The 57,671-nt window shown below is 45.2% G+C and carries 53 protein-coding genes and 4 pseudogenes (1 of these 57 running past the window's edge); 19 read left to right on the top strand and 38 right to left on the bottom strand.

Going from position 1 to position 57,671, the window contains the following annotated elements:
* The 4 genes from BLS58_RS13100 to BLS58_RS13085 form a co-directional block, all read right to left on the bottom strand.
* A protein-coding gene (locus BLS58_RS13100) for an ABC transporter ATP-binding protein (RefSeq protein ID WP_090399246.1) crosses the window boundary here: on the bottom strand, positions 1–440 show its start. The gene continues 607 nt to the left of window position 1, outside the view; only the first 440 of its 1,047 coding nucleotides appear in the window; it begins with the start codon at positions 438–440; the stop codon falls past the left edge of the window.
* Between the two features lie 20 nt (positions 441–460).
* Complete coding sequence (locus tag BLS58_RS13095) at positions 461–2,110, bottom strand: ABC transporter permease (protein ID WP_245723174.1); 1,650 nt, start codon at positions 2,108–2,110, stop codon at positions 461–463.
* Between the two features lie 11 nt (positions 2,111–2,121).
* Positions 2,122–3,099, bottom strand: a complete 978-nt coding sequence (locus BLS58_RS13090) for an extracellular solute-binding protein (protein WP_245723173.1) — start codon at positions 3,097–3,099, stop codon at positions 2,122–2,124.
* Positions 3,100–3,173: 74 nt separating this feature from the next.
* Positions 3,174–3,917 (bottom strand): HAD family hydrolase, encoded by a 744-nt coding sequence (locus BLS58_RS13085; RefSeq protein WP_176764750.1) that lies wholly within the window; start codon positions 3,915–3,917, stop codon positions 3,174–3,176.
* A gap of 928 nt (positions 3,918–4,845) precedes the next feature.
* Between BLS58_RS13085 and BLS58_RS18195 the strand changes: the two are divergent.
* Positions 4,846–5,046 (top strand): annotated as a pseudogene (locus BLS58_RS18195) (DUF4277 domain-containing protein); the annotation flags it as partial.
* Here the strand turns inward: BLS58_RS18195 and BLS58_RS18425 are convergent.
* A pseudogene (locus BLS58_RS18425) lies at positions 5,040–5,144 on the bottom strand (DUF4277 domain-containing protein); the annotation flags it as partial. The pseudogenes BLS58_RS18195 and BLS58_RS18425 sit on opposite strands and share 7 nt — an antisense overlap.
* Positions 5,145–5,492: 348 nt before the next feature.
* Here BLS58_RS18425 and BLS58_RS13075 point away from each other — a divergent pair.
* Positions 5,493–6,926 (top strand): metallophosphoesterase, encoded by a 1,434-nt coding sequence (locus BLS58_RS13075; protein ID WP_245723172.1) that lies wholly within the window; start codon positions 5,493–5,495, stop codon positions 6,924–6,926.
* Between the two features lie 331 nt (positions 6,927–7,257).
* Here the strand turns inward: BLS58_RS13075 and BLS58_RS13065 are convergent, their stop codons facing one another.
* Positions 7,258–7,740 carry a hypothetical protein gene (locus BLS58_RS13065; protein ID WP_090399242.1) on the bottom strand — a complete coding sequence of 161 codons (483 nt, stop codon included), beginning with the start codon at positions 7,738–7,740 and terminating at the stop codon, positions 7,258–7,260.
* Positions 7,741–8,289: 549 nt separating this feature from the next.
* Positions 8,290–8,856: a GbsR/MarR family transcriptional regulator gene (locus tag BLS58_RS13060; protein WP_090399241.1), complete on the bottom strand. Its 567-nt coding sequence runs from the start codon at positions 8,854–8,856 to the stop codon at positions 8,290–8,292.
* Positions 8,857–9,064: 208 nt separating this feature from the next.
* Between BLS58_RS13060 and BLS58_RS13055 the strand changes: the two genes are divergently transcribed.
* The 4 genes and pseudogenes from BLS58_RS13055 (at position 9,065) to BLS58_RS18275 (ending at position 11,060) form a co-directional block, all read left to right on the top strand.
* On the top strand, positions 9,065–9,982 hold the full coding sequence (locus BLS58_RS13055; protein WP_342705730.1) for a glycine betaine ABC transporter substrate-binding protein: 918 nt from the start codon (positions 9,065–9,067) through the stop codon (positions 9,980–9,982).
* 101 nt (positions 9,983–10,083) lie between these two features.
* A complete protein-coding gene (locus BLS58_RS13050; RefSeq protein ID WP_090399239.1) occupies positions 10,084–10,683 on the top strand; it encodes a short chain dehydrogenase in 600 nt (199 codons plus the stop codon).
* A 48-nt stretch (positions 10,684–10,731) separates the two neighbouring features.
* Positions 10,732–10,935, top strand: a pseudogene (locus tag BLS58_RS18280) (DUF488 domain-containing protein); the annotation flags it as partial.
* 29 nt (positions 10,936–10,964) lie between these two features.
* Positions 10,965–11,060 carry a DUF488 family protein gene (locus BLS58_RS18275; protein WP_342705734.1) on the top strand — a complete coding sequence of 32 codons (96 nt, stop codon included), beginning with the start codon at positions 10,965–10,967 and terminating at the stop codon, positions 11,058–11,060.
* A gap of 172 nt (positions 11,061–11,232) precedes the next feature.
* On the opposite strand, the gene BLS58_RS13040 is transcribed toward BLS58_RS18275, so the two are convergent.
* From BLS58_RS13040 to BLS58_RS13025, 5 genes are all read right to left on the bottom strand, one after another.
* Positions 11,233–12,054, bottom strand: coding sequence for an ABC transporter permease (locus BLS58_RS13040; protein WP_090399238.1), 822 nt, complete (start codon positions 12,052–12,054; stop codon positions 11,233–11,235).
* Between the two features lie 17 nt (positions 12,055–12,071).
* Positions 12,072–12,986 carry an ATP-binding cassette domain-containing protein gene (locus BLS58_RS13035; RefSeq protein WP_090399237.1) on the bottom strand — a complete coding sequence of 305 codons (915 nt, stop codon included), beginning with the start codon at positions 12,984–12,986 and terminating at the stop codon, positions 12,072–12,074.
* Between the two features lie 54 nt (positions 12,987–13,040).
* Positions 13,041–14,111 (bottom strand): C45 family autoproteolytic acyltransferase/hydrolase, encoded by a 1,071-nt coding sequence (locus tag BLS58_RS13030; protein ID WP_090399236.1) that lies wholly within the window; start codon positions 14,109–14,111, stop codon positions 13,041–13,043.
* A 90-nt stretch (positions 14,112–14,201) separates the two neighbouring features.
* Positions 14,202–14,417, bottom strand: a complete 216-nt coding sequence (locus tag BLS58_RS17270) for a hypothetical protein (protein WP_143018916.1) — start codon at positions 14,415–14,417, stop codon at positions 14,202–14,204.
* Positions 14,418–14,441: 24 nt separating this feature from the next.
* On the bottom strand, positions 14,442–14,933 hold the full coding sequence (locus BLS58_RS13025; RefSeq protein WP_245723171.1) for a cupin domain-containing protein: 492 nt from the start codon (positions 14,931–14,933) through the stop codon (positions 14,442–14,444).
* Positions 14,934–15,004: 71 nt separating this feature from the next.
* Between BLS58_RS13025 and BLS58_RS13020 the strand changes: the two genes are divergently transcribed.
* The gene (locus BLS58_RS13020; RefSeq protein ID WP_090399235.1) at positions 15,005–16,345 is read left to right on the top strand and encodes an MATE family efflux transporter; all 1,341 of its coding nucleotides are present in this window, start codon (positions 15,005–15,007) and stop codon (positions 16,343–16,345) included.
* 100 nt (positions 16,346–16,445) lie between these two features.
* Here BLS58_RS13020 and BLS58_RS13015 read toward each other — a convergent pair whose 3' ends face one another.
* The 7 genes from BLS58_RS13015 to BLS58_RS12985 form a co-directional block, all read right to left on the bottom strand.
* Entirely contained in the window at positions 16,446–19,643 is a 3,198-nt protein-coding gene (locus BLS58_RS13015; RefSeq protein ID WP_090399234.1) for a DEAD/DEAH box helicase, read from the bottom strand.
* Between the two features lie 117 nt (positions 19,644–19,760).
* Complete coding sequence (locus tag BLS58_RS13010; protein WP_176764748.1) at positions 19,761–20,657, bottom strand: ROK family protein; 897 nt, start codon at positions 20,655–20,657, stop codon at positions 19,761–19,763.
* A gap of 28 nt (positions 20,658–20,685) precedes the next feature.
* Positions 20,686–21,963: a TRAP transporter large permease gene (locus BLS58_RS13005; protein ID WP_090399232.1), complete on the bottom strand. Its 1,278-nt coding sequence runs from the start codon at positions 21,961–21,963 to the stop codon at positions 20,686–20,688.
* The gene (locus BLS58_RS13000; protein WP_090399231.1) at positions 21,963–22,439 is read right to left on the bottom strand and encodes a TRAP transporter small permease; all 477 of its coding nucleotides are present in this window, start codon (positions 22,437–22,439) and stop codon (positions 21,963–21,965) included. Before BLS58_RS13000 ends, BLS58_RS13005 begins: the two co-directional genes overlap by 1 nt.
* 49 nt (positions 22,440–22,488) lie before the next feature.
* Positions 22,489–23,541 carry a sialic acid TRAP transporter substrate-binding protein SiaP gene (locus tag BLS58_RS12995; RefSeq protein ID WP_090399230.1) on the bottom strand — a complete coding sequence of 351 codons (1,053 nt, stop codon included), beginning with the start codon at positions 23,539–23,541 and terminating at the stop codon, positions 22,489–22,491.
* A 7-nt stretch (positions 23,542–23,548) separates the two neighbouring features.
* Positions 23,549–24,217 (bottom strand): N-acetylmannosamine-6-phosphate 2-epimerase, encoded by a 669-nt coding sequence (locus BLS58_RS12990; RefSeq protein WP_090399229.1) that lies wholly within the window; start codon positions 24,215–24,217, stop codon positions 23,549–23,551.
* Positions 24,218–24,240: 23 nt separating this feature from the next.
* Positions 24,241–25,110, bottom strand: a complete 870-nt coding sequence (locus tag BLS58_RS12985) for an N-acetylneuraminate lyase (RefSeq protein WP_090399228.1) — start codon at positions 25,108–25,110, stop codon at positions 24,241–24,243.
* 179 nt (positions 25,111–25,289) lie between these two features.
* On the opposite strand from BLS58_RS12985, the gene BLS58_RS12980 reads away from it, so the two are divergent.
* Positions 25,290–26,129 carry a MurR/RpiR family transcriptional regulator gene (locus tag BLS58_RS12980; RefSeq protein ID WP_090399227.1) on the top strand — a complete coding sequence of 280 codons (840 nt, stop codon included), beginning with the start codon at positions 25,290–25,292 and terminating at the stop codon, positions 26,127–26,129.
* A gap of 84 nt (positions 26,130–26,213) precedes the next feature.
* Positions 26,214–28,097, top strand: a complete 1,884-nt coding sequence (htpG, locus tag BLS58_RS12975) for a molecular chaperone HtpG (RefSeq protein WP_090399226.1) — start codon at positions 26,214–26,216, stop codon at positions 28,095–28,097.
* A gap of 44 nt (positions 28,098–28,141) precedes the next feature.
* On the opposite strand, the gene BLS58_RS12970 is transcribed toward htpG, so the two are convergent.
* The 3 genes from BLS58_RS12970 to BLS58_RS12960 all read right to left on the bottom strand — a co-directional run bounded on the left by BLS58_RS12970 (position 28,142) and on the right by BLS58_RS12960 (position 29,197).
* Positions 28,142–28,312 (bottom strand): DUF2281 domain-containing protein, encoded by a 171-nt coding sequence (locus BLS58_RS12970; protein ID WP_090399225.1) that lies wholly within the window; start codon positions 28,310–28,312, stop codon positions 28,142–28,144.
* A gap of 114 nt (positions 28,313–28,426) precedes the next feature.
* A complete protein-coding gene (locus BLS58_RS12965) occupies positions 28,427–28,651 on the bottom strand; it encodes a nucleoside triphosphate pyrophosphohydrolase family protein (protein WP_090399224.1) in 225 nt (74 codons plus the stop codon).
* A gap of 111 nt (positions 28,652–28,762) precedes the next feature.
* Positions 28,763–29,197, bottom strand: coding sequence for a universal stress protein (locus BLS58_RS12960; RefSeq protein WP_090399223.1), 435 nt, complete (start codon positions 29,195–29,197; stop codon positions 28,763–28,765).
* Positions 29,198–29,262: 65 nt separating this feature from the next.
* Here BLS58_RS12960 and BLS58_RS12955 point away from each other — a divergent pair, with 65 nt between their 5' ends.
* Positions 29,263–29,955, top strand: a complete 693-nt coding sequence (locus BLS58_RS12955) for a GOLPH3/VPS74 family protein (protein WP_090399222.1) — start codon at positions 29,263–29,265, stop codon at positions 29,953–29,955.
* Positions 29,956–30,004: 49 nt separating this feature from the next.
* A complete protein-coding gene (locus BLS58_RS12950) occupies positions 30,005–32,719 on the top strand; it encodes an MBL fold metallo-hydrolase (RefSeq protein WP_090399221.1) in 2,715 nt (904 codons plus the stop codon).
* Positions 32,720–32,758: 39 nt separating this feature from the next.
* Here BLS58_RS12950 and BLS58_RS12945 read toward each other — a convergent pair whose 3' ends face one another.
* Complete coding sequence (locus tag BLS58_RS12945; RefSeq protein WP_090399220.1) at positions 32,759–34,351, bottom strand: long-chain-fatty-acid--CoA ligase; 1,593 nt, start codon at positions 34,349–34,351, stop codon at positions 32,759–32,761.
* 111 nt (positions 34,352–34,462) lie between these two features.
* Positions 34,463–34,663, bottom strand: a complete 201-nt coding sequence (locus BLS58_RS12940) for a hypothetical protein (RefSeq protein ID WP_090399219.1) — start codon at positions 34,661–34,663, stop codon at positions 34,463–34,465.
* 293 nt (positions 34,664–34,956) lie between these two features.
* Here BLS58_RS12940 and BLS58_RS12935 point away from each other — a divergent pair, with 293 nt between their 5' ends.
* Complete coding sequence (locus BLS58_RS12935) at positions 34,957–35,919, top strand: siderophore ABC transporter substrate-binding protein (protein WP_090399218.1); 963 nt, start codon at positions 34,957–34,959, stop codon at positions 35,917–35,919.
* Between the two features lie 138 nt (positions 35,920–36,057).
* Entirely contained in the window at positions 36,058–37,293 is a 1,236-nt protein-coding gene (locus BLS58_RS12930; protein ID WP_090399217.1) for an MFS transporter, read from the top strand.
* A 188-nt stretch (positions 37,294–37,481) separates the two neighbouring features.
* Here BLS58_RS12930 and BLS58_RS12925 read toward each other — a convergent pair whose 3' ends face one another.
* Together BLS58_RS12925 and BLS58_RS12920 are read right to left on the bottom strand one after the other, a co-directional pair.
* Positions 37,482–38,090, bottom strand: a complete 609-nt coding sequence (locus BLS58_RS12925) for a class I SAM-dependent methyltransferase (protein WP_090399216.1) — start codon at positions 38,088–38,090, stop codon at positions 37,482–37,484.
* A gap of 112 nt (positions 38,091–38,202) precedes the next feature.
* Complete coding sequence (locus BLS58_RS12920; RefSeq protein WP_090399215.1) at positions 38,203–38,781, bottom strand: DUF421 domain-containing protein; 579 nt, start codon at positions 38,779–38,781, stop codon at positions 38,203–38,205.
* Positions 38,782–38,937: 156 nt separating this feature from the next.
* Here BLS58_RS12920 and BLS58_RS12915 point away from each other — a divergent pair, with 156 nt between their 5' ends.
* Positions 38,938–39,849 carry a DUF4349 domain-containing protein gene (locus BLS58_RS12915; RefSeq protein ID WP_176764747.1) on the top strand — a complete coding sequence of 304 codons (912 nt, stop codon included), beginning with the start codon at positions 38,938–38,940 and terminating at the stop codon, positions 39,847–39,849.
* 66 nt (positions 39,850–39,915) lie between these two features.
* Here BLS58_RS12915 and BLS58_RS12910 read toward each other — a convergent pair whose 3' ends face one another.
* Positions 39,916–45,372 carry a S8 family serine peptidase gene (locus tag BLS58_RS12910; RefSeq protein ID WP_090399213.1) on the bottom strand — a complete coding sequence of 1,819 codons (5,457 nt, stop codon included), beginning with the start codon at positions 45,370–45,372 and terminating at the stop codon, positions 39,916–39,918.
* Positions 45,373–45,723: 351 nt separating this feature from the next.
* Between BLS58_RS12910 and BLS58_RS12905 the strand changes: the two genes are divergently transcribed.
* Complete coding sequence (locus tag BLS58_RS12905; RefSeq protein WP_090399212.1) at positions 45,724–46,002, top strand: hypothetical protein; 279 nt, start codon at positions 45,724–45,726, stop codon at positions 46,000–46,002.
* Between the two features lie 32 nt (positions 46,003–46,034).
* On the opposite strand, the gene BLS58_RS18190 is transcribed toward BLS58_RS12905, so the two are convergent.
* Positions 46,035–46,163 carry a hypothetical protein gene (locus BLS58_RS18190; protein WP_281241011.1) on the bottom strand — a complete coding sequence of 43 codons (129 nt, stop codon included), beginning with the start codon at positions 46,161–46,163 and terminating at the stop codon, positions 46,035–46,037.
* A 143-nt stretch (positions 46,164–46,306) separates the two neighbouring features.
* Complete coding sequence (locus BLS58_RS12900; RefSeq protein ID WP_281241013.1) at positions 46,307–46,873, bottom strand: DeoR family transcriptional regulator; 567 nt, start codon at positions 46,871–46,873, stop codon at positions 46,307–46,309.
* A 226-nt stretch (positions 46,874–47,099) separates the two neighbouring features.
* Between BLS58_RS12900 and BLS58_RS12895 the strand changes: the two genes are divergently transcribed.
* Together BLS58_RS12895 and BLS58_RS12890 are read left to right on the top strand one after the other, a co-directional pair.
* Entirely contained in the window at positions 47,100–47,684 is a 585-nt protein-coding gene (locus BLS58_RS12895; protein ID WP_090399210.1) for a copper resistance CopC family protein, read from the top strand.
* Positions 47,685–47,690: 6 nt separating this feature from the next.
* The gene (locus BLS58_RS12890) at positions 47,691–49,121 is read left to right on the top strand and encodes a CopD family protein (protein ID WP_090399209.1); all 1,431 of its coding nucleotides are present in this window, start codon (positions 47,691–47,693) and stop codon (positions 49,119–49,121) included.
* A 90-nt stretch (positions 49,122–49,211) separates the two neighbouring features.
* On the opposite strand, the gene BLS58_RS12885 is transcribed toward BLS58_RS12890, so the two are convergent.
* From BLS58_RS12885 to BLS58_RS12845, 9 genes are all read right to left on the bottom strand, one after another.
* Positions 49,212–49,874 (bottom strand): adenine nucleotide alpha hydrolase family protein, encoded by a 663-nt coding sequence (locus tag BLS58_RS12885; protein WP_090399208.1) that lies wholly within the window; start codon positions 49,872–49,874, stop codon positions 49,212–49,214.
* 225 nt (positions 49,875–50,099) lie between these two features.
* Positions 50,100–51,386 (bottom strand): flavin monoamine oxidase family protein, encoded by a 1,287-nt coding sequence (locus BLS58_RS12880; protein WP_176764744.1) that lies wholly within the window; start codon positions 51,384–51,386, stop codon positions 50,100–50,102.
* 148 nt (positions 51,387–51,534) lie between these two features.
* Entirely contained in the window at positions 51,535–52,635 is a 1,101-nt protein-coding gene (gene aguA / locus BLS58_RS12875; protein WP_245723175.1) for an agmatine deiminase, read from the bottom strand.
* Between the two features lie 165 nt (positions 52,636–52,800).
* Positions 52,801–53,115, bottom strand: a complete 315-nt coding sequence (locus BLS58_RS12870; protein WP_090399205.1) for a DMT family transporter — start codon at positions 53,113–53,115, stop codon at positions 52,801–52,803.
* A 3-nt stretch (positions 53,116–53,118) separates the two neighbouring features.
* Positions 53,119–53,466 (bottom strand): DMT family transporter, encoded by a 348-nt coding sequence (locus BLS58_RS12865; protein ID WP_090399204.1) that lies wholly within the window; start codon positions 53,464–53,466, stop codon positions 53,119–53,121.
* A 59-nt stretch (positions 53,467–53,525) separates the two neighbouring features.
* Positions 53,526–54,104 (bottom strand): TetR/AcrR family transcriptional regulator, encoded by a 579-nt coding sequence (locus BLS58_RS12860; RefSeq protein ID WP_090399203.1) that lies wholly within the window; start codon positions 54,102–54,104, stop codon positions 53,526–53,528.
* A 171-nt stretch (positions 54,105–54,275) separates the two neighbouring features.
* Positions 54,276–54,632, bottom strand: coding sequence for a DUF1516 family protein (locus BLS58_RS12855; protein WP_090399202.1), 357 nt, complete (start codon positions 54,630–54,632; stop codon positions 54,276–54,278).
* A gap of 58 nt (positions 54,633–54,690) precedes the next feature.
* Positions 54,691–55,401, bottom strand: a complete 711-nt coding sequence (locus tag BLS58_RS12850; protein WP_090399201.1) for an ABC transporter ATP-binding protein — start codon at positions 55,399–55,401, stop codon at positions 54,691–54,693.
* The gene (locus BLS58_RS12845; RefSeq protein ID WP_090399200.1) at positions 55,398–56,486 is read right to left on the bottom strand and encodes an ABC transporter permease; all 1,089 of its coding nucleotides are present in this window, start codon (positions 56,484–56,486) and stop codon (positions 55,398–55,400) included. Before BLS58_RS12845 ends, BLS58_RS12850 begins: the two co-directional genes overlap by 4 nt.
* Positions 56,487–56,628: 142 nt before the next feature.
* Between BLS58_RS12845 and BLS58_RS12840 the strand changes: the two genes are divergently transcribed.
* Together BLS58_RS12840 and BLS58_RS12835 are read left to right on the top strand one after the other, a co-directional pair.
* Positions 56,629–57,303, top strand: coding sequence for a response regulator transcription factor (locus BLS58_RS12840; RefSeq protein ID WP_090399199.1), 675 nt, complete (start codon positions 56,629–56,631; stop codon positions 57,301–57,303).
* Positions 57,300–57,671, top strand: a pseudogene (locus BLS58_RS12835) (sensor histidine kinase); the annotation flags it as partial. The gene BLS58_RS12840 and the pseudogene BLS58_RS12835, both read left to right, overlap by 4 nt.

Here is a 57,671-nt window from a genome sequence, read left to right as displayed (position 1 = left end):
GCTACACGTTGTTGCTGCCCCCCGCTTAGCTCACTCGGTTTTCGGTTTTCATACCCTTCTAACTGTACTTGTGCCAAAGCATCATTTACTCTTTCTTTCTTCGTTTCCTTTGTTTCTTTACGTACATCCAAGCCGTAAGCCACATTTTCAAAAATCGTCATATGAGGAAACAATGCATAATTTTGAAACACCATACCAGTTGCCCTCTTTTCTGGAGGAAAATCGTTAATGCGTGTCCCTTCCAAGTATATTTCTCCAGCAGTTGGACTGTAAAACCCAGCGATAGTTCGTAATAAAGTCGTTTTCCCGCACCCGCTTGGTCCGATAAACGTAACCAATTCTCCTTTTTTCACATCAATCGAAATATCCTGAACAGCTCGAACGTCACCGAAAGCTTTACTGACGTGTGTCAAGCTAATTATTGAGTCTTGCTGTGTCACGATCAATTACCTCCCATTCATTAAATCCCTGAATTGCTTCGTCGTTCCAACCATTTCAAAATAGCCATACATACAAGCACGATGGCTATCATAATGACGGACATGGCCGAAGCCCTTCCAAGGGCTGCTTGATTCGCTAAGTTTAGAATGTAAACAGAAGCCAAGTTAGTTCCAGGTGAAATGAGGAAAATTACAGAGCTAACGGAAACCATCGCGGTCATAAACGTATACACAAAACCAGACATAAAAGCCGGGCTCAATAATGGCATAACAATTTTACGAATCGTCCTTGTCGGTTTTGCACCCAAATCCGCTGATGCTTCCTCCATTGAAGTATCGATTTGCTGCAGTTTACTGATTCCAGATTCCAATCCAACCCCAATTTTTCGAAACGCCATATTTAAAACAAGCAAAAGCACTGTGCCTGTTAAGAAAAATGGTGGTCCATTAAAGATCAACACATAACCAATACCCATTACAGTCCCAGGAACGGCCAAACCGAATAAAGCAACAAATTCCAGGAATTTTTTGGCGGGAATATTTTTTCGAACGGTTAAGTAACCTTGCAATAGGCCTAATCCAGCAGCTAACAATGCCGCAAAAAATGAAACGATCACACTCGTATAGATAAAACTCCATCCACTTTGATCCGAAAAATGATCTAACGTAAAGGTATTATCTACTCCGATTATTTGCACAAAAGCTCCCAAGACAACCATGATGAACATGACGACAATAAAAAATGTCATCAAAGTACTAATACCAAACGTAATGCCTTGCAAACCTTTATTAAGCGTAGCATTTTGAGTGCCCGCTGAACCGCTGATTGAAGTTGTATCGGTGTCTTTTATAAAATAGGTTTGAAATAAGAAAACGATTAAACTAGGCACGATTAGGAATACACCAAGAACCGCAGCCATCTCCATATTTTGCTGTCCGGTTACCAATAAATATGCATCTGATGCCAGAAAAGAGGTTTCTCCTCCTATAATAAGCGGATTGGAAAAATCGGCTAAAGCCATAACAAATACGATCAATGATGCTTTCAAAATGCTTGTACTTGCTAGTGGAAGAGATACTTTGAAAAGCGTACGTGTCTGACTCGCACCTAAATCCCTTGATGCATTCTCCAAACTTGGATTCATGGAACGTAAAGTGCTTTCAATCATCATATAAGCAACTGGAAAGAAGCCTAGCACTTGCGCGACCACTACTCCCCAGAACCCATAAATGCTGAATTCCACACCGAGCATATCATTAAGATAATTGGTTACAAGACCACGTCTCCCAAATAAAATAATGAGTGATAGTGAAAAGATAAAAGGAGGGGCTACAAGCGGTAATAAAGATAACCCTCTATATACTTTTGATAGTGTGTTTGTTGTTCGGGTTACATATAATGCAAAAGGTACACTGATGAATATAACAATAGTGGTAGTGACAACGCCCACCCCAACACTATTTAGTAAAGCTTGAAAGTACGAGGAATGTTGAAAAAATTGTTCATAATACTCTAATGTAAATCCATCTCCACCGACACCAAAACTTCGCAGCAATACCGCCGAAAGTGGAAGTAAAATGAAGAAAATCAGCAGGGCAGCCACAATTATGGCTGCCACAGCAAATCCTGGTTCTGACCAAAAACGTCTCCATGTAGATTTAAATCGCACAATAAATCCTCCTAGCTATTAAAGCGCCTCTCCCATTCATCTTGAATTTCTTGCCGATTTTCTGCTGCCCAAAGAGCATCATAATCAATCAAATTCGGCTCGGTATCTCCCGCTGTTCCTTCGACATCAGGCTTCGTTACCATGGAGCGGTGTTCTGCGGCAGTTTCCATCCCTTCTTCCGAACCCACAAAATCTATAATTTCTTGAACTTCTTCATTATCTTCATAGCCTTCATAAATAAAAATAACGTCTAAGTCATAACCGACACCTTCATCCGGAACAACCCCTTCAATTGGATATCCTTCTTCCATAAAGTCGTTAACGGCCTGATCCCAAGTAACGCCAATGGCATATTCTCCTTGGGCAGCCATTTGGCCTGGAACATCAGCAGATTCCACGTATTGGCCCACATTTTGATCCAGCTGTTCAAAATACTCCCATGCCTCTTCTTCTCCCAACATTTGCATCATAGTGGATACGAACAAGTAGGCAGTCCCAGAAACACTTGGATCCGGCATAACAATTTCTCCTTCATATTGAGGATCAATTAGATCCTCCCAAGAGGTGGGGGTGTCCAACCCTAATTCATCCACTAGTTCTGTATTAACGGCCAACTCATTGTACCAATAAGACCAGCCATACCATTCACCTTCCGGGTCTTTAAATTCGTCAGGAACATCTTCCCATTCAGGAGATTCATATGAACCTAACATATCTTCTTCTTGAGCGAGAAGAGCTAAACTATGCAACTGACCCCAGTGTACTTCTGCACCAACCTCCGGGAATTCTGCCTCCGCACGACTAAATCCTTCTTCACTAGATAAGTTCAAGAAATCAGCATTGACACCGGTTTCCTCTTCCATAGCAGACACCATCGGGTTCATCTCGTCTTCAACGTTATGTGTATAGATCGAGACACTGTCGTCATCACTGCATGCAGCTAATGCAAAAGCTGATCCTGTTAATATACTCATTAATTTAATTTTCATGGTAAAATAATACCCTCCTAATTAATAATAATTTGACCTTTAATATTTTAGTTGCTCATACAGATTCTGGAATTTTACGTTATGGATAATTCTCTGTAGTCACGAATAATATGATTTGCATCCTTTAAGTACGACACGTCCATTCCTGTGTGAGGGATGACTCCAATCTTGGTCTGTGCACAGATACTTTTTCCCATTTCCATATCACCGTTAGTATCGCCTATAACAACAACATGTTGAGGGTTTATCATCATTTTTTGACATGCTTTATACCCTATGTCAGGAAATGGCTTAGGGCGATCAATTTGATCCGACCCTATAACACTGTGAAAGTAATGGAAAATGTTCAATAAATGTAAATGTTGATTGGCTATCTTGGTATCGTCAGAGGTAACAACACCCATTTTCACTCCATTAATATATGCTTTCTCCAAAAATGTTTCTAATCCTTGAAGCGGTTGTAAATACCATTTCCAATCAATGGTTGAATTCACGTCCTCCATACTGTCTCTTACAATCTGAACCGCTTCATTCCACGGCAAATTTTGATGATAAAGATGTAAAGCAACAATAATGGCCATATCATCCATTGTGCCTATAGCTAAAGGGCCCCTGGAAAAAACAATATTACGTTCAGTATCCAGTCCTATAGATTCAGCCAATTGCGATTTACTTAAAGTATTTCCTGTTATTCGATTTTTAATTTTTTCCCAAAGTTGATCAAACCAAGAACTCCATAGCGAATGTAGATATAGTAGCGTGCCATCTTTATCAAATAAAATGCCCTGAATATTATAAGAGTGACTATTTACTTGCAATTCAGCCAGAACTTCATCACCTCACTTTTATGTAGTTTACTAAGTTTAATATGTTTAATCAATATTAAACAATTCTAGTGGAACATTATATCAGCTTGTCGAAAGAAGTCAAGTTTGCGCAGTAACTCATATTCGAAATTAATGAGGAAATTTTCACAACTGAGTTTATCCAACTGATTGTAGTAGATAGATAATTGAGATATACGAGGGGGATGACAAGGTATACATGAAAAATCAGAGGGGGGTCCCCCTCTCTGGGAATAAACAGGACCTTTTGAAATTTATAATAACTAAATCGTGTACTGTTAACTCGAGCTTCTCACCCCAAATGTTCATGCGGGTTTTTACGTTTATTCACCATTTTCAAAATTCATAAAGAACCTTAAGGCTATACCGGGCACATGTCTTTGCCTAAAATATTGTTTTGGTATGACAAAACCGATACAGATGTACCTCTATGATTAGGGTAATTGATGTAACTCAGTAAAAATGCCGCTATGGGACAGGAGATAATTTCATTTAATCCAGATGTACTGAAGCGTTACGCCGTTGTAGTCATAGGACACGAATTAACTTCCGTTACCCGGACAGCGATTGATCACAGAGAAATTGTTGAAAAATGATATCGTCTCTCAATCCGACCAGAGATTGAGGTATTAAATGTGCTCCATGCCTAAGAGACATGGAGCGTCTTTTTTGAGAACTACTTTTACTCGCCCTTAAATACCTATTAATTGATGCTCGGCGTTTGTGAGCAGTAATTGAAAGGCAAAAACAGAAATCATCAGAATGATGCGTACCTATAAGGGAAAAGTCTTTATCTAACCCGCATTTCGCGCGCCCATTTGAGCACGCGCTTTAATTTTTGGCAGGAATTTGCCCTGCGCATATCAAAGTTTAAGGGAACACCAACCATGAGGTGATTCCTTTGACCCTATCACCAGAAGATCTAGCCGATATTCAACCCGTTCGTATCGGATCAACACCTGTGATCCGCCAACTGATTGATAAAATGGGACTGATTGAGGCCATCGATAAGCTTTCACCCGTCAAAGAGAAAGACTGCAACGTTTCCGTAAGAACAAGATTGGCTGCTATGATCATCAATCAGTTATCCGATCGTAAAGCCCGGCCGAGGGCATCGTCATTGAAATCGCTCGCTTTCGTTCCGGCCCCAAAGAGCAACTCGACATCCTGCTCTTGATAAAATTCTTGGACGCTATAAAGGGTATTTATAATATTTTATGCTGGAAAAACGGGTGGTTGTCCAACTCCAATATAAAGGACCAACAGTATGGACAAGCATATCCTATTTTTTACATTTAGTAAATAAATTTCATCCATTACTTTCAAAAACTTACAAGAACAAGTGACGTGACAAGGCTTCGTGTCAAGATTCCTATACGAATCTAGTGAAATTTGACTTTCAATTATAATTTGTTACTATGGTATTCATATATATTGTTTAATATATATTTAATGTTCTAAACAAAGGAGGGGAGTTGAGAAAGGAGATTTATTTTTATTCTCACATCAACAGGTTATTAGTATTAAGGAGGGAGTGTAATTTATTTTATGAGTAAAATAGTAAAAAATCCTTTGAAATTACCAGTTAGTTTAATGGCAATTCTATTTGGCTTAACATTGCTGACATTTCCCCATAATGCTGCGGCAATTAGTCCGGGAAATGGTCCGCCAGTAAACAGTCCGGGAAACGGCCCGCCGAGCAATCCTGGGAATGGCCCTCCAAGTAATCCAGGGAATGGGCCACCAGAAAACGTTCCAGGGATTCCTGGGGAAGACCCAGAACTTGTTTTCCCCGTTATAAGTGACACTCAAATTGGAAGAGAGACAATAAGCAAATACAATGACTTGGAAAAGTTTGAGGAATCGCTAAACCAATTAGATAAGTTAGTCCCAAATCAGGATGCCCTTGTTTTTTTAGGTGATTTGACGGAACATGGTTCCGCTGATCAATACAATTATGCGATGGACATTTATGATGAAAATAAACAGGATGGAATAGAATCGCTCTTTGCTATTGGAAACCATGAGTATGATAATGATCTAAGTCCAGAGGAGTCACAGGAGCGATTTCTTGCCAAAACAGGAATGGATTCACTTTATTACCATGAAGTGATTAATGATTATGATTTTGTGGTATTGGGAGAAGAGGATTACGGTTATTACTCAAAGGAGCAAATAAAATGGCTGGATGAGCGGTTGAGTAAAGCGGAAGAAAGAGATTCAGAGAAACCAATTTTTGTGTTTAGTCATTGGCCGCTTGAAAACACAACTTATGGCAGTGAATGGAACCTTAGTCCAAACGGAGACTTATTGTACGAAACATTGGAAAAATACCCGCAAGTGATTTTTTTCGCAGGACATACCCACTATCCTATTAGTGACCCTAGGTCAATCCATCAGAAAGATTTTACATCCGTAAATACAGGCAGTGTCAATTATATGTGGACGGAAGATGGCTACTTGCAAGGAGAGCTCCCTCCCGGACATGAAGAGATCAGTAATGGTTTAGTTGTGGAAGCGTACGATGATGAGGTGGTTATAAAACGACGCGGTTTCCATGGCGATGACTGGGTTGGAGACCCATGGGTAATCGAAACACCAGTTGAATCAACAGATGACTTCAACTATACATCAGATCGTGACAATGAAAACCCTTATTTCGAAAAGGGGTCGGCGGCAACGATTAATGAAGATAAAACAACATCAAGCGAATTGTTTGTAGAATTCGACCAGGCTTCAGATAATTTACTTGTCCATTCCTATCAAGTGACAGCAACAGACAAGAGGTCTGATGAAACTGTAACAGAATATAAGGCTTTCTCAGAGTATTATAAGAAGACAGTTCCAGAAAAACTTGAGTTCCCAATTGAAGAGCTGGAGCCGGATACTGAATATGAAATAAATATCACAGCGATTGATGCATTTGGAAATACCAGCGACGAATCGCTAACTACTGTCGCTAAAACAAGTGAGGGGGATTAACCCCAAGTAGTTCTCATACGTGGAGAAATGTATTTAAATCTTTATTACCGGGTTAATTAACAATCCGATTGATACATTTTATACTATTACTTTGTGCAGGTGCGTTGATTTACTATAAATTTCCACAAATACGTAAGTGTCATATATTTTCGATCACGTAGAAATTGGGTTAAGTGATCGGCGACTTCCAAAGGTAATATCCCTTGGATCAATTCTCGCGCAAATTGAACGAATGAGCGTCCATCGAAATCACGGATGGTGGCATAAACTCGATCTCGGACCGTCGTGTCAGTTGGTGGGGCAAAGGAATCGGCAACGGCCACATCATGCGTCAACCCTTTGGAGGCCTCCACTTGAATCGGAAGCAGCGTGTCCACGCGGAAAAATGTATGCATTTTAACACCGGAACGTTTCCCGTGATAGGGGGGAGCTGGTTTTCTCCTACGGTCATCGTCGTTGAATCAAGCGCTGCTACCGAAACCGGTAAATCCAGGGAACGGCGGGTCTCCTGATTGAAACGGGAACCTAAAAGCTCCAATATCTCTTTAACGGCTTTAAAGGGAATGACGCGAGCTTTTTTCGCTAACGTCGTGTGATCAACGGTTTTGAGGTTTGGGGCACATTTGAGTTTGTTCACACTTTCACGGTAGTTTTGCCATTCTTCGCTTGAGGCCAGTAGCCAAAAGAAAATATGATCTGTACCTTTCCATTTTCGCGCGACCTCTTGGTAATCGTGAGAACAAAGAATATCTTTGATTTCCTCAATGGATACGAAGGATTTAAATACGTCTAAAAGTGTGTTAGATTGTCCCATGAAGGCATCGCTCCTTTGGTAGGGTTTACCTTTATGGTATTAGCGGTGCCTTCAATTTTTTAAGAATTTTGATTGGATAATATTGGATAATCAATTGCCTGCTTTGTGAAATCCCTTGCAATCAAACTGGGTAGCGTAGTCATTATTGACTACGCCACCTATTGATCCACACGCGGAGCTGCGCAGGTGACTCCTCCCCTTCCTCCCCCCCATTTATTCTTTTAAGAGATAATTTCCGTTAGACAGATGTTAGGCTAACAAGATTTATTTGATGGAATCATTATCGAGTGCGATGTAGATCATTGTACTTTTGGAATTTTCACAAGGGTGAGCATTCGTGCCCCTTCCAGTTCGACTTATTTCCATCTTTTGTTTTTCAACCTAAATTAGGGAATTTTCACAATGGTTTATCCAACTGATAGTAGTAGATAGATAATTGAGATATACGAGGGGGGGATGACAAGGTATACATGAAAAATCAGAGAGGGGATCCCCCCTTTGGGAATGAACAGGACCTTTTGAAATTTATAATAACTAAATCGTGTACTGTTAAGATTTATATCCTCTCTCCTCTTCACCTAACAACATCCTGAATAATTCCCCGGATTCAGTCTTAGCAACGAGCCGTTCCAGAAAATCATAATAGGGTAAAGATCCTGTAATTTTTTCAAGTTTTCGTTTGGCATCTTCTCTGACATCTTCGGGTGTATCCGGATCAGCAATCAATGCTTCATATCGCGGTTGCGCTTGATGGATACCCTCTATGTTCACACTTACTTCCCTTTGCCAACGACGCGAAAAAACGCTGGTAAAAAATTTAAAGTAATCCTGTTCTGCCTGGTACAAATCTTTACGTTCTCCTTTTCTAAAAACACGATGAATGAGCTTATCATCCATCAACCTACGTACGCCCAGACTCATACTCCCTTTGCTCATTCCCAATTCATGCCGCAAATCATCAAGCGTCATCGGCTCGCCATGCAAATACAATACAGCATAAATTCGCCCAACGGAACGCGTGTAGCCATAAATATCCATGGTATCGGCAATACTATCCTCGATGGAACGATTGCCCTTTTGCAACTCGGCCTCTTTTTCCTTACGTATCTCATCCATTACGATCACCTCGTTAAAGTCAACGGCGGAAATTCGAATCATTTAAAATTTATTTAACCAAAATTATACCGTTCATCACGGAAAAATTCAAACGACGACGAAACCTTTGTCGAATGATCCCGTTGACATCCTCCAGTAATATGTTATAGTCAACATGTATTTAATTTGTATTAAACATTCATTACATTTTTAACTTAGGAGGCTTATCGTGCATTTATTTAAAAAAGGCAAGTGTTTTCTGCCACTTTCACTGAGCGCATTGGTCCTTGCTGCATGTGGAGATGATTCAGGAGCAGCCGGCGACGAGTCAAACGAATCCAATGGTGAAAATGGAGAAATTGAACTCACATACGTTGCCTGGGAATCCGAAGTGGCTTCAAACAATGTTATTGGTCTTGTTTTGGAAGAAGCAGGATACGATGTAAACTTAAATCAGGTCGAGCAAGCCGTAATGTGGCAAAGTGTTGCACAAGGGGATGCGGATGGTCATGTTGCCGGTTGGTTGCCTTCGGATATGGCGACTGACTATGAACGATATGGAGACGAAGTGGTCGATCTAGGCCCTAATTTGGAAGGAAACCGTACTGGACTGGCCGTTCCGGATTATATGGATGTGACCAGTATTGAAGACATCCATTCCGACAATTTTGATGAAATCGTCGGAATCGATGCTGGTGCCGGAGTCGTGGATTCAACTGAGCAAGCTATAGAAACGTATGATAACATCGACATTCCTCTACAAACATCGAGTGATGCTGCCATGACCGCCGAATTAGGGCAAGCGATTGAAGATGAAGAACCTGTGGTTGTAACAGCCTGGGAACCCCACTGGAAATTTAATACGTATGACATTCGTTTCCTCGAAGACCCGGAAGGTATTTATGAAGAAGAGGAAGAAATCCGGACGGTGGTCCGCGAAGGCCTGGAAGAAGATGAACCTGAAGCTTATCAGATTCTCGACAACTTCTATTGGGAAGCCGATGATATGAACGAGGTCATGCTTGACATCTCAGAAAATGAAATGGAGCCGGAAGAAGCAGCCCAAAATTGGATTGATAATAATCGAGACATGGTTGATGAGTGGTTGGATATTGAAGAAACAGACGAAGATAGCGATAGCGAATAATCGTAAAGACTGGCAACCGCTCGCGTCTATGAGCGGTTGCCGTTTTTTTCCATGTTTCATACTCCCGTTTTTAGGATAAATACCATTTGGAGGATGATAACATGAAAATACTACTCATCGGCGCGACCGGAACCATCGGCAGCAATGTATATGATCGTCTGCAGCAAAATCATGAGATTATTCGCGCGGGCAGAAATGGAGCGGATGTGCAAGTCGACATTACGGATGAAACTAGCATCCGCCACATGTATGAACACACCGGCAACGTCGATGCCGTCATTAATGCTTCGGGAAGCGCCGGTTTTGCACAGCTCACGGAAATGACTCCCGACAAAAATGAAACGGCAGTCAACAGCAAATTAAAAGGCCAAATAAACCTTGTTCTGCTCGGCCTGCCCTATGTGACTGATGGCGGCAGTTTCACGCTTACTTCCGGGGTTATGATGGATGACCCCATTCCGCAAGGTGCTTCGGCAGCCATGGCCAATGGCGGCATCCGTTCGTTTGTCACTTCTGCCGCGATTGAAATGCCCCGAGGCATTCGCATCAATAATGTGAGCCCTAGCCTCCTGGAGGAGTCTTCCGAAAGGATTGGACATCTATTTGCCGGCTTTCAACCTGTTCCCGGGGACAGAGTGGCTATGGCCTATCAGAAAAGTGTCGAGGGATCACAAACCGGACAAATTTACAAAGTTTATTGAGGCGCCTCATCTTTTTAGGCGCTTCTTTTAACTAAGGGAGGTAGCTGCATGGCCATTGCTTTAAAACGTATTTACGCAGAAGCGCAGAACGCGGACGGATACAGAATTCTCGTCGATCGCGTATGGCCGCGCGGCGTCGCCAAAAAGAATGCTCACATTGACGAATGGGCGAAGGATGTAAGGCCGACGAAAGAACTGCGACAATGGTTCGGGGACGCTCCCGGCAAGTTTCAAACGTTCAGGGAAGCGTACATTAACGAACTCCGGCAAAATGAAGACTCATCGAGACGCACCGGAATGTTACGCTTGTTTACGCGGCTAAAGATGAGACATATAATCATGCGCAAGTGCTAAAAGAAACGTTGGTCCGGCAGTAGGACAGTATAAACTTGAAACGCGAACAACAGGATTCGGGCGAAAAAAGTATTCCAACCGTGACCGTTGGAACGTGAATGAAGGTGGGATGACTAAAAAAGTAATCCAACCCCGTCCGTTGGAGCGTGAATCACCATACACGGACGGAAAAAGTGTTCCAAAAGCCTAGCACAATCAATTCTTCCGCCTAAACATAAGCGTCGCCAGGAGAATCAACAAAGCCGTGAACCCGAGCAAAAAGAACACCTCTCCCGTCATCGTCACAGGTTGCCCGAAAAACGTAAGGTTCAGGCCCATTTCTTCCTGCACCGTGGCACTTAAGTTGTCCACGTCGATCATAATATTTTTCATAAGATCCACGCCGTACGTCACCGGGTTCAATGTCACAATAAAATCCACCCATCCCGGCATATTACTCAACGGGAACAAGGCGCCGGACAAAAAGATCATCGGCATCACCAAAATGTTGACGACGAGCTGAAAGCCCTGCATGGAATTCAATAAACTGGCGACGAGCAGACCAAGGGAAGAAAACGCGCAGGCGATCATAAACATAACCGGGAGCAACTGCAAAAGCGTAACCAGATCGATACTTATCCCCAGGAAAGGCATAAGCACAAACATCATCACCCCTTGCACGAAGGCAACTGAAGCCGATCCCAGCATTTTTCCAAGCGCGATGTTCACCCGGGATACCGGTGAAACCAAAATCTCACGCATATACCCGAAATCACGGTCCTGAATAACCGATAATGAAGAAAAAACGGACGTCATTAACAAGGTCATGGACACAATACCGGGAAAAATAAATTCCACATAATTGAAATCTTCATCCGTCCCTATCCCCGAGGCTACTAACGATTCCATGGCGCCGCCCATACCAACGCCAAAAACGACCAAAAATAAAATCGGCATCGAAAAGGAGCCGATCATACGAGCGCGGTCTCTAAAAAACTTAATCATGTCGCGCTGCCAAATGGCAATAATTCCTTCCACGTGTCATTCCCTCCTACTCAATCTCTGATTTCCCGCCCCGTGAAGGAGAGAAAAACATCGTTCAATGTCGGTTTGCGGATATCCAATCCTGTGAGAGGCGTTTGTAGTGTTTTAATAAAGGATGAAACAAACGCGTCACTGTTTTCAACTTTACAATTGATAAAACCGTCTTGTAATGACAGATCGACAACGTCAAAGTCCGATTCTATTTCTTTCATCGCGGCTTCATTGTCTGTCGTTTTGATTTCCACAATGTCACCACCGAGCTGCTGCTTGAGATTTCTCGGCGTGTCAATCGCGATGATATCTCCGTGATCCATAATGGCTATGCGATCGCTAATCTCGGCTTCATCCAGGTAATGGGTCGTTAAAAACATCGTGATATTTTCATTTTCTTTCAGCTTTAGTATATATTCCCATACATGGGCGCGGGTTTGCGGATCAAGGCCAACGGTCGGCTCGTCCAGAAAGAGCACTTTCGGATAATGGAGCAACCCGCGGGCGATTTCCAGCCGTCGTTGCATGCCTCCGGAGAATTTTTCCACCAATAGATTGATGCTATCGGTGAGATCAACGATTTCAAGCACCTCATTGATGCGCGCCTTTCGCTTTGAGCGGGGCACGCCATAGAACTTGCAATGCAGCTTTAAGTTTTCCTTGGCGGTTAATTTCTCGTCCAGTGTGTTCTGCTGAAAAATAATACCGATACTTTCCCTGACGCGGTTTTGGTGTTTCGTGACATCGTAGCCATTGATGGTAACCGAACCACTCGTCGGCTGCAGCATCGTGGATAAAATGTTAATCGTCGTGCTTTTTCCCGCCCCATTGGGTCCGAGGAAGCCGAATATTTCACCTTCCTCAACATGAAAATTGCTGTTATTCACCGCTTGAAAATCTTTGTAGGACTTTTGTAAACCTTGAACATCGATCAACCTTGACACCTCATTTCCAACACTAATGCTATTGTATTATAAGCGCCCAGCATGTCAATGGAGGTGCTTTTTTCGAAACCAGTCGGCCCCTTTGTCCATATGCAAAAACGGCAAATCCGTATCCACTGTTCCTGCGAGGTGTTTGTCATCTATGTCCTGGCCTGACAGCCAGTCGGCAAAATCAAATTCTACCGGTTCCCGGTCGCCGCCCAAGGCAATCCAGGCTTTCATTTCCTTTGGAAAATAAGCCGATGTATGAATCGTCCCCGCCCAGCTTTTATAGCGGTCCGAAAATATCTCTTCATCTGTATCATTCAACAGCCGGAACGCGTCATCCGCGTCCAAAGTCGAATTTTCTTCCATGAGTGCCAGACGACGTTTGGAATCGTCCAGACGGAAGCGATTTTCGTTGGTCTGAATATCGAAATGATTCGTACACGCGCTGGCTATCCGACTATTGACGCCGCGTGGCGAGGCTTCAATGACAACCATCTCCCCCTTCGTATCAAAAACGAGGTAACTAAACGAATGGCGATGAGGGATTTCCCGCGCCATCTCTACCGCTTCTGTTACGTTCGCGCATGATTCTAAAAGCAAGCGGCCAATCATACTGCAAATAAACCCATCATCCGGCTTTTTTCGATTGGTGAGGTTGTAACCCATCACCAGACCTTTTTCATTCATGCCATCCATCCGCCCCGTGATTCGCTGGCTGGGCCCGGCAATGGCATAGCCGGTGTCCGTGGGCTGGTACAAAATGTACCGCCCATCATAGGTTTTGGGATGATAATCATAATTGCGGATAAAATAATCCTCGCCCACAAGAATCGAACAGCCGGAGGGAGCGATATTTAATCGATATCCGCCATATTCCTGTAGCACCCGCTCCATCGGCCACTCCAATGCATCCTGCAGGCCGATGAGTTCTTCCCAGACGCCGGGAGCGAATGAAGTAATCTGTTGTTTCACTTCGTCAGCGTCAATCGTAAAACGCGGCTTCCTCACCTTCCATTGGTTTTGGCGATTTTTTACTGAGAGCGACTCTTTGAGCTTCTCCCCCTGCATATAGCCAAAATCATAATGAGAGCCGCGAAATTGAATAATATCACTGTAAATGTGCTTCATAGTAGCGCCTTTCTTTTAAGATTCTTCCATCCAAGGATACACGCAAAACAGGACAGCTACAACTCATATGCAGCTGTCCTTCTATTTTTTTTAATAGCCGCCGTCTTCAGCTGCTTCGGTGATCTGTACGTCTTCCAGTAGGAAAAGGCCGCTCGGTTGTTGCACGAAACCTTCGACACTATCGGCAACACCCACGACATAATCGGTATGTAGGGTATAGATTGTCGGCGCTTCATCGACGATGATTTGTTCCACCTCTTCATACAATTGCAGACGTTCCTCTTCGTCAGTTTCCTGAGGCTGCAAGGCGAAATCAACATTAGTGAATATTTATTTCAATCTTTCATACGCCAGCTCACGGATAATCGCAGCGTGCTGTGGATAATCCGCGAGCAATTCAGCTTGTGTAAAAAGTTCAAAGTCAGCATATACAAATCCGGGAGATACCAAGCAGCTGACAAGCGCGTAATGAGATTGAACACTTGAACCGAAAATGGAACCGGCAGGAACGACGGCACTCAGTTGTTGACCTTCTTCCAGGTTGGGACCAATCTTGATTTGCTCATATGTTCCGTCCGGATGAATGACATGGACAGAAAGCGGTTCTCCCGCGTGATAATACCAAATTTCGTCACTTCTTAAACGATGGAAATGAGATGGATTTGACGGTTCAAGTAGAAAATAAATACTGGAATAGGTTCTGCGTCGACGACCGTCGGTTGTTTCCATCTCGCGGTTCGAAGCAAAAGTCTCGACAAAATAACCCCCTTCGGGATGGGCTTTCATCTGCAGACGATCAATCCAATAGGATGCTGGTTTCAATTTAGGTGCCTCCATCCTCCGTTCCGTATGATAAAATAAATATTTAGCAAAAGCTGAAAGGACGCCCATGTATGAGTAATCAACAAGATTTTACCCAGGGAAATATACTCAAACCGCTGATCGTGTTCTCCGGGCCGATCATGCTCACGAATCTTTTGCAAACGTCCTTTCAGTTTGCCGACAGTTTATGGGTCGGGAATTTGCTTGGCGAAACTGCGTTAGGGGCGGTAGCTGTTTCCAGTACGATCATTTTTACGATGCTCTCTTTTGTGATCGGTTTAAACAATGCATCGTTGACGATTCTTTCCCAGCAAAAAGGACAGGAAAATGAGGAAGGGGTTACCCGTTATCTTAATGCCTTTGTCGTTGTGCTCACTATTTTATCATTATCGCTAGGGATTACGGGGTCTTTTTTTGCTGAAGAGCTTTTGCAGTTGCTTGGCACACCGGAAGGGATGCTGGCTCCCGCGACCGCTTATTTGCAGATTAATTTTCTCGGGATGATCTTTCTTTTCGGTTACAACTTTATCGCAACGACTTTGCGCGCCATGGGCGACAGCAAAACGCCGATACGGTTCGTCATTATCGCGGTCTTGCTAAATATTGTGCTTGACCCACTCCTTATTGCCGGCTTGAATATGGGCATCGAAGGCGCGGCTTATGCAACGATCCTTTCGCAAGGGAGCGCGTTTCTTTATGGGTTATTTTTCGTGTTGCGACGAGGTCTTGCACCTTTTACCATCCCTTCGTTGCCCAGGAAAACAGAAGTCGGTTTAATTTTGAACCTCGGCATCCCCTCGGGTTTGCAGATGGCCGTCATCTCCGCCGGTGTAGCGGCGATCATGAGCGTAGTCACCACATTTGGCGAAGATGTCGTCGCCGGTTTCAGTGCTGCGCAAAGGCTGGACAGCTTGATCATGCTTCCGGCCATGGCGCTCGGGACAGCGGTGAACAGCATGGCCGGGCAAAATATCGGCGTCGGGAATTGGCCGCGGGTGACTACCATTACGAACTATGCAGTGCTGTACAATTTTGCCATCATGATCGGGATCGGCGTGATTATCGTCATCTTCGCCGAGTACGGCATCCAAATGTTTATCCGTGACGAAGAAGCTGTAGCGTTCGGTACGAGATATTTGCAAATCGTCGCGCTCTGTTATCCGTTTCTCGGTATTAATTTTGTTTTGAACGGGATCGTTCGTGCCTCCGGGGCCATGTACCAAGTGCTCGTGCTTAATATCATCTCATTCTGGGTTTTGCGCTATCCGTTGACGAATTTATTTTCCGGTTTGTTCGGCGAAATAGGTGTCGCGTTAGGCATGGGCGCCAGCTTTATGCTCGGCAGCTTGGCCGCGTACCTGTATTATCGATTCGGGAAATGGCGCGAGAAGGAGTTGTTTCGGGAGGGATAATTGGAGATCGCTGATATATTTGAAAGTTCGCTGATATTTCACCGAGATCGCCGATAAAACTTGCCCTCCCTGCTCCTAGTGAGCAAGAGAGGGCTTCACTTCATACTGTCAACAACTCTTTCACGTCTTCCGGCTGTAAACTGGTCAGTTGTTGTTCGCCTGGCTGGATAACCTCTTCCACCAGGGCTTTTTTTCGTTCCTGCATTTCCAGCATCTTTTCTTCGATCGTTCCGGACGTAATCAGCTTGATGACTTGCACGTTGTTCTCCTGGCCAAATCGGTGGACACGGTCCGCCGCCTGCTGTTCCACCGCCGGATTCCACCACGTGTCAAAAAGAATAACGGTGTCGCCGCCCGTCAAATTCAAGCCCGTGCCCCCGGCCTTCATCGAAACGAGAAAAAGCGAATGTTCCCCTTCATTAAAACGCTCAGTGAGCGCCAAACGATCTTTGGTCGGCGTTGAGCCGTCCAGGTAATGATACAGCCAACCCCGCTCGTCGAAGGCCGTGCGGATCATCGCCAACATCGAGGTGAATTGTGAAAAAATCACCATTCGCCGCCCTGATGCAAGCCCTTCATCTACGTACTCCAGCAGCCGATCGAACTTGCCGGACTTATACGTTTCTTCCGGCAGCACCAGCTGGGGATGACAACAAATTTGCCGCAATTTCGTTAAGCCAGCGAGAATCTGCATGCGCTGTTCCTGGAATTGATCACCCTCGATCGCCGAGTCCACATCTTTGGCCAATCGATTAACCTGTGCCAGATAAAGCTTTTTCTGATCATCAGTGAGATTCGTATATTGAACTTGCTCGTCTTTTTCCGGTAACTCTGTAAGGACATCCTTTTTCATACGCCGTAAAATAAACGGACGCACACGTTGGGCAATCGTCTCATTCCCCAGCGCTTTAAACTTTTTCTTCGACCCCAGGATGCCTGGGATCAAGGTATTAAAAATAGAATAGAGTTCTTCGAGACGATTCTCAATCGGCGTTCCGGTTAAGGCGAAAGCGCTGGCGGCTTGCAAGGAACGCACGGATTGCGCGGTTTTCGAAGCTTCATTTTTAATCGCCTGGGCCTCGTCGAGGATGAGGACATCAAAAAGCTCAGACTGATACTGGTCCGCCTCCCGTTGAATGAGCGGATAAGACGTAATCAGCACTTGCGCTTCCGAACTTTGCTCGAGCTTCTTTTGCCTTTCCGCTTTCGTGCCGGCAATCACCGTCACAGCCATGTCAGGCGCAAAACGATGAAATTCTTTTTCCCAATTATAACTCAAACTCGCCGGTGTGATGATGATGGCACGCATGCTCGCCTTTTCATCCGCCAACGCTTGCAGGTACGTGATCGTCTGCAGTGTTTTCCCAAGCCCCATATCATCCGCCAATATGCCGCCGAGTCCGAATTGGGACAAGGTTTTCAGCCAACGAAAACCGGTTAATTGATATTCCCGAAGCGAAGCGTCGATGGCTTCCGGAGGCTCTGCCTCGATAAAATCGGGTTTTTGGACATCATTCATTAATTGCCGCAGGGAAGAGGACAATTTAAACGACTGCGCCTTTTCATCCTCCAGGGAAAGTGCCTTATAAAGGGGGACTTTCATATCCTCTTGCAGCTTCCCTTTTTCAGGGGCAAAATGATCGACGGCGTTTTTTACGTTCCCAAATTCCTCTCCCTGAAGATGAAGAAAGGCCCCGTTTGGAAGACGATAATAGGTCTGATTCTGTTTCAGTGCCTCGAGCACATGTCCGACCTCTTCGTCCGGAATGCCTTCCAAGGAAAAAGAAACATCGAGCCAGTTCGTTTCCTCATCTGCCGCCAGCGAGACGCTCGGCTGCTTGTCGAGAGGCGCGATCATTTGCCTTACTTTCGATGTGGTATATATATCCAGATATTCTTGCAGCACAGGAAGTTCTTCAAAAAGAAATGCCACCATTTCCTCTTCGTCTTCGAGAATAAGCTTTCCGTCTGCCCGTGAAAAAGGGATTCTATCAAGCAAGGAAATAATCATCGCCTCTGTTTCCACATCGCGAACGAGGATGGCTTCTAATTCTTCCGTCCGTTCTTCATACGGGTCGATCTCTATATCCCCATACTGAAAACTCACGAGTGTAGTGAGGACATCTTCCCTATAGTCTATCTTCATTTTAGCCTTTAACGGATGGTGCCGGATCACATTTGTCAAATTTTCATCCATTTCAACCGTCGCGATATCTTTCAATTTCGGCAGCACATAAGAACAAAAAGATTCCATATCCGCGAGGGAAAACGTCGTCAACACACCCCACGTCTCCGAAGTGTTCACAAGCTTATCAAGAATCGTTGCCTGTTCCTGATTCAAACGGTAAATGGTTTGCCCACTTCTAAGTAGCTGATGATCAAGGGAGAAAAAAAGATGATCCTCACCCTTTAAGTGCAATTCCACTGCATCATTTTCCGTATTTTTTTGCAGCAAAAATTCCAGCCGGGCTTCCGGATGAAAAGCATCGATGGCGACGGATTCAGAGCCCGACCTTGATGTTATATCCACCTTCTTGCCTTCCAATAATTCAAAAAGCTCAGGCACCATAAAGTCCGGGACATCAAATTGGCGCTCCCGACTAAGCCCGCTATATGGATATCCGGGGTCTTTGCTTTTTATTATTTTCTGTAAAAGTTGAAGCACCGCCCAATCTTCTTCACTGAGCACGTGTTTATCCGGCTCATAGCTGAACTTTTTCGTAAAATAATGGTTGCTCCCCGTATTTACTGCTTCAATAAAGCGGTTAATATTTTTTACGACATAAGGGCGTTGTACCCCGGCACGAAGACTTAGGGAAATATTGTCCACCAGTCCGGAAAATGGGTTGCTCTTTAATTGCAGCTCATAATAAATCTGCAGCGTTTCTTTTTCCATGACGGCTGCCGGCTGTTCAGGCTTGAACGTCTCCTTAAAAGCATCGATCATTTGGTGCCCTTGCTGCGTACTATATTTTTGCTCATACTCCTCGGTGGACATCAATTCATCCAGTTCCAACAAAAACGCGACGAGATGCTTGCAAATTCCCGTATAGGAATCAAATGCCGGGCACGTACAGCTCACCCTGTCCAAATCACCATTGCGCTGAAACGAAGCCTGGCACTTATAACTTCTCGTCCCATGCACCGTTGCTTCTGTCATCTTCTCATTCTGGTAAAAATACACAGGCCCTACGCGATCATTGTAATAATAGTTTTCACCGCGCGTATACGACCGAAAGTTTGTCACAGCTTGCATAATATTATCCGGATGCAAGTCATCCTGGTTTATGTTAAACATCTGACGTCCTCCATCTATTCTAATCGCCTATTATCTAGTGTCTATTGTTCTAGTTTACTATAAAATTAGGGTTGTGAATAGAAGGATGAGGAAGCAAAATGTTCATTCAATTCGTACCTATAATAATGCGAGAAGCTGAAAAACCGCACCCTGCAAATTGGCATCATTTCCGTTTTGAGTCATCTTTAGCTGCAATGGACGTTGAAAAGAAGGCATGATTTGTGCGTTCACGCTTCTCTTCAATTTATCCAATAAATAATCACCTTGTTCAGAAACACCTCCTCCAATGACGATCAATGGGGGATTAAATATGTGTACGAGTGACTTCATCCCTAAAGCAACGTCCGAGACCCATTGGTCAACCACGTATTCAGCCACCCCATTTTCATTTTTCGCTTTCGCAAATAAATCTCTTAATGAATCTTCTCCAAAATATTCTTCAACCCTTCTCTCGAGGGATTTGCTTGATGCATACATTTCATAACAACCTTTATCACCACAGGGACAATCTTTCCCACCGGGATAGAGTGTCATATGACCGAATTCCCCGGCAGAAAAAGACGCTCCAGTGTATACTTTCCCATTCATCACAATCGCGCCACCAATGCCGGTACCAAGCGTCATGCACAGAAAATGGTTAGTTTCTCTTGCCGCCCCCCACCAATACTCTCCAAGAGCGGCAGCGTTTACATCATTTTCGACAGCAACAGGCAAGCGGAGGGCTTCTTCAAGTTCTTTTTTTACATTTAAACCGGTATAATCTGGAATAGACTCTGTAGCATGTACAATGGTTCCTTCAAGATTATTTACTTGTCCGGCTGTACTGACCGCGACGCCATCCAACGCATAGTCAGCCTGCAAGTTCCTGGCGATGTCCTTCACCTGATCAATAACCTTTTTTCCACCTGCACTTGCATTTGTTACGGTTTGTGATTGATGTAAGATCTTCCCTTGTTCATCCAAAATGCCATATTTAATACTCGTGCCGCCAACATCAAAAGCTCCGAAAATCACTTGCGTTCCTCCATTCATTCAACACTGCTTAATTCAATATATCCACCAAGAAAGTTGATATTTCCGGAACAAAGATCATAAGGACCAATACGACAAAAAGCGGAAGCAAAAACGGAAGCACACCTCTGTACATCGTACCAACTGGAATATCGCCAACACGCGAGACTACAAATAACGCCATTCCCATGGGTGGTGTTAAAATGCCAATCATCAAGCATAAAATCACGAAAACCCCGAAAAAGATAGGATCGATCCCTACGCTTGTTACAACCGGAATGAGCACGGGAACAACAAGCACAAGTAATGCCAACGCTTCTATAAACGTCCCGAGGATGAGCAACAACAGAGCGATTAATAGCAGCAGAATAATTGGATTTTCAGTCGCTCCGAGGAAAAAATCAGCCACCATGATAGGTACTTGTTCCCTTGCAATAAACTGTCCAAAGAATTCTACGGCCGCGAGCATCAATACAACGACCCCGGTCATCTTCATCGAATCCACAATAACCGTATACAGTTTTTTGAAGTTAAGTTCTCGATAGACCAAAAAGCCCAGGATTAAAGCATAGGTAGAACTGACAACGGCTGCTTCCGTCGGAGTGAAATATCCGGAAAATATCCCGCCAATTATGATGACAGGCGTCAACAATGCCCAAAATGCTCTCAAAAAATCTTTGCCGATAGCTTTCAGACTAGCTCTTTCGAGCACTGGATATCCTCTTTTTTTAGCTAAAAAATAGGAAGTCGCAAATAATGATATAGCAACAAGCAAACCCGGAACAAGACCGGCAATGAACATGGAAGCAACGGATACGTTCGCAATCGCCGCGTATATGATCATATTGAGACTCGGCGGAATAATCCCACTAAGGATGGCTGAGGAGGCTGTTAACCCGCCATTAAAATCATCGTCGTAACCAGCTCTTCGCATTGTTCTAATCTCCAGCTGCCCTAAACCACCGGCATCCGCGAGAGAAGACCCTGACATCCCGGAAAACATCAAACTGGCAGTGATATTTACGTGCCCCATTCCACCGTTGATATGACCGACGAGTGACCGGGCAAATTCAAAAATACGATCGGTGATTCCGGAAGAGTTCATCAACATCCCGGTAAAAATGAAAAACGGGATGGCCAACAGGGTGAAGTTATCGATGCCGTCGATTAACTGAGCACCGGAAGCATAAACGAGATTCCAATCCCCAATGATAAAATACATGAGTCCAGCGATGATTAATGAAAAACCAACAGGCACACCTAGAAAAAGCAAAATCGCCCAAACGATAAAAATGATGGCAACATCCATTATTCTACCCCCCTCGTCTTCTCTTTACGCCATTCCTTGACCACTCGTTCTACTAAACGATAAATCATCAATAGCGTGAGAATGGGTAGCGCAATATACATATATACATACGAAATTTGCAACGTCACAATATTAAGATGCGCCTGATTCTGCACAATCGTAATACTAATAATAAAGACAAGCACGAGTGCAGCTAGAATGAGCAATTGGTTAAAGGTATACACCCATTTCTGCACCCTGGTCGGAAGCTTATTCACCAAAACATCAATGGATACGTGGCTGTCATCCTTGATACAAGCAACGATCCCCAAATAACCGACATAAATAAAAAGGAGTTTGCTTAATTCTTCAGACCACACCAAGGGTGTTCCTAACCCTTGGTGCGCTGAAACTTGCACAATCAAAACAATCAACATCACGACAAACAAGACGCTTCCAATCATTTCTTCAAAATTGTCATAGATTTTTTTTACCATTGTGACCACCTACAATTTTTCCGATTGTATTGGCATGAGGCGCAGACATTTATTCACGGGCGTCATCAATGATATCCATATATTCCTCGGCACCCTCGCCAATGTCATCCAGATACTCGGGATAAACGTCGGATACAGCTTCTTCAAACTCATCCAAGTCCGGCTCTGTGATGGTTACGCCTTCCTCTTGGAAGAAATCAAGTAATTCTTCTTCTTCTGTTACAAATAATTCTGTGTGGTGTTCGGCCGCCTCAGTGATGCCCTCGCTTAATATTTCTTGGAGGTTCTCGGGTAATTCCTGCCACGTTAAGTCGCTCACGACATAGGTGTTATCGTTCACCACGTGGTTCGTCATTGCGATGTAATCCTGCACTTCATAAAAACTTTGTGCCTCAATCGCCGAAAGCGGATTTTCTTGCCCATCTACTTGGTTCGTCTGTAACGCTAGATAAACCTCATCAAAGTTCATCGGTGTCGGGTCGGCACCAGTATATTCAGCGTAATCCAGCAACGTTTGCGCTTCAGGTGTTCGTATGCTCAACCCTTCCATGTCGGCAAGTTCGTTTATTTCAGTATTGGCTGATGTCTGTCTTGTGCCATTATATCCGGTGTCCATCACGCGGAAATTATGCTCGTCAACCAACTCTTGACGCAACTCCTCACCATATTCCGTTTCATAAATGACACGTTCAATGTGGTCAAAATCCTCAATAACATACGGCACCATTAATAGTTCAGCACGTGGTACCCATTCACCAAAGCGCCCTATTTCCGCTAACGTGATATCGAGCGATCCGTCTTGCAACTGCCCCAGCATGGAAAGGTCATCCCCAAGCTGAGCATCAGGGTACAAGGAGATCGTCATTTGTCCATCGCTTTCTTCCTCAACATAATCCGCCAAATACTCCGCAGCCTCATACTCGTTGGATTGCGTTCCGGGTTGCATGCCGAACTGAAGCTCAAATTCTTCCCCTTCGCCACCGTTGCCGTTTTCACCATTTTCGCCGGAAGCAGCTTCTTCATTTTCACCATCACCATTTCCGCAAGCAGCCAATAACAACGAGGACATTACAGCAAATGTGAATACATATCCTTTTTTCATAGGTTGTTTACCCCCTCTGAATTTCACTCATTTTTTTTACGAATTTTTCCGTAATCCATTGTGGACGAGTTACAGCACTGCCCACGACGACGGATTCTGCCCCAAGTTCCAAAGCGTATTGTGCCTTTTCCGGTGTGTCAATGTTCCCTTCCGCGATAACCGGTAACCTTATATGGTGCACAATGTCCTTCAAGACCGTTAATGGATCATCGTCTTTGGTGTACGCTGTATACCCCACTAAAGTGGTGGCGATCAGATCAACGCCATACGCTTCAGCTTGCCGCGCTTCTTCTACGGTTGAAATATCAGCCATCAGTTTTTGATCTGGATAGCGTTCTTTGATTGCTGATACAAAATCCTCAAGGTTTAAATTCCCCGGGCGTATCCGGTCGGTGGCATCAAAGGCAATGACATCGACGCCTTCCTCATATAATGCCTTCACCTCCTTTAACGTCGGTGTAATGACAACTTCACTATCCTCATAATCTTGTTTAATTATTCCAAGAATAGGTAGATTTACTTCTTGTTTTATCGCTTTAATGTCAACCACACTATTGGCACGAATCCCGCAGGCTCCGCCAAGATCAGCAGCCAAAGCCATTTTTGACATGATAAACGGGCTATGCAGAGGTTCGTCTTGCAGTGCTTGACAAGAAATAATTAATGATTTGGTCATGTTCTTCGATCTCCCACGGTAGTCTATTTTTCAATGATTTCGAGAATGTTGTCAGCGTTCTTTTTCTCTTCATCGGTCAACTCACGAAATGGAAATTTCATATAGCCGGCATCTATACCCTTTTGTTTAAATACATATTTAATAGAGGAATAGACACCGCCCTCAAGTAAGAAATCGATGACTTTATTCATGTGCGATTGCACACGGCGGGCTGTTTCTAGATCAGATTTTTGCACAGCCTCGTAAATCGTTCTCGCATCTTCGCCGAGAAGATTGTATGTGCTTCCAATCGCCCCGTCAGCCCCGGAGATTGCAAATGGGAGCAGCATCTCATCGGCACCGCTGAAAAATACTTTTTCCGGATGGCTTTCCTTTAGGTTCCCAAGCTTGGCGAGATCCGTATCGGTATACTTGACTCCAATGACGTTTGGAAGCGCCAACAATTCTCCATAATCCTCAACTGAAAACTGGGCACCGGTAAAGGCCGGATTTGAATAAATGATCATCGGATGATCAGTATCATCGGTTAAACGTTTATAATAGGCTTTGATTTCCTGAAAGCTAAATTTATAGTAGTACGGCGTAATCGCAGATAGAGCATCATATCCTAGTTCTTTCGCTTCCTTTCCCAACCGGACAGCTTCTTCAATATTCAACGCGCCAATTTGTGCGATCAGTTTCGTATCGACATCGATCTCATCCTTTACAATCTTAAACAATTGCCGTTTACTTTCTTCATCCATAAGAAAACTTTCACTCGTAGAACCTCCCACATACAAACCATTCACTTTCATGACATCCAAATTATAACGAACGACTTCACGCAACCCTTCTTCATTTATAGTTCCATCTTCATTAAAGGGGGTGATGAGTGCTGTGATGATACCTTTCACTTTTGTATCCTCCTATCCTTTTTTGAAAACGCTGCCACATCCTTATTGCATTTATCGTAGCAATATGACATTATGTTGTCAATATAATTTTTATAAATGAAGTTTTACTCCAAATGCCTGCTTTTCGATTCATATCATTTACGGTACTATTTTAGTAAAACAATAGAGGTGATCTGGAAATGAATCACGAGGAGACGACCGACGCCAAATTAACGATGCTCATGGAACAAAATAAAAACACCTTTACAAAGTCTGAACAAAAATTACACCAGTATATTATGGAGCGCTTCGAAGACGTTTTGTATCAATCGTTAACCGAAATTTCTATAGAGTGTAAACTTGGAGAAGCCACCGTGTTAAGATTTTGCCGCAAACTGGGATTCAAAGGCTATCAGGATTTTAAATTCGCGTTAGCGCAGGAACTTTCTTCTCTGCAAAAGACCAATAACGAGGAAACGTATATCGACAAAGTGAGAAGCAATATGACCCGGGTTATCGAGGATACTCATGAATTGCTTGACCCAGACAGCCTGCAAGAAGCCATCGAAAAAATCAGTAATGCCGATGAAGTCATCGCGTACGGCATCTCGTCCTCTGGCATTGCGGGACTTGATATGCAAAATCGACTGATGCGGATTGGAAAAAATATTGAAGTCGTTACCGATTCCCATAATCAAGTCTTTAGATCGGTATCGGTAACGAGAAAAACGGTGATTATCGCCATCAGTTTAACGGGGAGTACGAAAGATATCGTCGATGCGGTCCAGGAAGCTAAAAAAAATCACGCTACCGTGATTGCCATTACCAATTATGTAAAGTCGCCGTTAACGAAGTATTCCGATCTCGCTTTGCTGACCTCAGCAAAAGAAAACCCCTTGGATAGCGGCTCCCTCGTCTCCAAGGTTTCTCAATTATTCGTCATTGATCTTCTTTGTACAGGTATAGCGATGACGCAATACGGCAACGCGCAACAAAACAAGGCATTCATCGCTCGAGCAATCTCCAGTAAGCTCTATTGACAACCCCGGACCAAATGCTAAATAATAATGATTAGCACTCGGAATCCGAGAGTGCTAATCATTGTTTGGAAAGGGGTTAATTCCATGGCTAAGACAGCTTTTAAAGCTGAATCGAAACGATTGCTGGAAATTATGATTAATTCCATCTATTCGCATAAAGAAGTTTTTTTACGGGAATTAATGTCCAACGCGAGCGATGCCATTGACAAAATTTATTACCAGGCACTCACCGATGATTCTTTAACTTTTAACAGAGATGACTATTATATAAAAGTCATCCCGGACAAAGAAAATCGCACGTTACAGATCTCCGATACCGGCATCGGCATGACGAAAGATGAAATGGAAGACAACCTCGGCGTCATCGCCAAAAGCGGTTCATTAGCGTTTAAAAATGAGACGGAACTGGAAGATGGCCATGACATCATCGGTCAGTTTGGCGTTGGCTTTTACTCCTCGTTTATGGTCGCCGATCAAGTCACGGTCATCAGTAAAGCCCTGGGCAGTGACGAAGCGTACAAGTGGGAATCCGAAGGCACGGACGGCTACTCCATCGAGCCCTACGAAAAAGAATCCGTCGGCACCGACATTATTTTGAAAATCAAAGACAACGGCGAAGAAGTCTCCTATGATGACTTTCTGGACGAGCAAGGCCTAAAAACGATCATCAAGAAATACTCCGATTTCATCCGTTATCCGATTAGAATGGATGTCACTGTTCAACAACCGAAAGAACAGGAAGACGAAGAGGAAGAAGTGGAGTACGAAGAGTACCAGGAAGAGCAGACCGTCAACAGCATGGTGCCCATCTGGCGAAAAAATAAAAATGAACTCACCGATGAGGATTACGAGAATTTTTATGCCGAAAAACGCTACGGATTCGACAAGCCGTTAAAGCATATCCATATTAATGTGGATGGGTCCATCCGTTACGATGCGATACTTTTCATCCCGGAAAGTGCGCCACCCGACTATTACACCGCTGATTTTGAAAAAGGCTTGGAGCTTTATTCCAACGGCGTGTTGATCATGAACAAAAGCGCGGACTTACTTCCGGATTATTTCGGTTTCGTCAAAGGCATGGTCGATTCCGAAGACTTGTCGCTCAACATTTCCAGAGAAATGCTGCAACACGACCGGCAATTAAAAACGATCGCCAAAAACATCAAGAACAAAATCAAAAGCAACCTGAAAACGATGCAAAAGAACGACCGCGAAGCCTATGAAAAGTTTTTCAACGCTTTTGGTCGCCAATTGAAATTCGGCGTCTACAATGATTTCGGCATGAATAAAGAGGACCTGCAGGATCTACTGATGTTCTATTCCTCCACGGAAAAGAAATTGGTGACGCTCGATGACTACGTCTCACGCATGCCTGAAGACCAAACGTATATTTATTATGCCGCCGGCGAAACGATAGACAAAATTGACAAACTTCCACAAACCGAGTTAGTCGCCGACAAAGGCTATGAAATTTTATATTTCACCGAGGAAGTCGATGAATTCGCGATCATGATGCTCATGAACTACCAGGAAAAAGAGTTCAAATCCGTCTCCAGCGGCGACCTCGACATTGAAGATGAAGACGACAACACCGAAGCCGAAGAAGAAAATAAAGAAGTTTTCGCAGCTATGAAAGAAGCGATTTCTGACAAAGTGAAAGATGTCAAAGCTTCCAAACGATTAAAGTCCCACCCCGTCTGCCTGACATCCGGCGGCGAAGTATCGATCGAAATGGAAAAAACGTTGCGAAACATGCCCACCGGCCAGGACATCAACGCCGACAAAATCCTGGAAATCAACGTTAATCACGATGTGTTTAAATCCCTGCAAGACGCCTATGATAACGACAAAGACAAGTTGGAATTGTATACCAACCTACTGTATAACCAGGCCCTGCTCATCGAAGGTTTGCCGGTGCAGGATCCGGTCGAATTTACGAATGATATGTGTAAGGTGATGGTGTGATACAAAAATCCCTGGGAAGCCCCCAGGGATTTTTTAAGTTCTATTCAAGCATCATTCCATACCTCATCATCGACTTCATTGTCCCAAAATTCCATACTGCTCTCACTGGCCTTTTCTTTTTCTCTCTTCATTTTAATAAAATCAATGACTTCTTCCATTTCCTTCTCTGTCATCTCTTCAATGAGTAGAAGCAACTTTTCCTTGTTACGACTCATTTTTCAGGCACCTCCGATTTTCTATCATTCAAAAGTTCCCCGGCGGATACTGCTCCGGGGCTTTCCCTTTTTCTTCTATAATCTTAGGATGTTCGGGCAATGGATCATTTTTATCTATATCGTTGACGTGAATGGCAAAATTCCATTCGTCACCATGCCAAGATTTCTTTTTACCTCTTCAGTGCTTACCTCGGTATCAAGCTTAAGCTTGAGAAGCTCGCCCGATATTTCACCTACCTCGCTGATTAGGAATTGATAGCGTTGTTCGACGGTTAAATGTTCAAAACCTTTTTCCTCGCTGAATGATTTTACGTATTGTTGGAAGCGCGTGATGTTCATATTTTTCACCCTTATTCTTTAGCTTTGATAACTAGAATCTGTCACATTCAAGCATTAATCTGGCGCTTTTCAGTGATATTCTGGCGCTTTTCAACCGAAATCTGGCGCTTTTCACCTCACTATCCCATCCTTAACCGTAAACACATCACACGGCGCATGCCTTACGCATGCTTCTGCCACACTTCCGATGAGCATCCGTTCGAAGGCGTTGCGTCCGGTGGAGCCGGTGACAAGTAAATCAATATTGTATTCAGATAGTAGATCTCTTGATAGTTTGACGCGGGGATTGCCGGTGCTGAGAATGGTTTGGACATTTTTCAATCCTGCTTGAACAGCCGTATTTTCGTGGTTTTCCAGCAGTTCTTTTGTTTCGGAATCAGTGAACATTCCTTGCTGGTTATAGGCGTGTGTGGAAAAGTTGCGAAGATCAATCACATGGGCAATGAAAAGATGAGCGTCGTGAAGGTTAGCCATTGCAATCGCTTTTTCCAGCGCCTGTTCTGACTGGACAGATCCATCCACGGCTACTAGAATTTTTTTATACATTCTCGCTTCCCCCTTTGATAACTATACCCAATTTATCACCCATCAAATCGAAAGGAGCGACATCAATGCCAACGTTAGCCGAACGACTGCTGCTCACCGCCATTAACCCCAAAGATGGAAAACTTTATACAAGGAGCAGCAGCGCCTTGCCATACAGCCTTAGCGGAGCACTTCTCGCCGAATTGATGCTGCGGGCCAATGTTGAATTACAGAAAAAGAAAATCGTCGTCATTAACGAGCAAACTGACCATCCCTTGCTCCAGGAAACGATCGCGATGATTCAAAAACAGAAAAGACCGATGACGCCCAAACACTGGGTGTCAAAACTCAAGTCGGAATTCAGACCAATTCAAAAAGTGGTCGCGCGTCATTTGGAAAACGATGGCCAGATCACGATCAAAGAGAAAAAGATTCTAGGAATCTTTAACAGCCAAACCTATCAACTGAACGATCCAAACCACCTTGAACGATTACGAATCTCTTTTTCAGAAGTCCTTCGTAAAGGGGAAGCAGGCACCCCATTCAATCAAGAAGACGAACGGCATATTGTGCTTTTATCACTCATCGAAGCAAGCAAATTACTTTCCGTCGTTTATCCGAACGGCAAAGAAGCACGCGCGGTTCAGAAACAGCTTAAACACGTCAATAAAAACCTCCCCGTTTCCAAAGCGGTAAAAGAAACCATCCAGGCTATTGATGTAGCGATCATCGCAGCCATTGCAGCGACCACGATTTCGTCGAATCAATCGAATTCTTAAGCCGAAGGGATCCGCTGAATATGATAGACTGATAGAGAGGTGATCAAAAATGAACGTAACCGTTCTCGGCGGGGGAAACGAGGTCGGCGCTTCCTGTTTACATATTGAGATGGCAGAGACGTCGATCTTAATCGATGCGGGGATGCGCATGCAGGGGGAACAATTATTGCCGGCGCTTGGCATACTGGAAGAATTGCCGCGACCGCAAGCGATTCTGGTGACCCACGCGCACGCCGATCATATCGGGGCGTTACCCGTTATACATAAGCTTTTTCCGGAAGCACCGATATACGCGACAGCGCCAACGATCGCGCTCATGCGCATTATGATGAAAGATTCATTGAAAATTATCGAAGAACGGAGCCGACGGGAAGAAACGATACCGCCATACTCTGAAGAACAGGTCGAAGCGCTCTTGGCGGCCATGCTTGAGATTCCCGCCAGTAACACGCTTCGCATCGGAGAATTGCGCATCGAAAGCCATCAAGCGGGTCATATTCTGGGAGCGGTGATGTTCTCGCTTATGGGCGGGGGCGCGGAACTGCTCGTTACCGGCGATCTCAGCTTTAAGGCCGGAAGGACGATTTCCGGTGCCAACGTGCCACGCGATTTAAAGCCCGATGTCGTCGTCATGGAATCCACCTATGGAAACCGGGCCCACACCGACCGCCACACCGAAGAAAAACGGCTTGCCGAACACGTGGCAGAAGTCATCGCCAGCGGTGGTTTTGCCCTTGTACCCGCTTTTGCGCTCGGACGCGCCCAGGAAGTATTACTCGTGCTGCAAGATTACATGGATAAAGGATTAATCCCCGAATTCCCCATCTATGTCGACGGTCTCGTAACACCGGTGAGTCGCGTCTACCGCCAATACCCGCAATTTTTAAAAGGGAACCTTGCCCATCGTGTCTATCGGGAGGGCGATGTGTTCTTAAAAGAAGGACGCTGTCAAGCGGTTCATCCGAAGGAGCGCGAGGCGATCCTGCAAGGCAAGCCTGCCTGCATCGTGGCGTCTTCCGGCATGCTGACCGGAGGTGCGAGCAGTTGGTACGCGGAGCAGCTCATCGGTAACGATAAAAATGCCATTCTTCTCACCGGTTATCAAGATGAAGAAAGCCCGGGGAAAGCGTTGTTGGATGTTGCGGAAGGAAAAACAGAAGAGCTCACGATTAACGGAACGGCGTATGAAGCAAAAGCCCGCATTAGCAAGTACGGTCTGTCTGCTCACGCCGATGCTTCGGAAATGCAGTTGTTCATTCAGCAGTTGGCACCGACGTATACCCTGCTCGTTCACGGGGATGACGACGCGCGAGCAGCTTTGTCCGATTTGCTGGACGAACGCTACAGCCCTACCCTCGTTGAAAACGGAGACAGTTATCCTTTTGAACTGCGAGATTCTAACAAAGGCATCAAAGGCAAACGGTATAAACCTAACAAGGAACATGAGGCACTACGTTCCTTAAATGGGCAATTTATCCTCTATGAACCTGAAGATAATGATCCGCTAAAAGTAGCCCTATGCACAGGCGTTCATCCGAAGACGAATGTTTTATTTTCGCAAACGCTTAAGGGTAAACCGGTAAAAATCCAACCTCACCAACTCATACAAGCCCTGGGGCAATCAACACGCACGATTGACGACGTCCGCGCGTCGCTGCAACCGCTGCTTGATTTTAACCGCCCGAAACTGAAAGCTTTACAATGGAACCACGTCCCTGCTGGGATCTACACCTTTCATGGCTTATTGCGTTACGTTGCCACAGACGATTCACTTGAAGAACGGCTTGTATTGGCCCTCGCGTTACAGACGCTAACTGCCGAGCATAAAAGAGAAGGGCAGACGGGACAAAAAGAATACAAGCTCGACGACGATTTTATCGACCGGGCCCAAAAAGGACGCCTGTCCATGCAGGGCATGAAAATGAATGCGGCGAAGGCGATGGATCTAGCCAGGGAAGAACTCTCGGATGAACCTGATTTCACGCGTTGCGGGGCCGATCAGTCAGGGGAAAAACTAACACTCTACTTCGCCTTTCCCGATGCTTACACCGATGCACAAAAAGACAAGATGACTACGTCTATTGCCGACAAAACGGGCTGGGAAGTTGTGATGTCCTCATCAACGAGACAAGACCTGCTCTTTCAGGTACTCTCAGACCTTACCGAGGACGGCGAACCCGAGAGTTTCTCCCTACACTTACAGGAAAAAACCGTTCGCGCAAGCCTCCCGAAAAACAACAATATTCAGCAGATCGCCGAACAATTCCAACAGCGTACCGGATTTGATTTTCAGGAAAAAGATGCAGCCGCTACCACCCTCTCGCCATCGAAAACTCTCTTCGATGTCACAGACCGAAGCGTGCGCATGGAAAATAATGAAGCAAGGGAAGAAACGAAACGGTGGGCAGAGGATCGCAATATCAAGCTATATAAGGTGAGTTTCAAAGAACAAGGAAACGAAAACATTCTGGAAGTTCATTTTATTTCCCCGGAAATAGCCAAACGCCATGAAACCGATCTGGAAGAGCTATCCTATCGCACCGGTTTCCAGGTAATCTATGCCGAAAACCCGAAACAAAATGAAATTATAAAAGAAGCCGTTACACGCATACCTTCGTCATGGGCGTTAAAGAAAAACCCCTCGATTCATCGTGAACAAAGCGTCCTTGGCTTAAAAGTAGGTGAAACACCCGACCCAGACGAAGCAAAAAGGATAGAAGAAGCGATTCAGCAAGTCACCGGATATGGCATCGAACTGAAATAGCGGCGAAACTTGGCGCAAGCTTCGCCGCTATACATATCGTTAATTCACTTTTTTCGCCCCGTGCCAATGTTCTTCCCGCAGGCGGAATTTCTGCAGCTTGCCCGTTGCCGTTTTCGGCAGTGTTTCTACAAATTCCACAACTTTCGGAGCTTTAAAATGAGCGAGGTGGGCGCGACAATACTGGATAATGTCGTCTTCAGTCGTTTGGGCATCTTCCTGTAGCACAACGACCGCTTTCGGAATTTCTCCCCATTTTTCATCGGGAATCGCGATCACAGCCACATCCATCACATCCGGATGCTTAAACAGCAAGCCTTCCACTTCGGTTGAAGAAATATTTTCGCCACCGGAAATGATTAAATCCTTGGCTCGGTCCCGGATCTCAATAAATCCGTCTTCGTAAGTAACAGCCAAGTCACCGGTATAATACCAACCATCGTGTATCGCTTCCTCTGTTTTTACCGGATCTTTATAGTATCCCTTCATAACCACATTGCCGCGGGTGATGATCTCGCCCAATTCTTCCCCGTCCCAGCGTACTTCTTCTCCATCCGAGCGTACAACTTTCGTTTCACCATTAAAAGCCAGTTCAATCCCCTGTCGAGCCTTAATAGCTGCTTGCTCATCGGCCGATTTTTCCTCAAATTCTTTTTTCCATTCGCAATAAAGGATAAATGGAGACGTTTCCGTTAGACCGTAGACATGGATCATGTTCAAACCTAAAATGTCCTGGGCTTTTTGAATGAGCGCTGCTGCCGGAGGTGCACCGGCCGTGGCCATGCGCGGTTGTGTGGTGATTTTGGTTTCTTTGGCCTTCGGTTCATTAATGAGCATATTGATGACGGTCGGCGCGCCGCAAAGCAAGGATATATTTTTATTTTCGAATAAATCGAGAATGTAGGCAGGGTCGACTTTTCGCAGGCAGACATGGGTAGCGCCCGCTGCAGTAATCGCCCATACACCGCCCCAGCCGTTGGCGTGGAACATCGGCAACGTGTGCAGGTAGATATCATCGTGTCGAACGTTTAGATGATACATAAAGTTGGCGGCATTCATGTAATTGCTGCGATGGGTGAGCATAACACCTTTCGGGTTGGACGTCGTGCCGCTTGTATAATTGAGGGTTAATAACTGGTTTTCATCGAACTCAACTTCAGGAGGTGCGGCATCTGCCGGAACGCTCTGTATAAATGTCTCATAGTCAGTGCCCTGTAATGACGTTTCCTGTCCAGCAACAGAGACGATAATCACTTGCTCTAAAGAAAGCCTCTCCCTGATTTCTTCAATCGGCTGGGTGAATTCTTCATCGACGATCAGCATTTTCGCGTCACTATGATTAATGATATATTCCAGATCTTCCGCGGATAACCGGTAATTCAAGGGCACCATGGCCGCTCCCAGCTGGCAAATGCCATAAAAACTCTCCAGCATGTAATGTGTATTCGGAATCATGACAGCGACATGATCCCCTTTTTCGATGCCCGCTTCATCCAGGGCTACGGAAAGTCGATCGGCCCGTTCTCCGAATTCGCGATAAGTGAACTGCTTTTCTCCATCAATGACAGCCGTTTTTTCCGGATAATATTTAACCGCTCTGCGTTTCCAGTCCAAAGGGGTAAGCGTCGCTAACATCAACATACACTCCTTCAAAAGATGATTTGTAAGTGCTTTCATAGTTGCATTGTATCATAGGAAGCAAAAGAAAAGCACTCTCCTCAATGATAAGAGTGCTTCGCCCAGTTTCTAGATTTCATCAGTTTCACGAATAGTCATGACCACGCCGCCGAATTTTCCTGCGAATAAATTATAGATAAGCGTCATCAGGGCAACGAGCCCAAAATAAAGACCGCCGTATAAAACAACGCCTAATATGTACCTGAGTATAATGAAAAGTCCAAGAGCCCCTTCCTGAACCATCAAAAATAGGGCGCCAACGGTAGTCATAGCCACAGATCAACGTTTTTCATCTTCAAAAAGTTGCTCGTATTCCAGGAGAAAGCAGGAGTACAGGGCATCAATCAAAAATACTTTTACCTTTTTCATCATTTTCTTTATTGATTCTCCCTTTCATCATCAGTATTGCTTATTATTTACTTCTTACTGTCAAATATACGGTTATTACCTAATTGAAAAAAGTTCTCATTAATGATTGACGACGGGCCCAGCAAGGCTTATAATAAGCTTTGAAGTTAATTGATAAAGATTATCATTATTAATTATGGGAGGCGTATCCAATAATGCAAAAACATTTTCTCGGAATACTTACCGGCTTATCGATGACTGCACTTGCCGCCTGCGGCGGAGGCGATACGGATGAAGCTTCAGGGGATGAAAACAATTCATCAGAAAGCAACGAAGAAATCACCGTTGAACACGAATTGGGAGAAACGACCGTGCCCGTCGATCCGGATTCAGTCGTATCTTTTGATTTTGGCGTGACCGATTCCGTTCGGGCACTTGATGGGAACATCAGCGGCATTCCAAAAGCGGATAATGTTCCCGATTACCTTTCCGAATTTGAAAGTGATGAGTATGAAGATATCGGCAGCCTATTTGAACCGAACTTTGAACTCATTAATGAAATGCAGCCGGAGATCATTTTCATATCTGATCGCACTTCCGAACATTACGAAGAACTCAGTGAAATTGCGCCAACGGTGTTTCTAGGCAGAGATGAAGAAAACTACATGGAAACTTTCGAGGAAAATATGCAAACCCTTGGAGAGATTTTCGATGCGGAAGATGAAGTGAATTCGCATTTAAATGATATTCAGGCGTTGATCGATGATGTCCATGAGCGCGCGAGCGAATCGGAGGAAACGGGGCTGATTTTGCAAGCTGATGAAGGGGACGCAAGTGCTTACGGCCCCGGTTCACGCTTTGGTATCATCCACGATGAACTTGGTGTCACACCTGCCGATGCTGACATCGATGCGGCTAACCACGGACAAAACGTTTCCTTCGAATACATTTCTGAAACCGATCCGGATTACTTGTTTGTCATGGACCGCGGCGCCACTATCGGAGAGGAAGCTTCCTTAGACTTCGTTACCGGAAACGAACTCGTTGAACGCACCTCCGCTCTTCAAAACGATAATGTCATTCAGCTGGATGGGGATTACTGGTATTTAAGCGATGGCGGTTTAGAGTCCGTTAAAGAGATGATCGCCCAGATCGATGAGGGATTTGAAGAATCATAAAACAGCCTTAAAGGCTCCTCAAAAGCTTAGTGGGGAGCCTTTTAATCATTCTCGGATTTGCTTTCGATTCAAAATAATTGTACTTTTTCCGTGATTGTGCCATCATCGAATGACTACATAATTTGTTGGTGAGCACTCATGGCCATAGATACAGCGGCCCAAAAACCTGCGACGCTTCCGGAACCAACGATGTATCGCATTCTCGTCGTCATTGGTTTTGTCCACTTACTGAATGATTCCATCCAGGCCATTGTTCCGGCCATGTTCCCGATTTTGGAGGCATCCATGGGCTTAACCTTCACACAGTTGGGGGTCATTACTTTTGCCCTGAATTTGACCGCCTCCCTTATACAGCCCATTGTGGGGAGATACACCGACCAAAGACCGTCCCCTTATGCGCTGCCGATCGGGCTCTGCTTTACTTTTTTCGGCGTGCTCGGCCTGGCGCTCGCCCCATCCTTCGGCTTCGTGGTGATCTCGGTGATTTTTATCGGGATCGGTTCGGCAACGTTTCATCCCGAAGGGTCAAGGGTGGCCAATATGGCTGCCGGTGGCCGTCGCGGCCTGGCTCAGTCCATTTATCAGGTTGGTGGCAATGGCGGGCAAGCGTTAGCACCGCTTATCACAGCACTAGTACTCGTTCCCCTCGGCCAAAGCGGTGCCCTCTGGTTCACATTAGTCGCTGCCGTTGCCATTGGCTTATTGGTCTATATTGCCCGTTGGTATGCCCACCAAGAACCCGTGACTGCAAAAAGAAAACAGGGTCAGAGGCAAAATAAAGCGCCGGCCGCGTACAAGAAGCTGCTGCTCTTTTCTATTGTCTTGCTCGTCTTTATCGTCTTTGCCCGCTCCTGGTTTCAAGCCGGGATCACGAGCTTTTACGCTTTTCATTTAATCGAAAATTATGGAATGACCATTCAGGAAGCGCAAATTTATTTGTTCGTTTTTCTAGCTGCCGGTGCTGTAGGTACGTTCTGTGGAGGTCCCCTTGCCGATCGCTTCGGGAAACGAAACTTAATCATCATGTCTTTTCTCGGTGCCGCACCATTAACGATGGTACTTCCGCATGCGCCGTCGTTTTTGCTTTATCCGCTACTGGCATTGATCGGCTTTATTATCATTTCCAGTTTTGCGGTTACGGTCGTTTATGCGCAGGATTTATTCCCGGGGAGTATTGGCATGGCCTCAGGGCTTATTGTCGGTCTCGCCTTTGGAATGGGGGCCGTCGGCTCGATTGGACTTGGGGCATTGATCGATTGGATGGGCATAACTTATACGATGCTATTCATAGGTGCGCTCCCAATACTCGGGATTCTTACGGTTTTCCTCCCGTCTGATCAGCGTTTGAATGAGATTCATGGGGAGGAGCTATAAAAAAAACCGGGTGTGTGAACCATCCAGCACACCCCATTTTCGTCATCCTTCTATTTTAAGGTGCGCGGTGAACCTCCAGCGCACCCCATTTTAGCCAATTTCACATTTTGGGGGTCGCTGGCTTCGCCAGCGCACCTCAAATTAGGCATCCTTCTGTTTTGGGGGGCGCTGGAATATCCGTCTTAGTTTTAATCCCCTGGCCTTGCCCAAATTAAATGAAAAATACCGCGCCAATGGCTCTCCGCCATATCCATATATAAATCTGAAGCTTCCACAAGGCCGAGGATGTCCCGATCCATATGACAGCCGACGATTCGGTGTGACAGTGGATCCACAGACTTTTGTATAAACGAAAGAGCCGGATTTAAACTCGCGCCATGCTCCAGCAGCAAGACCTGCCCTGACGGCTTGCACCAGCGATTGACTTTATTCAACATCTGCATAGGCTGCTCATACCCGCAAAAGGACAATGTTGAAACAATGGTATCAATTGAATCATCAGGAAAATCAAGCGTTTCAATGTCGGCTTGTTTGAACGTAACTTGACGAAGGCGGCTTTGCTCGGTCGCCTCTTTAGCCTTGTCAAGCATGCCGGGACTGAAATCTACAGCAAGCACGTTCACATCCGGAGGATAGTACGAAAAATTCGCCCCGGCGCCAACCGCCAGTTCCAAAACATCACCGTCGGCGCGCTGTAATAACTTATGCCGCCAGTCTCCAAGCATATTCATATTCCGCTGTTTTTCATAAACCCGCGCCTGCCGATCAAACTTGCGGATAAGTTTTGATCTGTTCATAATACCCTTCCCCCTGCCTGCAAAACCAGCCTTTTAAATAACCATATCCAAAAGAAGAAGATGTGGCAAGCTTAATCAATTATGTTCAATCCAGGGGAAAGGCTTGCCATTCTTATTTAAATGTTACCGAATCCGGATCTTTCTTGTCTTTTTCCGATAACTCATCAAAAATATTGTGTGCCTCCTGCTGATTTGCATCCTGATTCTGCTCAATTTGCAAGAGCTGCTTGAAATCTTTCACTGTCAAAGGTCTTGCATCCGGCACAAGTTCATAGCCCAACTGCCCATTCGGTTCCAAGGTGGCCTTTTGGACATCCGAAAAAGATGTGATGCCTTGTTGTCGCAACTGAATCTCAAGTTGGTCAACGGTGTAACGTAGTTTCTTTAAGTTTTCGGTATGTGGAACCCCATTTTCAATCACTACCTTTGATTTTCCAGTGATTAATTTTTCAAGAAAATTAAATTTGATCTGCACATATTCCATAGTAATTAGCGCTATGATGAAAATGCCGGCTCCTATGATCGCTTCCCAGACACTCGTTTCCACAATGGGCTCGATAATGATTGAACCGATGGAGATCATTACAACCGTTTGTGCCATTGTCATTTGTGAAATTGATTTGCGTCCCGCGATTCGAAGCAGCAATACCCCTGAAATGACCATTACGATCGATTGCCATGCCGTTTCCATAATTTCCTCCCATAACCATTCATCCCCCCTAGTTTTGCTTAGATATCGATGGGTTATACCATTCATCGAAAACACTGACTGCATAAACATACCTCAAAAAGTATGTAACTTCATCTCCCTTCTAACGACTCATTTAGAAAATAAGGGGGAATTCGTGTGGCTTGGCGGAATTTTTACCTACTTGTTTTTGTCGTCATTGTTATAGTCGCGGGCTGCAATGACGATGAATCAGCTGACAGAGGGCAGACGGAGGAAAGAGACGAAGAGGTCGGGGTAGAGACATATGATGCTGACGATGTGGCGGAGGATGTCGCGGATGATGAGGCCGCGAGTGAAGAAGAGACCGATGCCGCAACGGATGATGTGACAGAAGTAGATGTGTCGGAACAAATGATCATTTACAATGGCGATATCTCGATTGAAGTTGAGCAATTTGAGGAAGCCCAGCGTCAAATTGAGGATCACGTTGATGATATGGATGGTTATGTCGTGGAATCGACCGTCCATGACCGCAATTCTGATGATCGGAGCGGAGCTTTTTCCGTACGGATTCCGCAAGAGAACTTTACCGTATTTTTAGATGAAGTGGCCTCCATCGGGACCGACGTGCTGGAACGTAGCACTTACGGCGATGATGTGACCGAGGAATATGTGGATTTGGAATCACGCCTCCGAACGCAGGAAGCTGTAGAGGAACGTTTGCTTACTTTTATGGAAGAAGCCGAAACCACGGAAGATCTCCTCGATATTTCTGATGACTTAGCCTCCACCCAGGAAGAAATCGAGCAGATTGAAGGACGTATGAATTATTTGGAGGATCACGTCGCGTACGCTACCGTGGACATTCAAGTCCAGGAAGTGGCTGCCTCAACGCTGCAGGATCAAGACTCTCTGAATACGTGGGGGCAAGCCACCAGCCTATTCACGGATACGATCAATGTTCTGATGTCGTTTTTCTCCGGTTTAGTCATATTCGCCACCGGCTTATCTCCTGTGTTAGTGCCTTTATTAGCTATAGCGGTAACACTGACGATCATTTGGAGAAGGAAACGAAGGCAAATGAATTAAGTTGGATGATAAAATTAAAGCCACCCATCTTCACCGATGGATGGCTTTAGCTTTACTGCTTGACCGTTAAGATCCTCCTATCCCCAGGCCTGGGGGACCCGGCATTCCCGGGGGTCCCGGCATCGCGTTCCCCGGTCGTACATGCACCCGTTCTGACATCGTATCTGTGTCGCCATGCTCGTCGGTAATGGTAAGTGTAACCTCTCGATTACCGGGCCTGACAAATTCGTGCTCAACCTGTTCTCCTTCAGCCGTTTGACCGTCGCCAAAGTTCCAGGCATATTCAACGATTTCGCCATCCGCTTCGGATTGGGAAGCATCAAAGGGAACCGCTTGACCTAAGGCGGCAATTTCCGGAGATTCAAACTGGGCTGTAGGCTCACCGGGTTCTCCAGGATCACCTGGGTCTTCCGGGTCGTCTTCAGTGTTGATATACAATTCTCCCTCCGCATACGCGCTTGCTTCATTGCCGTACTCGTCGGAGGCGTTCACTTCGATCACCGCACCTTCAGCAACCAGGCCTGAAATTGCGGTCCAATGGCCAACATAGTGACCGTCGTCCTCTTCCGTCATCGGCAATTTAATCACATTATCCGTTGCATTCGTAAGCGGCATGTGGACGGTGAATGTCGCGTCCAAGCCCGGATCACTTTCAAACTCGATGGCCACCGATTCTCCAGCATTCAGGTAGACATCTTCATCCGGCAGAACGCTTTCTATGTCCGCTGCTTCGAATTGCGCATGGACAGTGATTGTCTCAACCGTGCTGTTGCCGGCCAAGTCTTCGGCTTCAACGATAATCTCGTTCTCGCCTTCATCCACCAACATCCGGTGACTGAAAGTGCCATCTTCATCGACGCCTGCTTCTTCGCCATTGACCGTCACCTGATCGAGATGTTCATCTTGCGCATCACCTTCAACCGTAATCGCGTCACGATTGGTATAGGTGCCATCTTCCGGCGCTTCAATCGTCAAGTCGGGAGTATCCGTGTCCTGGATCACCGTGACCGGTGCAGACGGATCGGATAGGCCGTCTTCCACCTCGGCTCTCGCTTCAATGACATTCTCGCCATCCGAGAGCGGAACTTCTGCGTCAAATGCTTCATCTTCGGCTTCCGTACGTGCAACTTCTTCATCATTGTTGTACAAAATAATCTCACTGTCGGCATTGATCGTACCGGAGACTTCAATGGAATCTTCACTGGTATGGGTTTCATCTTCCGGTTCTTCAATGACCGGTTCTTCCAACGCATAGGAAACATCGGCGCGCATCATGAAGTTCCCATAGCCTGTTTCTTGCTGGAAAGAACCATCGACATACAAGTAAGAGCGCTCGGCATTCTCATCCTGGGATTCATCGGTGCCAACAGCCGGGGATTCATCACCTGTATACGGTTGAACCGTCGTGATGTAGAAGTCGTCGTCCGTGACGAAACCGTGATCAGAGAGATCGATATAGTTCCATCCGTCACGTTCCACTTCCACTTCAAATGGCTCAACCACCTGCTCGGTCGGGTTCCCATCTTCATCGGTATCATACACTGCGATGGCGGTGACATCCCCACCCGGTACCGGGAATTCTTCATCCCAGATATACATATTGACACCATTCACAACGGCCGTATCTTCCGGTGTGAATTGCACGGCCATTCCATCTCCGGCTTCATTGAGAACGACAGCATTTTCAGGGTCTCCCGTGTCATAAGCAATTTCATCTTCATAGCCGATGAACGGACTCAGTTCAATGGTGAGATCAGTCACCTCGTCGCCTTCAACCTCAACTTCGGTGACTTCTTGACCGTGATATTCCGGCGCTGACACCATCAGGGTGTACTCGCCTTCCAATACATCTTCAAGGAGGAATTCACCGTTTTCATCGCTGATAGCTTCATCCAATTGCGGATCTTCCATCACGCGGACCGAGGCATCTTCGATCGGTTCATCGTTGCGCTCGTTGACAACGGTACCTTCGATCTCACCGCTCGGCATTTCCTCCAACATAAAGTTGGCTTCGCTCGTTTCGTCTTCTTCAATCGTCACTTCCTGGGTTTCCGGATAAAACCCATAAGCATCTGCTTCCAGTGTGAATGTTTCTCCGTCTTCACTGGCCGGATGCATGAGGTTATATTCACCGGTGACCGGATCGGTATTCGTCGTACGGTCCGTTTCCAAGACCGTCACAGTTCCGTCTACCGGCAATCCTGTATCTTCTGCCACCACATCTGCTGCTTCGACTGTTTCATACTCGTAACTCTCCTCTGCTTGAAGAGTGGACATGTCAATATCCGTTGTTCGCTCTTCTTCCAGCTCTTGTTCAAGATCAGCGTCTCGCTCAATCTCATCTTTGGGGATTTCGACCGGATCATTTGTGACCGAATGCTCAACGTCATCCGACGTACCCACAACCAGGACATCATCTACATACAATCCGGCACGAGGTACAGCAGAGCCATCGAGGAAAAAGCGAACTTGAATCGTTTCGCCTGTGTATTCGCTCAATGACAATTCTTCTTCATTCCATTGCGGATCCTCATCCCCCGTGTACTCTGCAATTTCTTCCCAAGTATCTCCGCCATCCGTGGTGACTTCCACATACCCGTAAGACCAGTCAGTATTTAACTCGTACCAGAGGGCATAATGCAACTCGGCATCGGAGACATCTGTTAAGTCAAGTTCCGGACTTTCGATATAAGTTTGTTCATTGGCGCTAAAGTCCTCGGCAAGGTCAGTTGCCCATAGATTCGTACCAACGAAGGCTTCATTGGGACCTGACGTCGGTTCGCCCCATGCAAATGATCCATCCGGGTCGCCGCCTACGGTGAATCCACCATCGTCAGCATCAAAATCACTGTAATAAATGGCATCCACTTCGGGAGCAATCACAGACACTTCATTGGACACATCACTTTCATTACCACTGTAATCGTAAGCGGATACAACGTAGAAGTATTCTTCATCAACTTCAACATCCATATCCTGATAGCCGGGTGATTCAGTGCTATCGATATGCTCATAATCGCCACCTTCTGTTTGTGAACGATAAACATCGTAGCCCGCAAGATCAAGATCTTCATCTTCAGGCGCATCCCACGACAAGTGCACACCTGCTACGGATGTCTCTGCCTCAAGATTTTCCGGGTCTGCCGGAGCGACATCATCTTCTCCTACGAGATGAACATTATCTACATACCAACCATCAGCCTGATTACCCTCTCCATCCAAGGCAAAAGAAACAAGAATAGGCGTATCTTCATTGGTATAATCCTCTACATCAACATAAAGGGATTCCCACTCATCCGTTGTTCCAGTTACTTCCTGAACAGACGCCCAGTTCTCACCATAGTCAGAACTGATCAGGACCTCACCGATATCCCCTTGCTCGAAATCGTGCCAATGATTCATGCGCAGGGATGCTTCATCACCTGCATCGCGTAAGTCAAGAGGAGGGAACATGAGCGTATTTTCATCATCTCCATAGCTTCCTTCCAAATTCGTACCAACGAGATGGTCTCCGATAACAGGGTCCGGCCCGACTTCAGGCCCGCCCCATTCCCAGTCTCCAGCAAACGTCCAGCCAATGGGTTCGGAACTGAAATCCTCTTCATATTCATTCGGAACTACCCCAAACTCTACATCAACGGTGTACTCATCCGTTTGCGTAATATTGCCGCCGTAATCTGTCGCTTGAATAAAATAGTCAAAACTGGGATCTTCTACATATTCCGGAGGCACAGCCCCTTCATATTCACCTTCTTCATGATCCCCGGATACCAGCTCCATTGGAGCCACGACATAGTGATCGAAGTCCTCATTCGTGATCCACAAATCTGCATCAACAACAGACACGTCATCTTCAATGGTGGCTGTTATCGACACTTCATCACCGGCGAACACTTCTTCAATCGGTTCATGGTCAATCGCGGGCGAGTCAGTGTCCGTGCCTTCCTGCAACACCTCACCTTCCACTTCACCCATATCTCCGGCAATGGAAGCCACCGCTTCATAGGCATCGACCATACCGAGTCCATAAGCATCATTCGGCACGTCCGTATGCTCATCATCGGTTAATGGCTCAGCCGTGTCGTTCATAATATCCTCCACATCATCCACCGACAAGCCGAGGTCCGTCGATAACAGTAAGGCTGCTGTTCCGGCCACATGCGGTGCCGCCATCGAAGTACCGCTCCAGGTGTCCTCATAACCGCCCGGAACCGCTGAGCGAATATTCTCGCCCGGGGCGGAAACATTCGGCTTTAGATCATCGTCGTATTGCGAAGGGCCACGACTGGAGAAATCAGCGACTTGATCTTCATCGTCCACTGCAGCAACAGTATAACTCTCCGGATAGTTGGCCGGTGGTGTCACCGTTTCTTCACCGGGGCCTTCATTGCCCGCGGAGAAGACCGGGACTTGTCCAGCATCGCGCCACGCTTCAACCATCGGCCGATACCATTCATCGACACCAGGTGCGCCTCCCCATGAGTTGTTTACGATATCCGGCGCCAGGCTCGGATCATCTTCAGGTGCCAACATGTACTCACCTGAGGCGAGCAAGTCCGATTCCGAACCGCCGAGAATCGTAAATGCACGCGCGGCAATCCACTCTGCTTCCGGAGCGACACCAATGAGGTTCTCTTCATCTGGGTCCTGACCCACGAGGGTCCCTAATACATGGGTGCCGTGGGGCTGGATGTCCAGATCATAAGGCATATCCTCGCCATCGACAGCATCAAACCAGTTGCCATACGGATCTGGGTTGTCAGGATCATCTGGATCAAATCCGCGCCATTGTTCCTGCAATGCTTCGTGCTCCCAATGAGCGCCGCTATCAATGACGCCGACGGTAACACCGTCCCCTTCAATGCCAAGTTCTTCCCAGACATCCGGCGCATTGACGCGATCAATGTTCCATTCCGCACCTTCTTCCGCATCAATCGTCACATCGGATGGGTCCGGTAACTCGCGCTCAATGAATTCATCGATCTTGATACGCTCGATTTCCGGACGATAGGCCAGTTCCTCGAGCACTTCCTCATTGACTTCCGCATAAACGACATTCATAATGTAATAGCTTTGGAAGTCTTGCACGTCCCCTTCATCCTGGGCAGCTTCCAGGACATCCAATGTCGCGGCCTGGGTCTGTTCAGCTGTACTTCTCAGCTCATTAAAGACCCCGTAACGCGCGGCCATCTTTTGCTGGTAGGCTGATTCTGAATCTGCCATCGACTGCACGCCCTGTTCAGCCGCTTCTGCGGTATCGACTTGTTCGGACATTTCGATCAGTACGTCTACATATTCATCATCTTCAAAGGCGGACACGACGTCATTATCAACCTTCTCTTCAGCGGTTTCCGCCGTTTCTTCCTGCATCGAGGATACTTCCGGCGAATCCTGGGCAGACGCTTGATTCGCCTCGATAATACTGCTTGAATACGGCGAAAACACCAACGCGGCACACATGGCTACGGCCATCTGTTGTTTGTACACTTTTTTCTTACCGATGGGTTTCCCCTCCTCTTTCAAAAATTCAGGGTCCCCTTCTTATGCCTGTATGTATATCTCTATCTAGCAAAAGCGACGACTGCAAACGAGTTTCACCCCCAATATCTCTTCAGATTATCACTGCTGCATGAATCTGGAATGTTACATATATATTACATTATTTCATTATTTATAAAAATAGGAAATTATTGCATTTATGCAAACCTTTCGTTTAGTTCATTAGAATTATAAACTCTATTTAAGATCTGCGAGCTAAGACTAAGGTTTTCTTATTAGGCATAAGTTTGTTCTCTTAAAGTTAAATTCTGATAATCAAGTCAAGCTCATACGACTCGGGATTTTACCTGTCCCGGCCCGGAGCAAAACAACCAAATGATGACCTCGAACAACCTTCTAAACGGTTCGCAAGACGTCCATTCGGACAAATCTACTGGAGACCAGCAAAAATTGTCCGAATCGAGCATTCATTCGGACAAAAGATGGCGCGATCGGCAAAAATTGTCCGTAAAAATCGTCTCTCTTCTTGGTGGCGGGCCAGCTATGCAATGGCAACAGACACAACCCAATTCGGACACTTTCACCGAACTTCTACACAAATGTGTCGTGTCCGAAGTAAAAAATCGTGCCAATGAATGGCACGATGTTAAGTGAAAAGTTGTTTACTGTTGCTAAGCAATCGTATCCTATTCAGGGATTGTAACGTCTACCTCGATAGGTTCCGTAGAGCCGGGATTCCCTTCGGCTTGATCTTCCTCTTTCCCGCAAGCGGCAAGTAAAATTAAAAGGCCGCTGCCAAGCGTTGTCATTTTCATAACAGATAACCTCTTACGCACTTTCGCGTCTCCCTTGTATTAAGTAGATTTTCTGATTTAACCATAACATATAGGAATGTTAGATTATCACTTTAAATAACAACTTCACACAAAATTCATTTGTTTTTGGCTGGCGATTTTCATTATTCCGAGCATCCACAAAAACCACTCATCTGTCTGTGTATTTCACGAACAGCTGCTTGGAACGAGAAAACATTTCCTCCAAATCCTTCTGAAAATTTCATCGCGTGCTCCTTTTTTTCAAAGGCTAGAACCTGTGGAGAACAGCACCCTAATATCTCGTCCGCTCCCAGAAGATAAAAAGCATTTTTTCCACTGATCGTTGTCCCTTTTAAAAAATCTTGACAAATAAATTGATCAGCTTTTTCTTCACCTTGATTGTGATAATGCAGCAGCGCACAATGGGGGCAGCAAAAATATTCGATCTTTTGATCATCATATAACATTTGTGCCTGATGGATACTATTATTTTTCTTCATGCAGTAGACACAATGGCCGGGCGTTGGTTCACTCTCTCGAAGTACTATGCCCCCGGTGATGCGAATGATATCTCTTTTTTCCATAAGCGGTTTGATATCACGGTAAACGGTCATTTCCGAAACACCGAGCCTATAACTAAGGGTTGCAATTCTTAATGTTTTTTCTTTGTTCAACCACTCCATAATGGCTTCTTTTCTTTGCAAAGGCATCATTTATTAAGCACTCCCTTTCTATTCCCTAGTGTAAGCATTTATTGACCATCAAACAAGATGAATATTGTGTGAAAATGTTATATGATGTGATTTTTTAACATACCCATGTGTTAGACTTGTCTTAATGGAAAAGGGGGGGATGATCGACTGACTTCCTGTTTTTAACACATATCAACATATTCTGTTAGCCAAGCCATGGTAAGAAAAAATTGGGAGGGGAAAAATGAAACATTTTATCACATTCATAGCTACGGTTCTTTTGTCCTTGGTATTTGTATCCACGACTTTCGCACACGCTCATCTTGAGGATTCAGACCCAGAGGATGGTGCAACAGTTGAAGATACAGTTGAGACAATCAAGGTTTTCTTCGATTCAGGCATTGAATCAGCAACAACGGCAATGGTGACCGATGAAGAAGGGAACGAGCTTGAACTCGCGGATGAAGCCATTGAGGGAGACGATTATATTGCTACCCTTGATGAAACGCTAACATCGGGAGATTATACAGTGGAAATGACAGTGCTCGCGGAGGACGGACATACGACTGAAGAGGAATTCACTTTTAGCGTAGATGCCGATGAAGCCGTTGAGGAAGAAGAGGCTGCGGAAGAAGAAAACGGTGCTGAAGAAGCAGGAGCGGTTGAAGAAGAATCAACAGATGAAGCCGCTGAAGAAGAAGAAAGTGCTGGCGGTGCAGCTGAAGGTGGCGATGATGGCGGCGCAGGAGGCTTGATGATCGGTGCGATCGGCGTGATTATTGTCGGAGCTGTCATCTTCTTTATCATCCGTGGCAGAAAGGCCGCATAAAAACCCATGGTCATCATTGCGAATACGGTATTGTTCATTACACTGGCACTTTTTACCGGCATTCACATTCTCGAGGCCGTACCCAACGAGCAGCGACCGAAACTACGTATTCCGAAGTTTCTCCTGTCGGCCCTTGCCATCGTGATGATCGTTGCCAGCTTTATTCCGATCGCCCTGATCGCGGAACAAACAGCCAATTTGTCAGATGAACCCTTTATCGCTGTACTTGCTTCCAGTCTGTTCGAATTTACGATTGGACAAGGGTTCGTCGCGTTTGTATGTTTTCTCATCATTGTATTCGTGGCACGCTTCACGGTAAAAGGACGGGAGAAGGGACGATTCCTTCTCCTGCTACCCGTCTTCGGAATGATTTTGGCCACGGGCTGGAGCTCTCATGCCGCCTCCATGTCCGATCAAGGCTATATATTTAATGTCATCCATATGACGTCAGCGTTATCCTGGTCGGGGGTCCTGTTCATTGCCAGCTTTTTCTCGATCGGGGAAGACCGCTGGCTCCGCTTTTTTCAATGGTTCACGCCATTTGCGCTCACTATGGTACTGCTTCTTTTCGTGAGCGGCATTGGAATGGTTACGTTAATTACACCGGAGTACACAAACAGCTGGCTCCTTCCCTATGGTCAATGGCAATCGCTAAAGCATTTGCTATTCATACCGCTTGTGTTTTATGGATTCGCCCATGGATTTATCATGAAAAAACGACTAAACGACCCCTTAAAATATGGCAACAAGCGCAAGCCTCGCTTCTCTTTGCAAATGGAAAGTATGGTCCTCGTCGTCGTTTTTTTGGTCACGTCCATTATGGCTGAACAGGAACCACCCCATGAAGTTGCGCAAACATTGGAGTTCACGGAAGTGTCAGGATTTGCGAGCCAAGCGATCGCGACGGACTTGCTTTCAAGTGAAACCGTCACCTGGAGCGCGAACACTCCCGCCATTCTGATGGCCGGTGCAGCGATAACCATTCTTGTCTTTTTCATTTATAGCGTTGGGACAAGGCGCCCTTTTTGGCTCGCTCCGATCTATATTGCCTTATTTGTGTTCACGGGGCACGCAACCCTTATGTCGGGTGCGGATGTGGAAACAACAGGTGAAGGTACGCCGGAAGATATGGACACCGAACCTATCGAAGTTGAGGTAATGAATGATACAGAGGCAACGGTCGGTGACGAATGGACGTTGGAGGCTGAAGTCACCCAGGAAGGCGATCCAGTCGAAGATGCCGACTATGTCATTTTTGAAGTTTGGCATGACGAGGATGAACAAGGTGCGATGATCGATGGCGTGCACGTCGGAGACGGCATATACGAAGTCGAATACCAATTCCAGGAAGCCTCAACCTATTATGTCCAACCGCATGTCACCGCCAGAGGGATGCACCGCATGCCTGTGCACGAAGTAGAAGTTGATGAACAATGATTCAGTTGTATAAAAAGAAATAGAATGTGCTGGATTAAGAGGAAGATACCAGTTTTCTATCTTCCTTTTCATTCCGCCATCTGGACCTATTTAATGGTCATCTTCATCAATATCGACCAGCGATGTTACTACTCCTTTTGTGACACGAACTTCAAAAACCTTATTGTCGTGATAAAAAGAAAATATTCCGCTGTTAAAGTCTGTGTGTAATTGTTTGAAAAAGATACCTTCATAATCAGATTCTTGACTAGCGTTAAAATGAAGCTGGTAAGCCCCGTCGGTTTGTTGATGGAGATAACCTTTCACGCCACGATCGGACTGCCAGTCCTCAGGTTCATCCGCTCGGGATTTGGGAACGACATGTACATCGGCATCGGAAACGTCTTGGAGAAGGATATCGATGACCGATCCTCCGATCAGGTGGGTCCAAATCCTCTCAATTCTTTGCCCGATCATGATTTGTGTAGCATTAACATTGATAGCTGTCTTTTTAATCACCTTTGTAATATCGTGAGCATCGCTTTTTTCAATAAAGAGCTCAGCATCATAATCATCTGCAAGTTCCTGGAAAATGGACATATCTATTTCTTTGTCATGTTTATATTCCTCTTCTGGCAAGGCATCAAAAACAAGAACAAAAAGGGGACAATGTAATTGTTGGGCGAGGTTTACGCCACGTTTAATTAACCGTGCCCCATGGTGGCCATAATTGACGCATACGAGAATACGCTCATTCGTTTGAAGCGGGGGCATATCTATTCCTCCTTTTTTATTCAATATTTAAAGTTTACCCTTTGATCCATACCGATAAAACTTCCTCATAGATATTATCCAATGCCCACAAGTCCTTTGATGAGAGTCATCCAGAGCTTTATAAACGGCAAGAATTGAAGTTGTTGACTTTCTTCCTGTGGTAAAACGGGTTGCTCCGGGATGAAAACGTCATAAATCTTCTGCAAAATGCCATCTCAATGTTGATTATATTCTTTTTAAGATTTGCTTTGCAGCATATTGACCTGAACGAACAGCGCCTTCCATAAAGCTGGGAAAGCTCTCAGCAAGTTCACTACTTGCAAATACGAAAAGATTGTACGGCTCTCTCAAGACATCAGCAGCAGTGTCCACTCCTCTGTAATGCACACTGGCACCGTACCCTCCTCCACAGTATGGGTGATCAACCCATACGCTTTGTTCCATATCCACGTACGTTCTGGCTTGTTCACCAAACACTTTTTCCAACAGTTCAGTGGCTATTTCTTTTCTTTGTATTTCATCTTCCTTCGCTAAATTTCTTGCTAAGCCTGCCCCTATAAACATTGTCAAGCGAACCTCAGCGTCACCGATTTTTGATGAATCGGCAACCGTGATGCCTTGAGGATCTGTAAAGACAATGCCTCCCACATGTTTAGTCTCTCCATCAATGGCATAGTAATGCCAAAAAGCATTTTGGAATACCCAAGTCGTTTTAATAATGGCGCCATCTGTATAACTGTTTAATGCTTGTCGATAATACTGCTCTAAGTTCGAGCTATAAGAAAAATGACTTGCAACAGCAGGTGGGAGAGCCATAATAACAGCATTGGCCCTGTATTGATCATTGTCAGTTATCAGTGTGTACCCTTCCTTTGTTTCGTTGACTTGTCTTAACGGCTCATTGTAAACAATCTTTCCATCTAAGTTTTTTTCTAAAAAAGAAATCAAATGGCTTAACGGGCCTGATGCTTGATGGGTAAGATCACTTTTCTCCGAAGGATAACGCTCATGCATATCCGTTAATACTTTCGCACTTAATCGTGACGGCTCAATATTTAAGAGTTCTGCATGGATACTGCTAATCACCTTTTTTAGTTCTTCATCAGTAATGACCCGTTCATACAAGTCAGATAATCGTTCATCTTGCTCCCCAGTCGCTTTTATCATTTCATGCTGAACATCTGTCACACATTTACCTAAGGCTTTTCTTGTTGGAGCGGTTATATCCATCGACTTTTCGTTGACATCCGTTTCTTGGAGTTCCATTCCTGCACTTTCAATAAAAGAAACTATTTCTGTCATATCTTCATTTACAAATTGAGCACCGAGCTCAAAGAAACGTGAATGGTCTTTACGTTCCGCCGTAATGACTTTCCCCCCTGATCGATGACTTGCTTCTATAACTTTATAGTTTATATTTTTCTCGTTGAGCATTTTAGCTGCAACCATACCTGCTAAACCTGCTCCAACAATAACAACATCGTACATGTTTTGTGCCTTTGTTTGCTGCATGGGATCACCTTTATATTTTACTTTGGAAAAACATTCCATTATTCAACGTTGGCCATAAATGCGTACAAGTTTCCTCTTTGGGCTTATCCAGAACTTTATAAACTACATGACGTGCAAAATGCCATATTAACTTTCAGCTGTTTTGCGTTTACTGAGGAGTCCGTGGTTGCTGTTGCGTAATACAGTGAATGTTTCCGCCAGCGAGGGATAGTTCTCTCGATGGTACTGGCACAATGACTCTGTCCGGGAATAAGCGTTGGAATACATTCACTGCCTCTTGGTCTTTTGGATCATCAAAGGCCGGTATAATGACAGCACCGTTGCATAAATAACCATTAACGTAAGTGGCGACGCATGGTTCACCTGTTTTACGCTCATAACTCCCCTCGGTCTGGTCAAGTTGTTGACTTTCTTCCTGTTGTAAAACGGGTTGCTCCGGGATGGAAACCTCATGAATCGTTAACGCTCTTCCAGCAGCATCAGTTGCTTGTTGCAATTGCTCCTTGCATTGTTTTAAAACCGGATATTGTGGATGATCTTCATCATCTGTCCAGCTCATGGCTACCTCGCCTGGACGGATGTAGCAAAGGACTTCATCAATATGGCCGTCGGTTTCATCCCCTACCATGCCTTGATCCAACCAGATCACTTTCTTAATATTTAACGTTTCCTGTAGTCGCTCTTCGATCTGACCCTGAGTCCAATCAGGGTTCCGGTTGGCGTTTAAGAGACATTCTTTCGTTGTGATCACCGTTCCTTCTCCATCAACAGCGATGGCGCCACCTTCAAGGGTCAAATCCGTGGCGTCATATCGTGGCACCCGTTCAATATCTAACACCTTTCGTTTAACAAGCATATCCTGGTCCCAAGGGAAGTACAGCCCTCCTTTGAGGCCACCCCAGGCATTGAAGTGGAAGTCGACACCACGCAAATGCCCGGCCTCATTCGTTACAAAGATCGGCCCAATATCTCGCATCCAGGCATCGTTTGAAGCCATTTCAATCACCCGAATCTCCGGTGATAAAACGGTGCGTGCGTGCTTGTATTGATTAGCCGGCACACAAACCGTCACTGGCTCAAACTTTGCAATCGCCTCCGCAACATTTGAAAACACTCGTTGAGCCGGTTTAGCACCGGAATGCCATGTATCCGGACGGACTGGCCAGAGAAGCCAAGTGCCTTCATGAGGTTCAAATTCACCAGGCATCCGATACCCATCTGATTTAGGTGTATGGTGATACGTTTTAATCATTGTATATTCCTCCATGAAATTTGTAATCAAACATGTAACATATGAACAAACGGTCCTTCGGTATATCAGCATTCCTCCATATATTGAAAACATACGCATATTCATCGTATTCCTGGCGCTAAGAACAGATAGCTGGTCCTAACATTTATGCACGCTGCACGATTATGACACAGCTTTTAATCCTACTACACCAAAGATAATGATAACGAGACTAATGATACGGCTCATGTTCTTGTATTCACCGAAGAACATCATATTCACCAATACGCCACCGGCTGTTCCGGTTCCGAGCCAAACGGCGTAGGCTATACTCAATTGCAAGAAGTTAAAAGAGGTATATAGGAGTCCAAAAGCAATTCCAAACCCCCCTACAAAAATGATCATATTTCGTAGAGTTTTATTTTGACTAAACATCTTTAATCCCATGATACCTATGATCTCAGAGGCTGCTGCTAACGTTACAAGTAACCACCCCATGATTTAAGCAACTCCTTTCGTGTCTTGCTCTTCACCTTTATTATCAGCTAGTTTTAGACTTACAACACCCGTAATTAGAATGCCCATAAAGACGCCTTTCATGATGCTGAATGCACCTCCAAAGATAAATACATCCATTAAAGCTGTTCCGACGGTCCCTGCGGCAGCAAATATGGCGTAGACCGTTCCAGTTGGCAAGTATTCACAGGCCTTGGACAGAAAGTAAAAGTCAATGAGAATAATAATCACAACGATCCCCCAATGCCACCAAGTTGTTGCGACATTAAAGCCAAACACCCAAAATAGTTCAAATAAACATGTTAAAAAAACGTACATCCAAGCTTTATTCATTCTCTACTCACCTCTTCATGACTGATTATCAGTCATTTTTTGTTAAATGAGGCCAACGTTTAACGTTTTACCCCTAATGCATAGCTGATAAACGATACCAACTCTTGTTTTTGCAGACGAATTGTTTCTTTTTCTTGCTTATTGTCATACAAATACACCTGTTCGGCTGTTGACTCAATTAAGCCGATGATCATTTTTGCTGTCCGCTCTGTATGCAGGGAATCACGAATGATTTCCGAATCTTTAGCTAGACTTAAAAACTCGCTCATCCACTTATAGAACGGAGCATAGATCGCCTCCCATTCTTTTAAATGCTCAGTTTGGGTCAGCCCTGCATAAATAAGAGCAAACACATCAGGGTACTCTTTAGTCAAGTTGTAAACGACATCGATAATTTGTTCCAATTGAACCTGAAACGGGGAACCTTCCTGTACATGATGGTTGATGTCCTCCATCATTTTGCCTACCATCACTTCGGCAATGTTCGGCATGACCGATAACTTCGAAGGAAAGTACAGATAAAAGGTTCCTTGAGCAATACCTGCAATCTGTACAATATCGGACACTTTAGTTTTTTCAACGCCCTTTTCACGGAAGACATCAATGGCAGCATGAACGATTTTCTCTTTTTTATCCATCTTCCAACCTCCAACAAATGACTGACAGCCATTCACTATCATAAAGAAGGATTGGTCATTTGTCAAACCATATAAGAAAAGAAAAACGAAAGACGGGTCAGTAAAACGCAAGCGCCATCCTTGAAAACAGGATGAGCGCTCTCCTTCACTAATCGTTTTAATAATGGTTTTTTATCCTGCAAACCCCATTATGACAACGAGTAATGCTGAGATGAATGCAAGAATAAAACCGACCATTCCACCTTTTCCTCGTTTCGCCTTTCCTAACGCCATTTCCATAAATCCAATCATTAATAAAGCAATCATGCCCTTAACCAAGTAGTGTGGCGGAAATCCATACGTGTATAAAAGTCCTGACCCTGAAATGATCATAATGAGATAGAACAAACGCAGGATCATAGACACGATTTTCGCGCTTGTCATCTTATGCGCTTTGTAAAGGGGAAAGGCGACAAGAAAAAGGATAATGAGAAAAGCCCAAGCACCTTGATGGGATGCGAGAAAGATGTTATATAAGCTTTCAGACATCGAGTTCACCCCCTTTGGCGAGATAGTAAAATAACGCCCTTCATTACGCATGCTTTATTTACGAGTGTACTGGATCCTTTAGCTGTACCTTTTCAATATCAGTGACTTCTCCGTCTGAGAGAGTGATCACGCGGTCACATACATCGAATAAGCGAGTATCATGCGTGACCATAACGGCTGCTTTTTGTTGTTGTTTCACTTGCAACGCCAATGTTTCAACCACTTCCCGACCTCTGGCAGCATCCAAGCTAGCCGTTGGTTCATCAGCGAGCAACAATTCCGGATCATTCATCCAAGCCCGCGCGATGGCGACACGCTGTCGTTCTCCACCTGATAAGTTAACGGGATAATGGTTTTTCCGATGGTTGAGTCCAAGCATATTTAACAGATCATCGGTACGTTTTTTCGCTTTTTGTTTCGGGATCTTTGCGATTTTGGCAATATAAAGCAATTGGTCCTTCACGCGCAGATAAGGAATTAAATGGGCGGATTGAAAAATGAACCCAATCTGATGCAACCGCATCGTCGTGCTTTCTTTTGGATTTAATTGGGAAAGGACCTGGCCGTCGAGTAGCAACTTTCCTCTGGACGGTGTCAGTAGTGCACCTGCCACCGAAAGGAGTGTGCTTTTTCCTGAACCGGACGGACCGGTGATGGCAACGAATTCCCCTGCATTTACAGATACATTCACATCATCAAGCACAGTGGTTTTTCCTTCCCCTTCCCCAAATTCTACACCTATATTTTCCAGCACTAGTTTCGTTGTCATGCTTCCATACCTCCAATCGCCTCAAGGGCGTCGACTTTTTTCACTTTATACAAGGAAAGCAGTGAACCGAGAATGGCGACGACGATAAATAAGCCTGTCAAAGTTGCGACTAAATTCAAAGGTAGCATAAAAGGCATGTCAGGCGGCAGTAAGGCTGCAGCAAGAAAAGTGGCGCCTATACCTATCGTGACACTGACGACTGAGATAATGCCGACTTGAACAAGAATCGTATTCGCCAGTTCACTGACCTTCGTGCCAATCGCCTTTAGAATACCAAACTGTGTTAGTTTTTGAATCGTGATGACATAAAAGAAAGCAGCAAGGACGAACGCTGAAATAATGAATAGAAAGACGATCATCATCCATAGTGACATCTGTTCCTCACTATAACCGGGGATGCCGGAAAGAGAGTCCTGAATGGTCACGACTTCCGCATCCGTCAATTGGCTGTTTAGTGTGCTTACCGTTTCTTCCCCGATGTCCGGAAGGACAAGAGCACTCGCCAGCAGTTCATCCCCACCGCTCAATTCCAGCCAATCTTCCTCCGTAACATAGATCACAGGCGTGTGGCTATATTTCTGGTTGCTTGTAAAACCTGTAATGGTAAAGATCTCTTCTGTCGTATCTTCCAAAAATTCATCACCTACATGGTATCCTTCTTCTTGAAGGGACTCATCGGCGAGAACTTCTCTTTGTTCAGACGGTTTTTCGCCTTCTGTTACCTCCGGAAATAACGCTGAATCATCATCAAGATAGAATTTGGCAACATCGGCTTGCGATTCTTCATCGTCTTCAATCGTGCCCTGGTGGACGCCTAATATCTCAGATTGGTCGACCTCGTCGTGAACCGTTTGTTGATCCTCATCATCGACCAATGACCGTGTGAGTTGCATTTCCGCCTCATCATCCATGACAAAATACTCGGCTGTTTCATCCATGTTTATAATGGATGAAGCATTGTCGTAAGCGAGTCCTTGTGCAAGTCCCGAGACGAAGAGCACCAGGAACGAAAGCAGGAAAATAATCAGCGCGACCATAATATATCGTAGTTTGGAGTAGAGCAATTCTCTGATCGCTAAAAACATATGACAACCTCCTTTGTTATCATCACTATAAAGCGGGTATATGAACGCAACATGAACAAAAATAAACGGAACATTGAAGATCGTTCTTTTTGTTAAAGTGAGTCTTTTGCGAGATAATGAATAGGACAAGGAGGCGGTTCTTATGATTTCATTATTGCTCGCGGATGATGACGCGCACCTTCGTGAATTTGTCAGCGACGATCTGCAAAATGAAGGGTATCGTGTTTACCAAGCGGAAGACGGCGAGGTTGCCTTGAAGGTTTTGGAGAGAGAAAGGATTCATTTGGCCATCGTCGATATCATGATGCCGAAGGTTGATGGCTTTGCGTTATGTAAAGAGATACGTGATGATTATGATATTCCGGTTTTGATGTTAACGGCGAAAGGCGAACTTGAAGATAAAGCGAAAGGCTTTGCGGCGGGAACGGACGATTATGTCACTAAACCGTTCGAGCGGAAAGAGTTGATTTTTCGAATCAAAGCATTGTTGCGCCGGTTTCAGTATATTCACCAAGAAATCATCACCATCGGTGAAGTGACGATTAACCGGAAAAGTTACGAAGTTGAATGTAACGGGAAAACCATGATGCTTCCCATGAAAGAGTTTGATTTGTTGGCCCAACTGGCAAGTTTTCCGAATCAGACGTTTACGCGTGAAATGCTGATTGAAATCATCTGGGGAAATGATTTTGTCGGGGATGATCGCACCATTGATGTTCATGTTAAACGGTTGCGAAAACGATTTTCTAAAGAAACGGATGCTTTTTCCATCCGTACCATACGTGGTGTTGGGTACAAGATGGAGGTACAAGATTGAAAAGTTTTTATGTCCGCATTGTTCTCACAACGTTCACGGTCATGATTGTTAGCAGCCTGCTCGCTTTTTTTATGAGCAATGGTTACTACCAATTATACTTAAAGCCTGCCAACGATGCGGCGATTATGGACATGGCAGAAGAGATTCAACAATACGCAGAAAATGAAGAGGGAGGTGCTGACGGAGATTACTTTTCACACGTGGGTCATTTAGGTTATCAACTGGTCCTGTATCATGAAGATGGGAACACAAGTCAATATGGGAGTCCTTTTCGCGATGATGATTTGCCTGACGAAGAGATCGAACATGTTCTGGCAGGCGGACAATATCATGGCGTGTTCGAGCAATCCGCCGGTTTGTTTGTCACT

Source organism: Natribacillus halophilus, assembly GCF_900100185.1.
In the GTDB taxonomy this organism is placed as follows: Bacteria; Bacillota; Bacilli; order Bacillales; family Marinococcaceae; genus Natribacillus; species Natribacillus halophilus.
This window is presented reverse-complemented; position numbering and strand designations above follow the sequence as displayed.

Bases quoted from the DNA above. Each gene is read 5' to 3' on its own strand.
- BLS58_RS13090 (WP_245723173.1), bottom strand. From the start codon at position 3,099: ATGAAAATTAAATTAATGAGTATATTAACAGGATCAGCTTTTGCATTA.
- BLS58_RS13075 (WP_245723172.1), top strand. From the start codon at position 5,493: ATGAGTAAAATAGTAAAAAATCCTTTGAAATTACCAGTTAGTTTAATG.
- BLS58_RS13065 (WP_090399242.1), bottom strand. From the start codon at position 7,740: ATGGGACAATCTAACACACTTTTAGACGTATTTAAATCCTTCGTATCC.
- BLS58_RS13060 (WP_090399241.1), bottom strand. From the start codon at position 8,856: ATGGATGAGATACGTAAGGAAAAAGAGGCCGAGTTGCAAAAGGGCAAT.
- BLS58_RS13050 (WP_090399239.1), top strand. From the start codon at position 10,084: ATGAAAATACTACTCATCGGCGCGACCGGAACCATCGGCAGCAATGTA.
- BLS58_RS13030 (WP_090399236.1), bottom strand. From the start codon at position 14,111: ATGAAGCACATTTACAGTGATATTATTCAATTTCGCGGCTCTCATTAT.
- BLS58_RS13020 (WP_090399235.1), top strand. From the start codon at position 15,005: ATGAGTAATCAACAAGATTTTACCCAGGGAAATATACTCAAACCGCTG.
- BLS58_RS13015 (WP_090399234.1), bottom strand. From the start codon at position 19,643: ATGTTTAACATAAACCAGGATGACTTGCATCCGGATAATATTATGCAA.
- BLS58_RS13005 (WP_090399232.1), bottom strand. From the start codon at position 21,963: ATGGATGTTGCCATCATTTTTATCGTTTGGGCGATTTTGCTTTTTCTA.
- BLS58_RS13000 (WP_090399231.1), bottom strand. From the start codon at position 22,439: ATGGTAAAAAAAATCTATGACAATTTTGAAGAAATGATTGGAAGCGTC.
- BLS58_RS12995 (WP_090399230.1), bottom strand. From the start codon at position 23,541: ATGAAAAAAGGATATGTATTCACATTTGCTGTAATGTCCTCGTTGTTA.
- BLS58_RS12990 (WP_090399229.1), bottom strand. From the start codon at position 24,217: ATGACCAAATCATTAATTATTTCTTGTCAAGCACTGCAAGACGAACCT.
- BLS58_RS12980 (WP_090399227.1), top strand. From the start codon at position 25,290: ATGAATCACGAGGAGACGACCGACGCCAAATTAACGATGCTCATGGAA.
- htpG (WP_090399226.1), top strand. From the start codon at position 26,214: ATGGCTAAGACAGCTTTTAAAGCTGAATCGAAACGATTGCTGGAAATT.
- BLS58_RS12970 (WP_090399225.1), bottom strand. From the start codon at position 28,312: ATGAGTCGTAACAAGGAAAAGTTGCTTCTACTCATTGAAGAGATGACA.
- BLS58_RS12965 (WP_090399224.1), bottom strand. From the start codon at position 28,651: ATGAACATCACGCGCTTCCAACAATACGTAAAATCATTCAGCGAGGAA.
- BLS58_RS12960 (WP_090399223.1), bottom strand. From the start codon at position 29,197: ATGTATAAAAAAATTCTAGTAGCCGTGGATGGATCTGTCCAGTCAGAA.
- BLS58_RS12955 (WP_090399222.1), top strand. From the start codon at position 29,263: ATGCCAACGTTAGCCGAACGACTGCTGCTCACCGCCATTAACCCCAAA.
- BLS58_RS12950 (WP_090399221.1), top strand. From the start codon at position 30,005: ATGAACGTAACCGTTCTCGGCGGGGGAAACGAGGTCGGCGCTTCCTGT.
- BLS58_RS12945 (WP_090399220.1), bottom strand. From the start codon at position 34,351: ATGTTAGCGACGCTTACCCCTTTGGACTGGAAACGCAGAGCGGTTAAA.
- BLS58_RS12940 (WP_090399219.1), bottom strand. From the start codon at position 34,663: ATGACTACCGTTGGCGCCCTATTTTTGATGGTTCAGGAAGGGGCTCTT.
- BLS58_RS12935 (WP_090399218.1), top strand. From the start codon at position 34,957: ATGCAAAAACATTTTCTCGGAATACTTACCGGCTTATCGATGACTGCA.
- BLS58_RS12930 (WP_090399217.1), top strand. From the start codon at position 36,058: ATGGCCATAGATACAGCGGCCCAAAAACCTGCGACGCTTCCGGAACCA.
- BLS58_RS12925 (WP_090399216.1), bottom strand. From the start codon at position 38,090: ATGAACAGATCAAAACTTATCCGCAAGTTTGATCGGCAGGCGCGGGTT.
- BLS58_RS12920 (WP_090399215.1), bottom strand. From the start codon at position 38,781: ATGGAAACGGCATGGCAATCGATCGTAATGGTCATTTCAGGGGTATTG.
- BLS58_RS12905 (WP_090399212.1), top strand. From the start codon at position 45,724: ATGATGACCTCGAACAACCTTCTAAACGGTTCGCAAGACGTCCATTCG.
- BLS58_RS18190 (WP_281241011.1), bottom strand. From the start codon at position 46,163: ATGAAAATGACAACGCTTGGCAGCGGCCTTTTAATTTTACTTGCCGCT.
- BLS58_RS12900 (WP_281241013.1), bottom strand. From the start codon at position 46,873: ATGCCTTTGCAAAGAAAAGAAGCCATTATGGAGTGGTTGAACAAAGAA.
- BLS58_RS12895 (WP_090399210.1), top strand. From the start codon at position 47,100: ATGAAACATTTTATCACATTCATAGCTACGGTTCTTTTGTCCTTGGTA.
- BLS58_RS12890 (WP_090399209.1), top strand. From the start codon at position 47,691: ATGGTCATCATTGCGAATACGGTATTGTTCATTACACTGGCACTTTTT.
- BLS58_RS12885 (WP_090399208.1), bottom strand. From the start codon at position 49,874: ATGCCCCCGCTTCAAACGAATGAGCGTATTCTCGTATGCGTCAATTAT.
- BLS58_RS12880 (WP_176764744.1), bottom strand. From the start codon at position 51,386: ATGCAGCAAACAAAGGCACAAAACATGTACGATGTTGTTATTGTTGGA.
- BLS58_RS12870 (WP_090399205.1), bottom strand. From the start codon at position 53,115: ATGGGGTGGTTACTTGTAACGTTAGCAGCAGCCTCTGAGATCATAGGT.
- BLS58_RS12865 (WP_090399204.1), bottom strand. From the start codon at position 53,466: ATGAATAAAGCTTGGATGTACGTTTTTTTAACATGTTTATTTGAACTA.
- BLS58_RS12860 (WP_090399203.1), bottom strand. From the start codon at position 54,104: ATGGATAAAAAAGAGAAAATCGTTCATGCTGCCATTGATGTCTTCCGT.
- BLS58_RS12855 (WP_090399202.1), bottom strand. From the start codon at position 54,632: ATGTCTGAAAGCTTATATAACATCTTTCTCGCATCCCATCAAGGTGCT.
- BLS58_RS12850 (WP_090399201.1), bottom strand. From the start codon at position 55,401: ATGACAACGAAACTAGTGCTGGAAAATATAGGTGTAGAATTTGGGGAA.
- BLS58_RS12845 (WP_090399200.1), bottom strand. From the start codon at position 56,486: ATGTTTTTAGCGATCAGAGAATTGCTCTACTCCAAACTACGATATATT.
- BLS58_RS12840 (WP_090399199.1), top strand. From the start codon at position 56,629: ATGATTTCATTATTGCTCGCGGATGATGACGCGCACCTTCGTGAATTT.